General features: G+C 65.1%; 54 protein-coding genes and 2 pseudogenes (2 of these 56 cut by a window edge). 21 read left to right on the top strand and 35 right to left on the bottom strand.

Annotated elements, in window-relative coordinates:
* The 4 genes from ACSKB9_RS25570 to bioB form a co-directional block, all read right to left on the bottom strand.
* On the bottom strand, positions 1–695 hold the 5' portion of the coding sequence (locus tag ACSKB9_RS25570) for an adenosylmethionine--8-amino-7-oxononanoate transaminase (protein ID WP_438076565.1). The gene continues 568 nt to the left of window position 1, outside the view; the window shows 695 of its 1,263 coding nt (coding positions 1–695); the start codon lies at positions 693–695; the stop codon falls past the left edge of the window.
* Positions 692–1,324 (bottom strand): dethiobiotin synthase, encoded by a 633-nt coding sequence (gene bioD / locus ACSKB9_RS25565; RefSeq protein WP_438076563.1) that lies wholly within the window; start codon positions 1,322–1,324, stop codon positions 692–694. Before bioD ends, ACSKB9_RS25570 begins: the two co-directional genes overlap by 4 nt.
* A complete protein-coding gene (locus ACSKB9_RS25560; RefSeq protein ID WP_438076561.1) occupies positions 1,321–2,475 on the bottom strand; it encodes an 8-amino-7-oxononanoate synthase in 1,155 nt (384 codons plus the stop codon). The genes bioD and ACSKB9_RS25560 overlap by 4 nt, the downstream gene beginning before the upstream one ends.
* 61 nt (positions 2,476–2,536) lie before the next feature.
* Complete coding sequence (gene bioB / locus ACSKB9_RS25555; RefSeq protein WP_438076559.1) at positions 2,537–3,532, bottom strand: biotin synthase BioB; 996 nt, start codon at positions 3,530–3,532, stop codon at positions 2,537–2,539.
* 131 nt (positions 3,533–3,663) lie between these two features.
* Between bioB and ACSKB9_RS25550 the strand changes: the two genes are divergently transcribed.
* Positions 3,664–4,302: a GntR family transcriptional regulator gene (locus ACSKB9_RS25550; protein WP_438076557.1), complete on the top strand. Its 639-nt coding sequence runs from the start codon at positions 3,664–3,666 to the stop codon at positions 4,300–4,302.
* A 114-nt stretch (positions 4,303–4,416) separates the two neighbouring features.
* Here ACSKB9_RS25550 and greA read toward each other — a convergent pair whose 3' ends face one another.
* The 6 genes and pseudogenes from greA to ACSKB9_RS25520 all read right to left on the bottom strand — a co-directional run bounded on the left by greA (position 4,417) and on the right by ACSKB9_RS25520 (position 12,076).
* Complete coding sequence (gene greA / locus ACSKB9_RS25545; protein WP_438076555.1) at positions 4,417–4,899, bottom strand: transcription elongation factor GreA; 483 nt, start codon at positions 4,897–4,899, stop codon at positions 4,417–4,419.
* A 79-nt stretch (positions 4,900–4,978) separates the two neighbouring features.
* Positions 4,979–8,125 (bottom strand): efflux RND transporter permease subunit, encoded by a 3,147-nt coding sequence (locus tag ACSKB9_RS25540; RefSeq protein WP_438076553.1) that lies wholly within the window; start codon positions 8,123–8,125, stop codon positions 4,979–4,981.
* Positions 8,122–9,298, bottom strand: a pseudogene (locus ACSKB9_RS25535) (efflux RND transporter periplasmic adaptor subunit). Before ACSKB9_RS25535 ends, ACSKB9_RS25540 begins: the two are co-directional and overlap by 4 nt.
* A 370-nt stretch (positions 9,299–9,668) precedes the next feature.
* Positions 9,669–10,049 carry a hypothetical protein gene (locus tag ACSKB9_RS25530; protein WP_438076551.1) on the bottom strand — a complete coding sequence of 127 codons (381 nt, stop codon included), beginning with the start codon at positions 10,047–10,049 and terminating at the stop codon, positions 9,669–9,671.
* Entirely contained in the window at positions 10,025–10,804 is a 780-nt protein-coding gene (locus ACSKB9_RS25525; RefSeq protein ID WP_438076549.1) for a hypothetical protein, read from the bottom strand. Before ACSKB9_RS25525 ends, ACSKB9_RS25530 begins: the two co-directional genes overlap by 25 nt.
* A 633-nt stretch (positions 10,805–11,437) precedes the next feature.
* A complete protein-coding gene (locus tag ACSKB9_RS25520) occupies positions 11,438–12,076 on the bottom strand; it encodes a hypothetical protein (protein ID WP_438076547.1) in 639 nt (212 codons plus the stop codon).
* Between ACSKB9_RS25520 and ACSKB9_RS25515 the strand changes: the two genes are divergently transcribed.
* The 3 genes from ACSKB9_RS25515 to ACSKB9_RS25505 all read left to right on the top strand — a co-directional run bounded on the left by ACSKB9_RS25515 (position 12,066) and on the right by ACSKB9_RS25505 (position 13,572).
* Entirely contained in the window at positions 12,066–12,587 is a 522-nt protein-coding gene (locus tag ACSKB9_RS25515; protein ID WP_438076545.1) for a helix-turn-helix transcriptional regulator, read from the top strand. The two genes, ACSKB9_RS25520 and ACSKB9_RS25515, sit on opposite strands and share 11 nt — an antisense overlap.
* 154 nt (positions 12,588–12,741) lie before the next feature.
* Entirely contained in the window at positions 12,742–13,047 is a 306-nt protein-coding gene (locus ACSKB9_RS25510; protein WP_253638142.1) for a hypothetical protein, read from the top strand.
* Positions 13,048–13,050: 3 nt separating this feature from the next.
* Positions 13,051–13,572 carry a DUF1697 domain-containing protein gene (locus ACSKB9_RS25505; protein WP_438076543.1) on the top strand — a complete coding sequence of 174 codons (522 nt, stop codon included), beginning with the start codon at positions 13,051–13,053 and terminating at the stop codon, positions 13,570–13,572.
* Between the two features lie 139 nt (positions 13,573–13,711).
* Here ACSKB9_RS25505 and ACSKB9_RS25500 read toward each other — a convergent pair whose 3' ends face one another.
* From ACSKB9_RS25500 to ACSKB9_RS25440, 13 genes and pseudogenes are all read right to left on the bottom strand, one after another.
* On the bottom strand, positions 13,712–14,935 hold the full coding sequence (locus ACSKB9_RS25500; protein WP_229190587.1) for a threonine ammonia-lyase: 1,224 nt from the start codon (positions 14,933–14,935) through the stop codon (positions 13,712–13,714).
* Positions 14,936–15,253: 318 nt separating this feature from the next.
* A complete protein-coding gene (locus ACSKB9_RS25495) occupies positions 15,254–15,409 on the bottom strand; it encodes a response regulator (protein WP_225162097.1) in 156 nt (51 codons plus the stop codon).
* A 54-nt stretch (positions 15,410–15,463) separates the two neighbouring features.
* Entirely contained in the window at positions 15,464–15,787 is a 324-nt protein-coding gene (locus ACSKB9_RS25490; RefSeq protein WP_438076541.1) for an aminoacyl-tRNA deacylase, read from the bottom strand.
* A gap of 140 nt (positions 15,788–15,927) precedes the next feature.
* Positions 15,928–17,526 (bottom strand): magnesium-protoporphyrin IX monomethyl ester anaerobic oxidative cyclase, encoded by a 1,599-nt coding sequence (bchE, locus tag ACSKB9_RS25485; RefSeq protein WP_438076539.1) that lies wholly within the window; start codon positions 17,524–17,526, stop codon positions 15,928–15,930.
* A gap of 112 nt (positions 17,527–17,638) precedes the next feature.
* Positions 17,639–18,379: a di-trans,poly-cis-decaprenylcistransferase gene (locus ACSKB9_RS25480; RefSeq protein ID WP_057015350.1), complete on the bottom strand. Its 741-nt coding sequence runs from the start codon at positions 18,377–18,379 to the stop codon at positions 17,639–17,641.
* Between the two features lie 29 nt (positions 18,380–18,408).
* Positions 18,409–18,831: a transcriptional regulator gene (locus tag ACSKB9_RS25475; protein ID WP_057015410.1), complete on the bottom strand. Its 423-nt coding sequence runs from the start codon at positions 18,829–18,831 to the stop codon at positions 18,409–18,411.
* The gene (locus ACSKB9_RS25470; RefSeq protein ID WP_057015349.1) at positions 18,818–19,435 is read right to left on the bottom strand and encodes a hypothetical protein; all 618 of its coding nucleotides are present in this window, start codon (positions 19,433–19,435) and stop codon (positions 18,818–18,820) included. The genes ACSKB9_RS25475 and ACSKB9_RS25470 overlap by 14 nt, the downstream gene beginning before the upstream one ends.
* Positions 19,436–19,563: 128 nt before the next feature.
* Positions 19,564–19,920 carry a DUF1428 domain-containing protein gene (locus tag ACSKB9_RS25465; protein ID WP_438076537.1) on the bottom strand — a complete coding sequence of 119 codons (357 nt, stop codon included), beginning with the start codon at positions 19,918–19,920 and terminating at the stop codon, positions 19,564–19,566.
* Between the two features lie 144 nt (positions 19,921–20,064).
* Positions 20,065–20,802, bottom strand: coding sequence for a DUF899 domain-containing protein (locus ACSKB9_RS25460; RefSeq protein ID WP_438076535.1), 738 nt, complete (start codon positions 20,800–20,802; stop codon positions 20,065–20,067).
* An 18-nt stretch (positions 20,803–20,820) separates the two neighbouring features.
* Positions 20,821–21,183, bottom strand: a pseudogene (locus ACSKB9_RS25455) (SRPBCC family protein); the annotation flags it as partial.
* Positions 21,168–21,623, bottom strand: coding sequence for an ArsR/SmtB family transcription factor (locus tag ACSKB9_RS25450; RefSeq protein WP_438076533.1), 456 nt, complete (start codon positions 21,621–21,623; stop codon positions 21,168–21,170). The pseudogene ACSKB9_RS25455 and the gene ACSKB9_RS25450, both read right to left, overlap by 16 nt.
* 130 nt (positions 21,624–21,753) lie before the next feature.
* Entirely contained in the window at positions 21,754–22,041 is a 288-nt protein-coding gene (locus ACSKB9_RS25445) for a DUF3551 domain-containing protein (protein ID WP_438076531.1), read from the bottom strand.
* Between the two features lie 171 nt (positions 22,042–22,212).
* Positions 22,213–23,184 carry a Bug family tripartite tricarboxylate transporter substrate binding protein gene (locus ACSKB9_RS25440; protein ID WP_016843619.1) on the bottom strand — a complete coding sequence of 324 codons (972 nt, stop codon included), beginning with the start codon at positions 23,182–23,184 and terminating at the stop codon, positions 22,213–22,215.
* Between the two features lie 227 nt (positions 23,185–23,411).
* Here ACSKB9_RS25440 and ACSKB9_RS25435 point away from each other — a divergent pair, with 227 nt between their 5' ends.
* Both ACSKB9_RS25435 and ACSKB9_RS25430 read left to right on the top strand, forming a co-directional pair.
* A complete protein-coding gene (locus ACSKB9_RS25435; protein ID WP_057015344.1) occupies positions 23,412–23,831 on the top strand; it encodes a VOC family protein in 420 nt (139 codons plus the stop codon).
* 208 nt (positions 23,832–24,039) lie between these two features.
* Complete coding sequence (locus tag ACSKB9_RS25430) at positions 24,040–25,620, top strand: AMP-binding protein (protein ID WP_438076529.1); 1,581 nt, start codon at positions 24,040–24,042, stop codon at positions 25,618–25,620.
* A gap of 104 nt (positions 25,621–25,724) precedes the next feature.
* Here ACSKB9_RS25430 and ACSKB9_RS25425 read toward each other — a convergent pair whose 3' ends face one another.
* From ACSKB9_RS25425 to ACSKB9_RS25410, 4 genes are all read right to left on the bottom strand, one after another.
* Positions 25,725–27,014 carry a cytochrome P450 gene (locus ACSKB9_RS25425; RefSeq protein ID WP_438076527.1) on the bottom strand — a complete coding sequence of 430 codons (1,290 nt, stop codon included), beginning with the start codon at positions 27,012–27,014 and terminating at the stop codon, positions 25,725–25,727.
* Between the two features lie 100 nt (positions 27,015–27,114).
* Positions 27,115–28,263: an HD-GYP domain-containing protein gene (locus tag ACSKB9_RS25420; RefSeq protein ID WP_438076525.1), complete on the bottom strand. Its 1,149-nt coding sequence runs from the start codon at positions 28,261–28,263 to the stop codon at positions 27,115–27,117.
* Positions 28,264–28,554: 291 nt separating this feature from the next.
* Entirely contained in the window at positions 28,555–30,840 is a 2,286-nt protein-coding gene (locus ACSKB9_RS25415; protein WP_438076523.1) for a molybdopterin cofactor-binding domain-containing protein, read from the bottom strand.
* Positions 30,837–31,328 (bottom strand): (2Fe-2S)-binding protein, encoded by a 492-nt coding sequence (locus ACSKB9_RS25410; protein ID WP_026192016.1) that lies wholly within the window; start codon positions 31,326–31,328, stop codon positions 30,837–30,839. Before ACSKB9_RS25410 ends, ACSKB9_RS25415 begins: the two co-directional genes overlap by 4 nt.
* Before the next feature lie 309 nt (positions 31,329–31,637).
* Here ACSKB9_RS25410 and ACSKB9_RS25405 point away from each other — a divergent pair, with 309 nt between their 5' ends.
* The 3 genes from ACSKB9_RS25405 to ACSKB9_RS25395 all read left to right on the top strand — a co-directional run bounded on the left by ACSKB9_RS25405 (position 31,638) and on the right by ACSKB9_RS25395 (position 33,564).
* The gene (locus tag ACSKB9_RS25405) at positions 31,638–32,426 is read left to right on the top strand and encodes an alpha/beta fold hydrolase (protein WP_438076521.1); all 789 of its coding nucleotides are present in this window, start codon (positions 31,638–31,640) and stop codon (positions 32,424–32,426) included.
* On the top strand, positions 32,423–32,758 hold the full coding sequence (locus ACSKB9_RS25400; RefSeq protein ID WP_069278967.1) for a hypothetical protein: 336 nt from the start codon (positions 32,423–32,425) through the stop codon (positions 32,756–32,758). The genes ACSKB9_RS25405 and ACSKB9_RS25400 overlap by 4 nt, the downstream gene beginning before the upstream one ends.
* Before the next feature lie 134 nt (positions 32,759–32,892).
* Positions 32,893–33,564, top strand: coding sequence for a dienelactone hydrolase family protein (locus tag ACSKB9_RS25395; protein WP_438076519.1), 672 nt, complete (start codon positions 32,893–32,895; stop codon positions 33,562–33,564).
* A gap of 38 nt (positions 33,565–33,602) precedes the next feature.
* On the opposite strand, the gene ACSKB9_RS25390 is transcribed toward ACSKB9_RS25395, so the two are convergent.
* From ACSKB9_RS25390 to ACSKB9_RS25380, 3 genes are all read right to left on the bottom strand, one after another.
* On the bottom strand, positions 33,603–34,358 hold the full coding sequence (locus tag ACSKB9_RS25390; RefSeq protein ID WP_438076517.1) for a polysaccharide biosynthesis/export family protein: 756 nt from the start codon (positions 34,356–34,358) through the stop codon (positions 33,603–33,605).
* Between the two features lie 173 nt (positions 34,359–34,531).
* Positions 34,532–35,188, bottom strand: a complete 657-nt coding sequence (gene msrA / locus ACSKB9_RS25385) for a peptide-methionine (S)-S-oxide reductase MsrA (protein WP_026192018.1) — start codon at positions 35,186–35,188, stop codon at positions 34,532–34,534.
* Positions 35,189–35,318: 130 nt separating this feature from the next.
* The gene (locus ACSKB9_RS25380) at positions 35,319–35,636 is read right to left on the bottom strand and encodes a hypothetical protein (protein WP_016842666.1); all 318 of its coding nucleotides are present in this window, start codon (positions 35,634–35,636) and stop codon (positions 35,319–35,321) included.
* A 373-nt stretch (positions 35,637–36,009) separates the two neighbouring features.
* Here ACSKB9_RS25380 and rpsT point away from each other — a divergent pair, with 373 nt between their 5' ends.
* From rpsT to ACSKB9_RS25335, 9 genes are all read left to right on the top strand, one after another.
* The gene (gene rpsT / locus ACSKB9_RS25375) at positions 36,010–36,276 is read left to right on the top strand and encodes a 30S ribosomal protein S20 (RefSeq protein WP_438076514.1); all 267 of its coding nucleotides are present in this window, start codon (positions 36,010–36,012) and stop codon (positions 36,274–36,276) included.
* 1,226 nt (positions 36,277–37,502) lie between these two features.
* Positions 37,503–38,933 carry a chromosomal replication initiator protein DnaA gene (gene dnaA, locus ACSKB9_RS25370; protein WP_057015334.1) on the top strand — a complete coding sequence of 477 codons (1,431 nt, stop codon included), beginning with the start codon at positions 37,503–37,505 and terminating at the stop codon, positions 38,931–38,933.
* Between the two features lie 263 nt (positions 38,934–39,196).
* Positions 39,197–40,315 (top strand): DNA polymerase III subunit beta, encoded by a 1,119-nt coding sequence (dnaN, locus tag ACSKB9_RS25365; protein WP_074126563.1) that lies wholly within the window; start codon positions 39,197–39,199, stop codon positions 40,313–40,315.
* A gap of 78 nt (positions 40,316–40,393) precedes the next feature.
* Entirely contained in the window at positions 40,394–40,759 is a 366-nt protein-coding gene (locus tag ACSKB9_RS25360) for an endonuclease domain-containing protein (protein ID WP_438080396.1), read from the top strand.
* Between the two features lie 74 nt (positions 40,760–40,833).
* Complete coding sequence (gene recF / locus ACSKB9_RS25355; RefSeq protein ID WP_092080951.1) at positions 40,834–41,970, top strand: DNA replication/repair protein RecF; 1,137 nt, start codon at positions 40,834–40,836, stop codon at positions 41,968–41,970.
* Positions 41,971–42,198: 228 nt separating this feature from the next.
* Entirely contained in the window at positions 42,199–44,634 is a 2,436-nt protein-coding gene (gene gyrB / locus ACSKB9_RS25350) for a DNA topoisomerase (ATP-hydrolyzing) subunit B (protein ID WP_438076510.1), read from the top strand.
* 323 nt (positions 44,635–44,957) lie between these two features.
* Complete coding sequence (gene murA / locus ACSKB9_RS25345; RefSeq protein ID WP_028341392.1) at positions 44,958–46,250, top strand: UDP-N-acetylglucosamine 1-carboxyvinyltransferase; 1,293 nt, start codon at positions 44,958–44,960, stop codon at positions 46,248–46,250.
* Between the two features lie 57 nt (positions 46,251–46,307).
* On the top strand, positions 46,308–47,705 hold the full coding sequence (locus tag ACSKB9_RS25340; RefSeq protein ID WP_438076508.1) for an MATE family efflux transporter: 1,398 nt from the start codon (positions 46,308–46,310) through the stop codon (positions 47,703–47,705).
* The gene (locus ACSKB9_RS25335) at positions 47,702–48,175 is read left to right on the top strand and encodes a DUF2867 domain-containing protein (protein WP_438076506.1); all 474 of its coding nucleotides are present in this window, start codon (positions 47,702–47,704) and stop codon (positions 48,173–48,175) included. The genes ACSKB9_RS25340 and ACSKB9_RS25335 overlap by 4 nt, the downstream gene beginning before the upstream one ends.
* Before the next feature lie 14 nt (positions 48,176–48,189).
* On the opposite strand, the gene ACSKB9_RS25330 is transcribed toward ACSKB9_RS25335, so the two are convergent.
* Positions 48,190–49,329, bottom strand: a complete 1,140-nt coding sequence (locus ACSKB9_RS25330) for an FUSC family protein (protein ID WP_438076504.1) — start codon at positions 49,327–49,329, stop codon at positions 48,190–48,192.
* A 162-nt stretch (positions 49,330–49,491) separates the two neighbouring features.
* On the opposite strand from ACSKB9_RS25330, the gene ACSKB9_RS25325 reads away from it, so the two are divergent.
* Complete coding sequence (locus ACSKB9_RS25325) at positions 49,492–50,862, top strand: MmgE/PrpD family protein (RefSeq protein WP_438076502.1); 1,371 nt, start codon at positions 49,492–49,494, stop codon at positions 50,860–50,862.
* Positions 50,863–51,135: 273 nt separating this feature from the next.
* On the opposite strand, the gene ACSKB9_RS25320 is transcribed toward ACSKB9_RS25325, so the two are convergent.
* The 4 genes from ACSKB9_RS25320 to ACSKB9_RS25305 all read right to left on the bottom strand — a co-directional run bounded on the left by ACSKB9_RS25320 (position 51,136) and on the right by ACSKB9_RS25305 (position 54,993).
* Positions 51,136–51,426 (bottom strand): DUF1330 domain-containing protein, encoded by a 291-nt coding sequence (locus ACSKB9_RS25320; protein WP_438076500.1) that lies wholly within the window; start codon positions 51,424–51,426, stop codon positions 51,136–51,138.
* A 129-nt stretch (positions 51,427–51,555) separates the two neighbouring features.
* Positions 51,556–52,983 carry a serine hydrolase domain-containing protein gene (locus ACSKB9_RS25315; RefSeq protein WP_438076498.1) on the bottom strand — a complete coding sequence of 476 codons (1,428 nt, stop codon included), beginning with the start codon at positions 52,981–52,983 and terminating at the stop codon, positions 51,556–51,558.
* Between the two features lie 329 nt (positions 52,984–53,312).
* On the bottom strand, positions 53,313–54,386 hold the full coding sequence (locus ACSKB9_RS25310) for a helix-turn-helix domain-containing protein (RefSeq protein ID WP_438076496.1): 1,074 nt from the start codon (positions 54,384–54,386) through the stop codon (positions 53,313–53,315).
* Between the two features lie 31 nt (positions 54,387–54,417).
* Positions 54,418–54,993 (bottom strand): GNAT family N-acetyltransferase, encoded by a 576-nt coding sequence (locus tag ACSKB9_RS25305; RefSeq protein ID WP_438076494.1) that lies wholly within the window; start codon positions 54,991–54,993, stop codon positions 54,418–54,420.
* Between the two features lie 292 nt (positions 54,994–55,285).
* Between ACSKB9_RS25305 and ACSKB9_RS25300 the strand changes: the two genes are divergently transcribed.
* A complete protein-coding gene (locus ACSKB9_RS25300) occupies positions 55,286–56,203 on the top strand; it encodes a pirin family protein (protein WP_028335539.1) in 918 nt (305 codons plus the stop codon).
* An 82-nt stretch (positions 56,204–56,285) separates the two neighbouring features.
* Positions 56,286–56,395, top strand: the start of a protein-coding gene (locus tag ACSKB9_RS25295) for a phosphoribosylaminoimidazolesuccinocarboxamide synthase (RefSeq protein WP_438076491.1). The gene runs 805 nt beyond the window's last position; the window shows 110 of its 915 coding nt (coding positions 1–110); its start codon is at positions 56,286–56,288; the stop codon falls past the right edge of the window.

Here is a 56,395-nt window from a genome sequence, read left to right as displayed (position 1 = left end):
ATGAGCAGCACATCGTGGGCTTCGCAGATCCGCTTCATTTCCTTCAACACCCAGGGCGGATACATCAGCATCCCGCCGGCGCCCAGGATCAGCGGCTCGACAATGAACGCGGCCGCGGTTTCCGCGTTGCACGCGGCCTCGAGCGCATCGAGCGTCGCCTGCTCATGGCCGGCCGCCGGAAACGGGATCGACGCGACGTCGAACAGCAGCGGCTCGTAAGCCTTGTTGAAGACGCCGCGCGCGCCGACCGACATCGTTCCGACCGTGTCGCCATGGTAGGAGTTTTCCATTACGATGATCTGCGTGCGCGTCGCGCCGATATTGTGCCAGTAGCCGAGCGCCATCTTCAGCGCCACCTCGACGCTGGTTGAGCGAGAGTCGGAGAAGAACACGTAATCGAGCCCATCGGGCGCCAGCTTCAACAGCTGCGCGGCGACCTGCTCGGCCGGATCGTGGGTATGGCCCGCGAAGATGATCTGGTTGAGCTGCTCCGCCTGGTCCTGGATCGCGCGTACGATGTGCGGATGGCAATGGCCGTGGGTCACGACCCACCAGGATGCGATCGCATCGATGATGCGGCGATCATCCGCGGTGTAGAGATAGGCGCCCTCCCCACGCACGATCCTCGTCATCTCGCCGTGCAGCGCGTGCTGGGTGAACGGGTGCCAGATCGGCGACTTCCGAGCGGATGTCATGGATTGAAATCTTCCCGCCGGAACGACGCCTTGAACGCTGCCTGCAGCGTGTCTGCCGCAAGCGGAGCAAGCCAGGGCAACCGGCCTAGCCGGCGCACCTGCCCGATCTCGCAGATCGCGCGCTCGCTCTCGGGATTGCTCTCGCCGATGAATGCGATCCCGTGAATGTCGATCCCGCGCGTGCGCAGCGCCTCGACCGACAACAGCGAGTGATTGATGGTGCCGAGCGCGGTGCGGGCGCACAGCACGACCGGAAGGCGCCATCGCGCGAAGATATCGATATAGAGCGTGTTGCCGTCGAGAGGCACCATCAGCCCGCCGGCGCCCTCGATCACCAGCGGACGGTCCCCGGCATCGGGCACGCCGAGCGCGGCAGCGTCGATGCGCACGCCGTCGAGTGCGGCAGACCGATGCGGCGAAGCCGGCGTTCGAAGCCGGTAACGCTCCGGCACGATGCGATCCGCCGGAAGCCCGCCAAGCCGCGCCACCAGTTGGGCATCGGTTTCCTCCTCGAGGCCGGCCTGAACCGGCTTCCAGTAGCGCGCGCCGAGGAAGCCGGCGAGGCCCGCGGAGAACATCGTCTTCCCGATCCCGGTATCGGTGCCGGTGATCACGATCCGGCTCGTCATCGCGACCAGCCTTTGGTCTCGTCGACCAGCGCGTCGAGCAGCGCGCGCACGTCGTCCTCATCGACATTAAGGGTCAGCGCAATCCGCAACCGGGCAGAGCCTGCCGGCACGGTCGGCGGCCTGATGCCTCTGATATCGAAGCCGCGCGCCTGCAGCGCAGACGCCAGCTGCATCGCACGCGCATTGTCGCCGACGATATAGGGCACGATCTGCGAGCGCGACGGGCTGCGCCAACCGCGCAGGTCGAGCTCGCGATGCGTGAACGCGACCAGTTTTGCCAGGCGCTGCTGATGCACGGGCTCCTGCTGCAGGATCAGCAGCGCCTCGCGCACGGCGACGGCCACAAGTGGCGACGGTGCAGTGGCGAAGATGAACGGGCGGCAGCGATTGACCATGAAGTCGCGCAGCACGGTCGAAGCGGTGACCAGCGCGCCGGCGGCGCCCAGCGCCTTGCCGCAGGTATGAACGATCACGAGGTTCTCGCGCCCCTCATAGGACGCCGTCAGTCCACGCCCCTGCTCGCCATAGACGCCGGTGCCGTGCGCCTCGTCCACCATCAGGAACGCGTCGTGCCGGTCCGCGATGGCGACGAGGTCGTCAAGCGGCGCGACATCGCCATCCATGCTGTAGACGCTTTCGACCACGATCCAGACCCGGCCCGTGCCGCCCTCGGCGCGCCAGCCGCGAATGGTGTCTTCGACCGACTGGGGATCATTGTGCGCGCTGATCCGGAATTCGGCCCGGCCGGCCCGCGCGCCTTCATGGATGCTGGCGTGCACGAGAGAATCGAGCACCAGGAGATCGCCGCGCTGCGGCAGCGTCGTCAGCACGGCGAAATTGGCGACATAGCCGCCGCCGAAGAACAGCGCCGTCTCGGCTCCAAAGAACGCGGCGGCTTCGGCCTCTAGCCGTTCGTGCTCCTCGCAATTGCCGCGCAGCAGCCGCGACCCACCGGCGCCGATCGGTGTGCCGGCCTCGAGCGCGGCCGAGACCGCATTCTTGATGCGCGGCGCGTTCGCGAGCGCCAGATAGTCGTTCGAGACGAAATCGATGCCCGCGCGCGGCTTGAGACCGCGCAGCCGATCGTCCTTGCTCAGGGCGTGCAAGGCCGCGGCGTAATCAGCGACCTTGGCCGCATGGATTGCGCTCATGCTTCTCTCAGATTTGTAGTTGGTCGCGGCGAATCCCGCCGCGCGCGTGCCGGAGCTGCGCTCAGGCGAGGGCGGAGTTGATGCCGAGCCGGTCCAGCAGATCGGCGTCGCGATCGCGCTGCGGGTTCCTGGTGGTCAGCAGCACATCGCCGATGAAGATCGAATTCGCGCCGGCGAGGAAGCACATCGCCTGCAGCTCGTCGGTCATGTATTGCCGTCCGGCCGACAGCCGCACCACGCTCTTCGGCATCATGATCCGCGCAGTGGCAACCAGACGCACCAGCGCGATCGGATCGGGCCGTTCCGCGGTGTCGTTGACCGGAACGCCCTTGACCTCGTTCCACAGATTGATCGGCACGCTCTCCGGATGGCTGGGAAGATTGGCAAGCAGCATCAGCATGCCGAGCCGGTCATCGACCTGTTCACCCATGCCGATAATGCCGCCGCAGCAGACCTTGATGCCGGCGTCGCGCACATGCGCGAGCGTATCGATGCGATCCTGCAGGGTGCGGGTGGTGATGATCTTGTCGTAGAACTCGGGCGAGGTGTCGACGTTGTGGTTGTAGAAATCGAGGCCGGCGTCGGAGAGACGCTCGGCCTGCTTTGGCGTCAGCATGCCGAGCGTGACGCAGGTTTCCATGCCGAGGCCCTTCACCGCGCTGACCATGTCGCAGACCTGATCGAGATCGCGGTCCTTCGGACTGCGCCAGGCCGCGGCCATGCAGAAGCGGGTTGCGCCGGCATCCTTGGCGCGCTGCGCGACCGCGACAACTTCATCCCGCGGCATCAGGCGGGTGGCCTTCAAGCCGGTGTCGTAATGCGCGCTTTGCGAGCAGTAGCCGCAGTCTTCCGGGCAGCCGCCGGTCTTGATGCTGAGCAGGCTCGCGGTTTCGACATGGTTCGGATTGAAGTTGGCGCGATGCACACCTTGCGCCTGAAACATCAGATCCGCGAACGGCAGGTCATAGAGCGCTTCAGCCTCGGCACGGTCCCAGGTTTTGCGGGGCGCTGCGCTGGTGCGGCTGTCGGTCCGTTCGATTTCCACGACATCAACCATAGGGCTTGCTTTCTCGTTTGCTGTAGATCATAGATAATCTCACATATCACATATTATCTATGATATGTGGACTTAGAACGATGCTAGCCGAGCCCGAACGCGCGCGCACCCGTTTTTATGATAGATAATCTATGACTAACGGAGGCGCGAACACGACCACGGCGGGGCGCATCGCCGAAGCGATCGGCGAGCGCATCATCAGCGGCGAATTGCTGCCGGACGCGCCGCTGCGGCAGGACCATGTCGCGCGCGAATTCCATTCGAGCCACGTCCCGGTGCGCGAGGCGTTCAGGCAATTGGAGGCGCAGCATCTCGTTGTTGCGGTGCCGCGACGCGGGGTGCGGGTCGCGCCGCTCGACACCAGGTCGGTGAAGGAAATCGCCGAGATGCGCGCCGCGCTCGAGGTGGTCGCGTTGCGCAACGCCGCTCCCAGGCTCACATCGGCGCATCTGGCACGGATCGAGCTCGCCATGATCGAGGGCGACAATGCCGAGACGGTGCAGGATTTCGAGATGGCCAATCGCGCCTTTCATCATGCGCTGGTGGCGCCGTGCGCGATGCCGCGGCTGCTTGCCAGCCTCGACGGCCTGCAGCTTGCGAATTCGCGACTGGTGTTCGCGATGGCGCGCAACGCCGGCTGGCGGCCGCGGCCGAGCCAGGATCATCGCGTGATCCTGCAGGCGCTACGCGCACGCAACATCGAACAGGCCTGCAGCCTGCTGGCGCGGCATATTCAAACCATCGAGCGGCTTGCCCTGCCGGCGGCGTGATCAAGCGCGATGGGCTTGAGCGGAATCGGTCCAGAGGAGGATTTGCTGCACCTCTCCCGCTTGCGGGGGAGGGAGCAGGCCGTCTTTGCGGCCGACATCTAATCCCATCACTCTCTAAGCGATCGCGACGATCTCCAGTTCCTGATCGCCCGAGCCTGCGACGTCGCCCAGGGCTTTGCCCATCAGCGACCTCGCCACCGGCGAGACGAAGGAAATCGAGCCTGCCTTTGGATCGGCTTCGTCCTCGCCGACAATGCGATAGGTCTGCACCCGCCCGTCGGCGCGGCTGAAAGTTACCGTGCTGCCGAAGGCAACAGTTTCGGTGGAAGCAGGGTCAGGCACGACCTGCGCGGTGCGGAGCCGCTCCGTGAGATAGCGCGCGTCGCGCAACGGAACCGCCGACTGCCGCCGCCGTTCGTTGACGTCGTCGAGCTGTTGGGCGGCCTCAAGGGCCTCGCGTGCCGCCTGGAGCTCACGCTCCAGCGCCTTGCGTCCTGCTTCGGTCACCAGGTTGGGATGCGGCGAAATGGGGCGGTCCGGCAACAGCGTTTCGGACGCGGACTCGGCACTTTCTTCCTTGGTGAAGGCAACGCTCAATCCAGAACTCCATCGATGAGGCCAGCAGCATAGACCCGCCCCACGCGCCTCCCTAATGCGCGAAGGGATTAGGCAGGATCTAATGCGAGGCAGGCTGTTCCGCCTTGCTCCGTCTGCCGAAGCGGTTCTTTACATCCTCGCGCCAGCCCTGGAAGGTGACGAACAGCATCGGCACCAGGAAGATGCCGACCGAGCTTGCGGCGAGCATGCCGCCGAACACTGCGGTGCCGACCGCACGGCGGCTGATTTCCGCGGCACCGGTCGCGACCACCAGCGGCACCAGGCCGAGGATGAAGGCAATTGATGTCATCATGACGGCGCGGAAGCGCATTTGCGCGCCCATCGTCGCGGCTTCCGCGATCGGCTTGCCGGCCTCGCGCTGCTCCTTGGCGAACTCGACGATCAGGATGCCGTTCTTGGCGGCGAGCGCGATCAGCACCACGAGGCCGATCTGGCCGTAGAGATCGAGGTTGAGACCCGCGAGCTTGATCGCAAGATAGGAACCGAACACGCCGACCGTGACCGACAGCAGTACGGGAATCGGGATCGTCCAGCTCTCATACAGCGCGACCAGGAACAGATAGGCAAACAGCACCGCGAGCCCGAGGATGATGCCGGTCTGGCCGGAGGCCGCCTGCTCCTGATAGGCCGTGCCGGTCCACTCGTAGGAATAGCCGGAAGGCAGCGTCGACTTGGAGAGGTCGGCCATCGTCGCGATCGCGGTGCCCGAGGACACGCCCGCCGCCGGGCTGCCGTTCACGGTGACCGAACGATAATTGTTGTAGCGCGTGATCACCTGCGGTCCGGTCACGATGCGCAGGCTTGCGATCGAGCGGATCGGCACCATCTCGCCGCCGCTGTTGCGCACATAGATCTGCCAGATGTCGGGGATGTCGCGGCGGTTGGCCGCGTCGCCCTGTACATTGACCTGCCAGGTGCGGCCAAACAGGTTGAAATTGTTGACGTAGATGCCGCCGAGCGTGGCCTGCAGCGCGGTGAAGACGTCGGCCATGTTGAGGCCGAGCGCCTGCGCCTTGGCGCGATCGATATCGAGAAAGACGGACGGGTTGGTCGCGGTGAAGGTCGAGAACACGCGGGCCAGATTTGGATTGCGGTTCGCCGCGCCGATCAGCCCACCCATCACGCTGCTGAGCGAAGCCGGATCCTGCCCTTCCAGCGCCTCGAGCTGATATTCGAACCCGCCGGAGGTCGAAAGCCCGATGATCGGCGGCAAGTTGAATGGCAGCACCGAGGCCTGACGGATCTGCGATCCCCCGACGAAGGTCTGCCCGATCGCAGCCTGCACCGAGTCGGTGACAGCCTTGCGATCGGCGAACGCCTTCATGCGCGCCACCATGAATGCCGAATTCGGCTCGCTGGCACCGTCGAGCAGCGAGAAACCGATGATCGACAGCACATGGTCGATCGCCGGATTCTTCTTCAACAGCGCCTCGACCTGCTTGGTGACCTCGCTGGTGCGTGCCACCGACGCGCCGTCGGGCAATTGCACCGCGATGAAGAAGGCGCCCTGATCCTCCTCGGGCAGGAAGCCGGTCGGCGTGATCTTCGACACGCCGAACACCGCGCCGGCAAACACCAGCACCGCGACCAGCGACAGCACCGCCACACGAACCAGCCGTTGCACCACGCCGGCGTAGCGGTCGCGCACCCAGTCGATGCTGCCGAGCACCCGTCCCATGATGCCGCGGCGCGGCCCGCCGTGGCGCAGGAACACGGCGCACAGTGCCGGCGACAAGGTCAGCGCATTCAGCGCCGAGATCACCATCGCGGCGCTGATCGTCACCGCGAACTGGCGGAACAGCGTGCCGGAAATGCCCGGGATGAACGCGATCGGCACGAACACCGAGAGCAGCACCAGCGAGATCGCGATGATCGGCGCCGTGATCTGCGCCATCGCCTTCTTGGTGGCGTCGGCCGGCGACAGCTCGGGCTCCTCCTCCATGACGCGCTCGACGTTCTCGACCACGACGATGGCGTCGTCGACCACGATGCCGATCGCCAGCACCATCGCCAGCAGCGAGACCGTATTGGCGGAATAGCCGAGCGCCAACAGCACCGCGAAGGCACCGATCAGGCTGACCGGAACCGCGACCGCGGGGATCACCGTGGCGCGCAGATTGCCGAGGAACAGGAACACCACGATCACGACGAGCACGAAGGCCTCGCCGAGCGTCTTCATCACCTCCTTGATCGTATCGGAGACGAAGGTGGTGGAATCGTACTGCACGAGATAGGTCAGCCCCGGCGGAAACCGCTCCGACAGCCGCGCAAGCGTGGCCTGCACCGCCTTGGCCGTGGTCACCGCATTGGCGCCGGGCGCGAGATAGATGCCCATCGGCACGCCGGGATTGCCGTCGATCCGCGACTCCGAATCCATGTTCTGCGCGCCGATCTCGACGCGGGCAACGTCCCTGATCCGCAGCACCGATCCATCCGGATTGGCCCGCAGCACGATGTCGCCGAACTGCTTGGATGTCGTCAGGCGGCCCTGCGTCTGCACGTTGAACTGGAACTGCTGGTCATTGCTGATCGGACGCGCCCCGATGCGGCCGACCGGCGCCTGCACGCTTTGCGCCCGGATCGCGGCGATCACGTCCGACGGCGCGAGATTGAGGCTGGTCAGGCGCTGGGTGTCGAACCAGATCCGCATCGAATAGTTCAACTTCGCGAACAGCGAGGCCTGTCCGACACCAGGCGTGCGCGAGATCGCGTCCAGCACGTTGATGATGGCGTAGTTGGTGATGAACAGCGGATCCTGATCACCGCTCTTGCTGTACAGCACGATGAATTGCAGCACCGCCGAGGATTTCTTCTGCACGGTCAGGCCCTGCGCCTGCACCTCGGTCGGCAATTGCGCGAGCGCACTCTGCACGCGGTTGTTGACGTTGACGGTGTTGATATCAGGATCGGTGCCGAGCGCGAACGAGACCGTCAGCGTGTAGCTGCCGTCATTGCCGCTGGTCGACTTCATGTAGAGCATCTTGTCGACGCCCACGACCTGCGCTTCCAGCGGCTGGGCGACGCTCGATTCCACCACTTCAGCCGATGCGCCGGGGAACACGGCGGAGACCGTGACCTGCGGCGGCACGATGTCCGGGAACTGCGCGACCGGAATCTGCATCAGCGCCAGCGCGCCCGCGATCGTGATCACGAACGCGATGACGATCGCAAGCCGCGGACGATCGACGAAGACGGCAGAAATCATGGGTTATTGCCCGTCGATTTCGGCGCACCGCTCGCGCCGCCTTCCGCCGAAACCTTCATGCTCGACTGGATCAGCGCGCTGACGGGCCCCGGCGCCACCACCTCACCCGGCTTGACCTTCTGCAACCCCTCGACGACGACCTTGTCGCCGAGCGAGATGCCGCTCGTCACCGCCGCAATCGTTGCGGTCGATTGCCCAAGCTGGATCCGCCTTTGCTCGGCCTTGTTGTCCGTGCCGACGACATAAACATATTCGCCCTGCTGGTCCGACAGCACCGCCGAACGCGGGATCGCGAGCACCTCGACCGGCTGGCACGCCTTCGAGGAGAACGGTCACGAACTCGTTGTCGGTGAGTTCGCGGACCGAGCCGCCGGCCGCGACGGAGGTGTAGGTTGACGGGTTGGGGATGACGCCGCGCAGGGAGATGGTATCGGTGTTCTGCGCGATCGTGTTGTTGACGAAGTTCAGCTCGCCGGTCTTGTCGTAGAGCCGGCCGTCCGGCAACCGCAGGCGGATGACGACGGCTTTGAAGCCGCCGCGCGTCGCATAACGATCGCGCAGATCGAGCGCCTCGCGCACCGGCACGGGAAAGGTGACATACATCGGGTCCTGGCTGACGATGGTCGTCAGGATTCCCGAGCTCGGCGTCACGACGTTGCCCTCGGTGACCGCGGTGCGTCCGATCCTGCCGTCGATCGGCGAGTGGATCATGGTGTAGTCGAGATTGATCTGGGACAGGTCGACCTGCGCCTGCGCAGCCTGCACCTGTGCCTCGAGGCTCTGCTGGTTGGCGACCGCCGCATCAACATTGGATTGCTGGCCGGCCGGGCCGCCCATCAAAGCCTTGGCGCGATCGGTGGTCAGCTTGGCGTTGACCAGCGTCGCCTGCAATTGGGCGACCTGCGCCTTCTTCGATGCGAGATCGGCCTCGAACGGACCGCGCTCGAGTTGATACAAGAGATCACCGGCCTTGACCTCGGCGCCCTCGACGAAGTTCCGCTTGTCCAGAAACGCCGTCACGCGCGCCACCACGTTGACGCGGTTGGGGGCCTCGATGCGTCCCAGAAACTCATTGGTTTCGGTGATCGGCCGCTTTACCGCCTCGAACACGCCCACAGCAGGAGGCCCGGGCGGCCCCGCCTGGGCATGGGCCGCCGATACTCCCGCCGCCATTAGTCCCGCCGATACGAGAAGCCCTGCCAAGCCACCGAGCATGCGTTCCGTACCACTCATGCAGTCCAACCCTTCGGCTACCAACAGACGCTACGAGACGGATATGACGTCGAGTTCCCTCAGACCCGAAGGTCAGGATGGGCAGGTGCGTTGCAGCAGATCATAACGCGGCCAATCCGACAATGCTGTAACTCGGCCGCGATCGTTGCGCCGATCCCGACGACAGCCAGCTTTCAAGAGCGCTGCAATGCCACCATGACACAGCCATTGCGGCCGCACGGACCGGCTCAGTGCATGCCGCCGGCGCCGAAAGCTCCCGCAACGTGATCCACACGAGAGCACCCTCGGTACCCTCGAGGTCAGACTGCGCTCACAACGCGATGGCGTTCTTCAAGCGAGAGGTGTCTTGATAGGCTGGCGACGCCAGATGTTCGGATAGCCACGGCCGCGCGCGCTTGCCGCTGACCTCGTGCACACCGTCGAAGATGTCCATGTCGATCAAATGCGGATGGCCTGACGATGCGTAGATCGACTGCATTTGAGAAAACTTTTCATCCCGCCCAAGTTCCAGCGCGTTTGCACCGTCACGGCTCCCGATCTCGACGAACAGCGGACACGGGCAGAGCAAGTACGCCAGCTCCGCGCCGGCGTACTTGGCGCGGCCGTTGCTGAAATGAATGTAAGCCGCAAGTTCGACGCCGAGATTCCTGGTGATCACGGATGACATCAGGAACTTCTTCTCGTCGCGCATATATCCGGACACGACAGTCGGCCGCATCTGCCCCGTCGCGGCTTCCAGATGCAGCGCGAGAAAGGCGCCCAGGACACCCCGTAGACGCCGACATTCAAACCCGACGCGCCGGTGAGCTTCCTGCAAACGATTTCGCCGGCGTCAAGCGATGCGCATGACACGTTGTGCGCGGAGACACCGTGGGATGCCAGCATCGCGGCGATGTTGTTCTGGCTCTCCTGATTTCCGATCTGGATGATGTAAGGACACCAGACGACGTAGCCGTCCCCACATAGCCGTTTGCCGAGCGCGTTCATGTAGTCCTTGTCGGCATCGTCGAAGCAGCGCTCCGGCGTGCTCGCCATGCCGTGGCCGAGCAGGATCAATCCCTTGAATTCTCCGTCGGGAATTCCAAGACATCCGCGCACCGGCACACCGCATTCCAGATCGAACTCGACCTTCACGACCGAGAAACCATCCGCGGGCGCGCGCCAGTGAACCCGGATCTCGTCGTGCGACGGCCGATAAAGCCGCCGCGCCCGGAACAGGGATCGCATCTCTCCGCGGATCTCCGAACCGGTTGCCACCGCATGCAGCCTTCCGCTTGCCGCGATATCGAACAACGACCGGCAGAACTGATCGTAGCCAAGGGTCGGCAAGTCGACATTCGCGCATGATCCCTGGCAATGGCCCAGCGCCAGCCTGTCGTTGCCAGCCCGCGACGAGGGGCCGACCAGCGTCATCAACAATCCGGAAAGCGCTCTGCGGCTGATCATCGGCCCTCCCCGAGCCGACGATGGCCCGCATGAATGTCAGAGGTGGCCGCTCCAAGCGCGATGAGACCCGGTTTGAATCGTCATCGCGCTTAAGGCCGCCCCTTAGGCATGATCCTTTTCGGAAAACCGCTTCGCACTTTTCCGGATCATGCCCTAGCTGGCGCCACGGATTGCCCGGATACAAATTAAAGGATGTTCATGCTCGAACGATCGCGTGCAGCGTTGCAAATGTGTGACGCCGGCGGGGCTGGCGCAGCGCCAGTCACGCCAATCGGGTTTCGGGATACTTCCGAATATTTCCACCTGTCACGCAGCTTCGATTTTGCCACACGCGGCGATGATCGTCGGGCCCTGATTATCGGGTCTTCATCAAGTCTCTATCGAGTCTCTATCAAGTCTTGGGCCTGCCCCGCCGACCTGGCATCGGCCTTGGAATGCGTCGTCCGGGCGCCGGCGGCCGCGCGCCGGGTCGCAGCCGAGCGAGCGAGGCTCCAGGCGCCCGCGCGAAAATCGCGAAGAAGAGCGGCGAAAACGTCGTAATTCCCTCCTGATGCGCGTGAACGCGCACCGGAATAACCCGGACTCGTGGCTCGGGCTGAATTGCTTTACGCAATATTTCCGGGGTCGCCGGGTTTATCTATTGGGCAACAACGGTTTTTGGGATGACCGATGGCGAACGACCTGCACGAGCATCTGATTGAACTGGCCTATGAGGCCGCGGTCATCCCCGAATTGTGGCCGAATGTCCTGCATCAGGTCGGTGCGATCGCGCGTGCGCGCGGTATCGTGCTGCTGACGGCGGCCCCACACGACGTCCGCTGGGTCGCGTCGCCCGACATGCACGACGACACGGTGGCCTATGTCGAGGGCGGCTGGCACGAGCGCAACGGGCGATTGCCGCGCCTGCTCGCGGCCAACCATGCCGGCTTCCTGCGCGACATCGACGTGTTCGATACGCCCGAGGAGGTGCAGCAGGATTTCCAGATCCGCGAATTCTTCCGCCCGCGCGGGCTCGGGTGGGGCGCCGGTACTGCGATCCCGGTCCCGAGCGGCGATGTGCTGATTTACAGCGTCGAGCGCGAGTACCAGCACGGGCCGATCGAGCGGGAAGCAATCGAGCAGCTCGAACGCGCTGCGGCCGCATCTGGCGCGTGCCGCGCTGCTGTCGGCACGGCTCGGGATGGAGCGCGCCAGGGCGGCGACCGAATCGCTGGCGATGCTCGGCCTGCCCGCGGCAGTGCTGCGGCGCGGCGGCCGCCTGATGGCGGCCAACACGCTGTTCGACCGCCTCGTGCCCGACGTGATGCAGGATCGCGGCGAGCGCCTGACGCTGGCGGCGACCACTGCCGACACGCTGTTCGCCCAGGCCTTGGCCGCGCTTGATCAGGGACTGATTGGCGTGGAGGTGCGCTCGGTGCCGATCGCGGCGCAGGAGGATCGGCCGCCGCTGATCGTGCATCTGGTCCCGATCCACGGCGCGGCACGTGACCTGTTCGACCGCGCGGCGGCGATCGTGATCGTGACGCCGGTGGTGCCGGCCGAGGTGCCGACCGCGGAAGTGCTGCAGGGTCTGTTCGACCTGACGCCGGCGGAGGCGCGCGTTGCGCGCGGCATTGGCGAGGGACGCACCGTCGAGGCAATCGCCGGCGCATTCGGCATCTCCCGCGAAACGGTGCGCAACCAGCTCAAGGCGGTGCTGGCCAAGACCGGACTGGGCCGGCAGGTGGAGCTGGCCAGACTGCTCGCCGGCGCGAAGGTGCCGCCGGGGTCGTCAGGAGACTAGCGCACGCCGCGCAAGCCTCGGTGCAGGGGTCGATGCGATCCTCCGGGAATTCGCAAAACGATCGCATGTTCAAACGGCACCGGTTACGCTAGGGGTAGCTCCCCTCCCTCCGTGCGCCCGCCCCGGCGCATGTCCAGTCAATGAGTGCAACTGAATGGCCGAAGCCGACCTCGACGCCGTCATCCGGCAAACCGCAAAAGCGCAGACCAAGGCCGTGATGGCGGCTGCCAAGAAACGCCAGGCCGTCTGGGTCACGCGCGCCGCCAAGGCCAAGGACAAGGAGACCAAGGCGCGCTTCCGCTTCCTGGCCAAGAGCACGATGCTGAACGCAACCGCGACCGCCAAGCGGTTGCAGAATTCGGCCGAGAACGCCGCCGACGCCTATGCGCGCGCCATGAAGAAGGCGATGGAAGAGCCGCCGCCGGCCAAGAAGCCTGCGAAGAAGAAAACCGACGGCTAGTCGATGCCGCGTTACGTCGCCCTGCTGCGCGCGGTCAATGTCGGCGGCACCGGCAAGCTGCCGATGACCGAGTTGAAGGCAATGTGCGTCGATGAGGGATTTGCCGACGCGCAGACCTATATCGCCAGCGGCAATGTCGTGTTCTCCTCGAAGCTCGGCGCGGCCAAGGTCAAGGCCGCGCTGGAGCGGCGGCTGCAGGCCTATGCCGGCAAGCCGGTCGGCGTCGTCGTCCGGAGCGCGGACGAGATCGCCGCGGTGCTGAGGGCCAATCCGTTTCCGAAAGCGCCGCCGAACTATACTGTCGCGATCTTCCTCGACGAGCCGCCGCCGAAGGATGCCTTGAAGGACATCAAGGGCCAGCAGGACGAAGAGGTGCGGCTCGGCAAGCGCGAGATCTATGTCGCCTATGGCAGCGGCATGGGCCGCTCGAAGCTGAAGATCCTCGCCGCCGCCAAGGGCACCGCGCGCAACATCAACACCATCGCGAAGCTCGCCGAGCTGGCGGCGGGGGACAACGAGGGTTAGTTCGCCCATTGAAATCCGTCATCCTGAGGAGCGCGCACTTGCGCGCATCTCGAAGGATGCACGGCCCGGCTGGTGGCCAATTCATCCTTCGAGGCTCGCTCCGCTCGCGCCTCAGGATGACGGTCAAGCAGTCTGACAGCTAACTCTCCCGCACCGCAAATCCTTCGGCGCTGAGCCTTGCCAGCACCTCCTCCAGATGGGCGCGGTCGCGGGTTTCGATCACGAGCTCGAGCAGCGTCGCCTTCGCCGGAAGATCGGAGAAGGTGCGCTGATGCGAGACCTCGATGATATTGGCGCCGGCATCGGCAAGCAGGATCGACACCGCCGCGAGCTGTCCGGGCCGGTCGACGATGTCGAGCGCCAGTTGCGTCAGTCGTCCCTCGCGCGCGAGCTCGCGGGTCAGGACCGAGGCAATCAGCCTGGTGTCGATATTGCCGCCGGTCAGCACCAGGCCGACTGAGCTGCCCGCAAAGCGCTCGGGAGCTGCGAGCACCGCCGCGAGACCGGCGGCGCCGGCGCCTTCGACCACCGTCTTTTCGATCGAGATCAGGGTCGCGACCGCGCGCTCGATCTGGTCCTCGCTGACCAGGATGATGTCGTCAACGAGCTCGCGCACGATCTTCGTGGTGATCTGCCCGGGCGCCTTGACCGCAATGCCCTCGGCGAGGGTGTCGCCGCGCATCGGCAGCTGCTCGCCTTTGACCGCATTGTACATTGACGGATAGAGCTGGGCCTGCACGCCGACGACCTGGATCGACGGCTTCAGTGCCTTCGCGGCCGTGGCGATGCCCGAGATCAGCCCGCCGCCGCCGATCGGTACCACCAGGATATCGAGCTCCGGCACCGTCGCGAGCATTTCAAGTCCGATCGTGCCTTGCCCTGCAATGATCAGCGGATCGTCATAGGGATGGATCAGGATCAGGCCCTTCTGCGCAGCATGCGAGCCAACGAACGCGAAGCATTCTTCCAGCGTCTGCCCGGTGATGATGACCTCGGCGCCGTGCCGCCTAGTGTTCTCGATCTTCACCATCGGCGTCCCGATCGGCATCACGATGGTAGCGGGGATGCCGAGCCGCTTGGCGTGATAGGCCACGCCCTGGGCGTGATTGCCGGCAGACATCGCGATCACGCCGCGCTTGCGCTCCTCTGGCGACAGCGCCTGCAGGCGATTCAGCGCGCCGCGCTCCTTGAACGTCGCGGTGAACTGCAGGTTCTCGAATTTGAGGAACAGGCGGCAGCCGCAGATCTCGCCCAGCGTGCGGCTCTCGTTGCAGGCCGTGACCATGACCGCATCCCGGATCACATCCGCGGCACGGCGTATGTCGGCAAGGGTGATGGCGGCGGTGTCGGAAGGCTGCGGCATCGGGTTTCGCTTTGGTCCGTTTCGTCAGACGGAACCTAGCGGGTTTCGGCGCCGAACACGACCGCGCTTTAGCGTGCGGTCAACACCCGTTCCTCCGGCCTCGCCGGACCGGTCAGTTGAACCTCATCACATTTCGGGCATACCAGCGCGGTGCGGAAATGCTTGTCGAGCACAATGGTTCGCGTCCTGCCGCACTGGCAGCGCATCGGCTTATCCATGGAAGACCGGCCCGGGTTAGAGATGCAAGGAAAGCGTGCGCCCGGCTACCTCGGTCCGGTTAACCCAATATGACTTGAGGCCGGATAATTTGTCGCGCGGCTAGAAGAGACCAGCGCTGAGATCGAGGCCGTAGCTTGCCCTGAGCGCCGCGACGAACAGGACCGCGGAGGCAAGCAGCAGGACATGCCGGGCGATGCTGCTCCGAAGCGAATTGGCCGGAAACGCGCGTGCGATCGATTGAGCCAAAGCAGTCATTTGCGACCTCCGGAGCCACGTCCCGAAGGTAGGTCGCGGGCAGCGCAGTGAGGTTCAATGCGGCTCGCGGATCGGCCGGCGGCGCGCCAATGTGCTCTGTTCGGGATCACGCGGTGGCCGCACCCGGCTTTTGAAGCGGTGACCGACCACGATCAGCCTGCCCTCGGCGCGGATTACGGTATCCGCCGATGGCGCGGACGGCAGATTGTCTTGCGTGGCCGCTTCCAGTGCACGCAGGAACTCGCGACCGGCCGATGTGATCTCCCAGCCTTCGACGTCACGGAGCACATAGCCATGGCTAAAGATGTCGAGTTCGGGGACCCGCGACGCCAGACGTTTGATCCGCGCATGCCAATCGTCGCCGCTCGATGAGAGCACGGCGAGATCGTGCTTGAGTGAATTGATTGTGGCTTTGCCGCGGACGTGACTGGCCAATATTTTTAAGATCGCAACCTGTATGCTCAACTCGACGCCTCGACCGCCACGGTTCTTTTTGTTCTGCGCAGCCGACCTGGAAATTATCGCGCTGATGACTGAGGCGTCCAGTCATCAGCGCCAGATATCCAGAACCCGACAAGACGGTATCGACTTACGCCGCGCGTGATGTGCCGACGCGGCGCTCGGGCCGGTGCGACGACATCGAATTCCTCCTCCATATCCTGCGGCGCGCCCCAAAATTCCTGCACGGTGGGCCCGTTCTTCAACCTCTTGTCGCGCAGGAAGCCGAGGATTTCGTGCGGCCAGACCCGGCGGCCCATCTGCGTGTACCAGCGCATCGCGTGACGAAGTCCGGCGTCGCGGTGAAGCAGCACGCGAAGCAGCGCCTTCGGGCGGCACTGCAGCACCATCTCGGTGAACTTGAACCAGAGCAGCACGCGCCATGGCGGCATGTGCCGGGTCGCCAGCACCTGATGCTTGTAGTCCCAGAGCCTGCGATTGGTCTGGATGACGCGCCGCTCCGCCGCGAGACGGAAATACGGCGTCCAGCGATGCGGCGTGACGTAGAGCATCTGGATCTGGTCGGGATCATCGGACAACAGCTGCCTGAGACCACGCCAATGATCGCGATCGGTCTCTTCCTCGAAGCCGACCACCCAGGTCGCCATCGACAGGATGCCGTGCTGGCGCATCAAACGGATGGCTTCGCGATCGATCGTGGTGGTCGCGCCCTTGCGGATCAGCTCCAGCGTCTTCTCGTCGGTGTTCTCCATGCCGAGCAGGAAGCGCTGCCACCCCGCTTTCTTGTAGAGATGCAGGATATCGGCGTCGCGCACGATGTCGTCGGCGCGGGTCGAGCCGACCAGGATCAGATCGACATCCTCCGCGATCAGGGCCTCGAGAAAGGCCCGCCACGCCTTCTTCGAGACGGTCGGATTCTCGTCGGCGAAATTGATCACCTTGACGCCGTGCTCGCGATGGAGCCGCGCCAGCTCCTTCGCAAAGCGCACGGGATCGCGGTGCCGCCACCGCGTCCAGAAGCCGCGCTGGCCGCAGTAATTGCACAGATGCGGACAGCCGCGCGAGAACTGCACGACGACGGCGCACAGGCCGCCCCAATAGCTGTAGCGCGCGTGATCGATCAATTCCCAGCCGACGCGATAGGCATCGAGATCACTGATGACAGGCGCAGGCGGCATCACGCGCGGCCCGTAATCGTCGCGAAATGCGATGCCGTTGATGATGCGGAGATCCTCGCCGGCCTCCAGCGCCCGCATCAGACGCCGCCCCGTCTCTTCGCCCTCGCCGCGCACGATCGCGGTGACGTAGCGCTCCTCGCGCAGGATGTCGCGCCAGTGATAGGTCGGAAACACGCCGCCATAGACGATCCGCACACCGGGCACGGCCTTGACGATCGCCTGCGCCACCTCGGCGATGACCGGATGGCCCGACGTCGAGCCGGAATGGCCGAACAGCACCGCATCCGGTGCAAATCTCGATGCCCCCGCCACGATGGCTTGGACCGGCATCGGCCCGAACTCGGCATCGATAAGATCGACGTCGTGGCCGTCATCGATCAGGGGGCCGCCGATCGACAACAGGCCAAGTGGCGGCAGATGGTCGTCGGGGATCCGGCTGCCGATCGCCGGGTGCGGCACGTTGATGAGAAGAATGCGCATGGATGATCGCTCCCGCTTTGGTTGGCGTGATCGTTCGTCCCCGCATCTTGTGAGAGAGAGCCCAACCCCCGGCCGGGCTTTAGGAAGAGAGCAGTTGGCGCGGCTTGACGCGTTAGAGGTTCGGCACCTCCGCCGGCGCGATCGCGGTCAGTCCGCCGAAGCGGCGCTCGCGGCGATGGAAGGAGCCGAGTGCGTCGGCGAGATCGTCGGCATCGAATTCGGGCCACATCCGCTCGGTGAAATGCAGCTCGGCATAAGCGCCCTCCCAGAGCAGGAAGTCCGACAGCCGCTTCTCGCCCGAGGTGCGGATGATCAGGTCGACGTCGCGCAGCCCGGCCTCGCCGGTAATGAGATCGGAGAACGTCTCGCGGCTGAGCTCGCCGGCGCCGGCCGCGCGCGCGGCGGCGTTCAGGATGGCGTCGCGCGCCGAATAATCGATCGCGATGCGCAGATGCAGCGTGGTGCCGCCGGCGGTCTCGGCCTCGGCGCGCGTGATCGCGGCGGCGATGCCGTCGGGCAGCCGGTCGCGGCGGCCGATCACGGTGAGGCGAACGCCGTTGCGCACGAGCGCAGCGATCTCGTTGGCGAGATAGAAGCGCAGCAGCCCCATCAGTGCCGCGACCTCGGCCTTCGGACGGCGCCAATTATCGCTTGAGAAGGCGTAGAGCGTCAGCGTGCCGACGCCCTGGTCCGGCGCGGCCTCGACTATGCGGCGGATCGCCTCGACGCCGGCCTCGTGTCCGCGCAGCCGTGACAGGCCGCGCCGCGTTGCCCAGCGGCCATTGCCATCCATGATGATGCCGACATGGAGCCTGAAGGCGGCTTCCGGCTTGAGCGCGACGTTACTTTGCATCACAAAGTCTCCGGACAAAATGAGATGGTTCAAACCGGCTGGATACCGAGGCGGCCAGCTGCGCGGTCGTCCTTGCCGGCGGCCTTTTCTGCCGTGCCGGCGGCCCTCTCGGCCGTGCCGGCGGCCTTGGCCGCGTCACGCACCAGCTGCTCGAGCACGGCGAGATAGTCGAGGAAGCGGCGACGACCGCTCTTGGTCAGGCGGCAGGTGGTGTGCGGACGATTGCCTTCATAGCCCTTGATGACGTCGACGAGACCGGCCTCCTGCAGCACCTGGAGGTGCCGGCTGAGGTTGCCGTCGGTCAGGCCGCAGAGCTGCTTGAGATCGGCAAAGGCGAGCCCCTTCGGATGCGCCATCAGCGAGGTCAGCAGGCCGAGCCGCGCCTTCTCGTGGATGACGCGATCGAGGCCATCATAGGCGAATGGTGCGGTGGTCAGGTCAGTCTTCGGCATCATGGCCTCCGGAAGCGAAATAGAGCAGCGCTGCGAGCAGCAACTGGCCGATCGCGAATGGCAGTCCCATGGTCCAGGGCGACAGCGCGTGGCTCTGGCTTGCAATCAGCAGCACCGTGAAGCCCGACAGGAAATACCAGGCGCCGCCGAGCGCGATCGTGCGCGGCAGCAGGCGGACCGAGGCGAACACGCCGAGGCTGACCAGCACCTGCCACAGGCCGGGCAGCATCCACAGCGTCTCGGGCGCGAACTTCCATTGCAGGATCGCGAGCAGCACGCCGGCGATCGCCGCGGGAACGAACTGCTCGATCGCCTGCTGGACCATCGCGTCCGCAAGGCCGGAATGATGCCGCCGCGAGCGCGCCTGCATCTCGATCCAGATCAGCACGGCGGAGACCAACGCGGCCGCCGCCCAGCCTGCGAGGAACGCGATCGGATGAGCGGTGGGATCGGCGAGCCAAAGATATTGCGCAAGCGCCGTGACCAGCGCGATGCCGCTGGTGGCGGCGACGGTCGCCGGACCGTAGCCGCGGAATGCCGTTCCGGCCGCAATCTGGCTGCGGATCGCGAGGATATCGGCCAACGCCTTGTCGAGGTCACGCATGATTCGCCCGAACTTTGTATTGCAAAGTATACGGGGTCACCAAGTAAACGCAAGCGGCATCGCGCGGCTTGCCGAGCGTGATGTTTAACAGCTGGTTACTGCGCGGATTGCGGCGAAACCGTGCCGCGTCAGACCTTCACCAGACTGGCGAAGCCGCCATAGATCATCCGCTTGCCGTCGAACGGCACGTCACCCATGCTCATCGATGCCAGGCGCGGATCGGCCATCACCTTGGCGTTGATCCGGTCGCGCTGGGCGCGCGACTTGTAGGTAATCCAGGCGAACACGACGGTTTCGCCGGCCCTCAGTTTCACGCTCTGCGGAAATGAGGTCAGCTTGCCTGGCTTGACGTCGTCGGCGACCCATTCGCGATAATCCAGTGCGCCATACTCGCGCCAGACCTTGCCGGCCTTCTTCGAGAGTTGCGCATAGGCTTTGAGTTTCTTCTTCGGCACGGCGACGATGAATCCATCGACGTAAGGCATTGGGCGGTTTCCTGCTGTTTGGGCTCCCTGTCATTGCGAGCGCCAGCGAAGCAATCCATCTCTCCAAACGCTGAAGATGGATTGCTTCGTCGCTTCCACGCAAAATTGCTCTGCAATTTTGTCGCGAGCCCCTCGCAATGACGATCAGGAGTGACAGCAGGATGCCTGAACCGGCGCCGGTTGATACTGGTCACGTAGCCGCACCCAGTCCATCGGATAGGGCAATCCTTCCTCGTGGCGGCCGAGCGGCGTCAGGTCGAGATAGTGATAGGCGGCATTCATCATGTCGAGGCCGCGCGCGAAGGTCGAGTAGGTGTGGAACACGCTTCCTGTCTCGTCGCGGAAGAACACGCTGATGCCGGGCAGTTCGGGACCATCGAGCGGCGTCGTTCCATAATTGTATTTCGCGTCCCCTGCATCGATCTGCGCTTGCGTGAACGACACGCCGTAATCGTAGTTGAAGTCGCTCTCTCCCGAGGAGACCCAGTCGAAGGTCCAGCCCATCCGCGCCTTGAATGCGTCGAGCTTGATGAGCGGCGCCCGCGAGATCGCGATCATCGTGGTGTCGCGCGCGGCGAGATGCGGAACCATGCGCTCGAAACCGTCGGCCCAGAACGAGCAGTTCTTGCACGCCGCGTCCCACTCCGGCGCGAACATCACATGCTGCACCACGAGTTGCGGCCTGCCCTTGAAGAGATCGCCGAGCGTCATTTTGCCGCCCGGCCCGTCGAACACATAGTCCTTGTCGACCTTGACCCAGGGCAGTTCGCGGCGCTGCCGGCTGAGCGCTTCGCGGGCCTGGGTCAGTTCCTTCTCACCGGCCATCAACGCCTTGCGGGCTGCGATCCATTCTTCGCGCGAGACGATCATGTGCTGTTGCATGGGATGCTCCTTTGCAGGTCAGGCGTCGACGAAGCTTTCCAGATTGCCGAGGAATGCGGTCCAGCCGCGCTGGTGGTTGTCGCGGGCGGTCTCATCGACGAACTGCGCGTGATGGAAGGTGAGCAACGTACCGCCGGCATCGGGCTTGATCGATATCGTCACCTCGGATTCGCGTTCGGGCGTCGAATGCCAGGCCCAGCTGAACACCAGCTTCTCGTTCGGCACCACCTCACGATAGACGCCGCCGACCTCGTGATATTCGCCGTTGGTGCCGATGAATCCGATGCGATAGCGTCCGCCGACGCGGACATCGAGCTCCGCACGCGTCGTGGCCGGCTTGACCCCACCCGGTCCGAACCACTGCGCTAGATTTTCCGGCTCGGTCCACGCGGCGTAGACTTTTTCCGGCCGTGCGCGGAGGCGCCGCGTGAGGGTGAGGCTTGGGCGCGCGGCGAGGCCGGCGTCGGCGGCGACTGCGGATTGGTTTGCCATGGTTCTTCCTCCACAAAGGCGGCAAGGCGGTCGAGGTTGTTGGACCAGAATTGCGCATAGCGATTGAGCCAGTTCATCGCCTGCTCCATCGGCCGTGCGGTGAGCCGGCACGCCACCGTGCGGCCGGTCTTTTCGCGCGCGACGAGACCCGCATCGGTGAGCACGTCGAGATGCTTCATGATCGCCGGCAGCGACATCGCGAATGGCTGCGCCAGCTCGCTCACCGACAGGCTTTCCTGGTCGCCGAGCCGCGCCAGCAGCGCGCGACGGGTGGGATCGGAAAGCGCCGCAAAGGTGCGGTCCAGCGTCTCATCCTGATACTTAACCATGTGGTTTAGTATAGGCGCAAACGGCGTGACGTCAAGTGCGCGGCTTCACGATCGCGTCAGCATGGACCCGACGCGAGGGACGAACGTCAGGAACAGTGGCGACAGACTGCCTTGCGGTGATGCCGCAACGCTAGTCGGGATAAACGGTCCGGTGCCGACGCTGATAGCGGCGCGGTGGTGGCGGCGGCGGTTCGCTGAACAGGAAGCGCGGATTCTCGCCGCAATAGAGATAGCGGCCGGACACGCTCGCGAGGCATTGCTGGTAGGTCCGGTAAGCGCATTCGCCGGGATAGCCCAGGCTCGGGCCCTGCGCGCACCATGGGTAGTCATAGGGATCGGCGGAAGCGGGCGTGATACTCGCCGCGCCTGCGAGCGTCATCGTTCCCAGAACAAGCATTGCCAATCCCGATGCGCGCATGATCCGGCTCCTCGGACGCCGCAGTTAGCCAGGTGCGGCATCTTTGATAAGGTTCCTGAACGTCGTTTTATTCCGCGTCAAGGCTGACGAATTCGGCTTCGGCCAGGGACCGGCCGTACCACGCGGGCCACATTTGTCCCGCGCGATCCAGCATCGCGCCTCTTGCGAAGCCTACTCGACCTTGAGGCCGGCGAACTCGACCACCTTCTTCCACTTGTCGGTTTCGGCCTTGATGTCGTTGCCGAAGGCTTCCGGCGTCTGGATCAGCGGATCGCCGCCGAGCTCGACCAGACGCTTCTTCATGTCGGGTTCGGCGAGCACGGCGTTGATCTCGGTGTTGAGCTTGGCGATAACTTCCTTCGGCATGTTCTTCGGCGCGCCCATGCCGAACAGCGCGCTCGCCTCGTAGCCCTTTACGGTTTCGGCAACCGACGGAACATCGGGCAGTTGCGAGGATCGCTCCGTTGACGTCACGGCCAGCGCGCGCAGCGCGCCGGAGCGGATGTGCTGGATGATCGAGGGCATGTTGTCGAAGATCACCTGCACCTGGCCGCCGAGCATGTCGGTGATCGCGGGCGCGGCGCCGCGATACGGCACGTGCTGCATCTTGCAGCCGGTCATCGCCATGAACATCTCGCCGGAGAGATGCACCGAGGTGCCGTTGCCGGAAGAGGCCATGTTCACCTTGCCGGGATTGGCCTTCACATATTCGATGAACTCGGCGACGGTCTTGGCCGGTACGTCCTTGTTGACGGTCATCACGTTCGGCACGCGATTGAAGGAAGCAACCGGCGCGACGTCGCGCACGAAGTTGAACTTCAGATTGGCGTAAAGCGAGGCGTTGATGTAATTGGCCGGATTGACCAGCAGCACGGTGTAGCCGTCCGGCTCGGCATTGATCGCCGCCTCGGTGCCGATATTGTTGCCGGCGCCCGGCTTGTTCTCGATCACGAATTGCTGCCCGAGCCTCTCCGACAGCCGCTGCCCGACCAGGCGCGCGATGATGTCGGTGGCGCCGCCCGGCGGATAACCCACGATCCAGCGCACCGGCCGCGCCGGATAGTCGGCAGCGGAAGCGCGGCCGATCGCGAATGTCGAAATCCCCGACCCGATCAGGCCCAGCGCGGTACGGCGTGAAATCATGAAGTTTCTCCCAATCCAGCAGGGTTTGGCGCCCTGCCCGTTTCTGTTGCGTTGCGTGCGGCGCGGTTTTAACAAACAATGCCTGAAGCGACCAGTGCGACACGTGCGCCGCCGACCGCGACGAAAGACTAAGCTTCGGCTCTGATCGCACCAGAACCGGCGACCATCCCGCATCAAGTGCGGGACAGGCATCGCTCGAAAGCACTCTGGACCGAAGAGGATCGATCATGTCCGTCAAGGTGAATGGGCTCGACCATCTCGTGATCAACGTCACCGATGTCGTGCGCTCGGTTGCCTGGTACAGCAGGATCCTCGGCATGGAGGTGAAGGTGTTCGACCCGGGCAAGGGCAAGACACCGCGCACCTCGCTGGTGTTCGGCAACCAGAAGATCAATGTGCGGCCGCGCGATGCCGACAAGGTGGACTGGTTCACTGCCGATCACGAGGCGGCCGGCAGCGACGATCTCTGCTTCCTCACTTCGAGCACGCCCGAGGAAGTGGTCGCACATCTGAAGGCCAATGGCGTCAGAATCGAGGAAGGCCCGGTGGCCAAGCAGGGCGCGCGCGGGACGCTGCGCTCGGTCTATTGCCGCGACCCCGACGGCAGCCTGATCGAGATCTCGTCATACGAGAAGAACGCGACGTAGCTTTCGTTCGTCCTTGCGAGCCGACGCGGCGTGCGAATGCGCGCCCGATGACGGATGCCGCGAATAAATCGATCTCTTCCGTGCGGCGGAACAGATTGCTTCAGCGCAAAACCCTTTTGCAAATCCCGATTTGCTCTCGGCGCACGCCGATGGCAGAACTGCTCCAACCAAGATCAATGGCGGCCGGCAAGGCCGCGCGGGAGGACATATGAGCAATTCAAAAGCAGTGCCGGGCGTCGTGGGACCGTTTGCGGGGCTCGACGTGCCTTGGCTGCTGCGGATGCGCGCCGAAGTGCGCCGCGACCATCCATTCCTGATCTGGGCGCCGTTCGACACGGCGGCACGGCGCTGGAGCTACGGCGAATTCCATGAGCGCGTCGGCGCGCTGGCTGCGGGCCTTGCGAAGCGCGGCATCCGGCAGGGCGACTATGTCCTGATCCATCTCGACAATTGCGTCGAAGCGATCATGTCGTGGTTCGCCTGCGTCGAGCTCGGCGCCATCGCCGTCACCACCAACACCCGCTCGGCCGCCGCCGAGATCGAATATTTTGCCGGCCATTGCGGCGCGGTCGCCGCGATCACCCAGCCGGCCTATGCCGAGCTGATATCAGCCAACTGCAAGGGCCTGCGCTGGATCGCGGTGACCTCACACGACGCCGGGCAAGCGCCGGCACAACCGCCCGCGCACGGCGACAGTTTTGACGCGCTGTTTGCCGACAGCGCCGACCGGCCACGTCGCCCAACCGATCCGCTCGCCCCCTGCAGTGTACAATACACCTCCGGCACCACGTCGCGGCCGAAGGCGGTGCTGTGGACCCACGCCAACGCGCTGTGGGGCGCCAAGATCAACGCCGCGCATCAGGATCTGCACGCCTTTGACGTGCACCAGACCTATCTGCCGCTGTTTCACACCAACGCGCTGGCCTATTCGATGCTGGCGAGCCTGTGGGTCGGGGGCACCTGCGTGATCCAGCCGCGCTTCTCGGCGAGCCGCTTCTGGCCGGTGGCGCTCGAGCATGGCTCGACCTGGACCTCGACGATCCCGTTCTGCATGAAGGCGCTGCTGGAGCACGAGGTGCCGAAGAAGCACAAATTCCGGCTCTGGGGCACTGCCGTGAACGAGCCGCCGGCATTCGCGGTGTTCGGCATCAAGATCATCGGCTGGTGGGGCATGACCGAGACCATCACCCACGGCATCATCGGCGAGGTCGATCAGCCCAACACGCCGATGTCGATCGGCCGCGCCGCCCCCGAATACGAAATCCGCATCGTCAATGACGACGGCGCGCCGACCGGCGTCGGTGAGACCGGCAATCTCCTGATCAAGGGCATTCCCGGCCTGTCGCTGTTCGCCGAATATCTACACAACGAGACGGCCACGCGCGAGAGTTTTGACGAGCACGGCTACTTCATCACCGGCGACCGCGTCACGATGCTGGAGCGCGGCTACATCAAGTTCGGCGACCGCTCCAAGGACATGCTGAAGGTCGGCGGCGAGAATGTCGCGGCCTCCGAGATCGAACAGGTGATCGCGGTGGTGCCGGGCGTACGCGAAGCCGCCGTGGTGGCGAAGAAGCATCCGATGCTGGACGAGGTCCCGGTCGTCTTCATCATCCCGCAGGCCGGTGTCACCAAGCTGCCCGTCGACCTCCACGACAACGTCATGGCCGCTTGTCGCGCAAGCCTCGCCGACTTCAAGGTGCCGCGCGAAATCCGCTTTGTCGAGGAGATGCCGCGCTCGACGCTGGAGAAGGTCGCGAAGGCGGAGCTGAGGAAGATGGTGGAGTAAGGTTTTTCTCCGTGATTGTGAGGAGCGGAGCGACGAAGCAATCCATGTTTCCGCGTGTGCGGCGCTATAGATTGCTTCGCTTCGCTCGCAATGACGGACGGACTTCAATTCACCTCGAACCGGATCGGCAGCTTCTTCGGGCCATTGACGAAATAGGCTTGGGTCATCTTCACCTCGCCGTCGAGCGACAGCGACTTCAGGTGGGGCAGCAGTTCCTCGAACAGGATGCGCATCTCGAGCTTGGCGAGGTACTGGCCGAGGCAGAGATGCGCGCCATAGCCGAACGCGACATGGCGATTGGGCTTGCGATCGCTGCGGAAGCGATCGGGGTCCTCGAACACCTCCTCGTCGCGATTGCCGGAGGCGTAGCACAGCATCAGCCAGTCGCCCTTGGCGATCTTGCGGCCGCCGAGCTCGGTATCCGCAGTGGCCGAGCGCATGAAATGCTTGACCGGCGTCATCCAGCGGATCGACTCGTCGACCAGGCCCGGGATCAGCTCCGGGTTGGCCTTCACCTTGGCGAATTCCGCAGGGTCCCTGGCCAGCGCCCAGATCGCGCCGGCGGTCGATGATGAGGTGGTGTCGTGGCCCGCGGTCGCGACGATCATGTAATAGCTGGTCTGGTCGTGCTCCGGCATGTAGTCGCCGCCGATCTTCGCATTGGCGATGACGGTGGCGAGATCGTCGCGCGGGTGCTGGCGGCGATCCTCGGTGATCTTGCGGAAGTAGGCGGAGAAGTCGGCGATGATCGCCTGCAGCATCGCCGAGACCTGCTCCGCGCTCAGCGCGTCGCGGACGCGCGCGGTGTCGGGATCCTGCGGCCCGAACAGCTCCTGGGTCAGCTTGAGCATGCGCGGCTCGTCCGCCTCGGGCACGCCGAGGATCTCCATGATGACGTGCAGCGGATAGCCGAGCGCGACGTCCTCGACGAAGTCGCAGGCGCCGCCCCTCGCGAGCATGCGCTGCACCGTGGCTCGCGCGATCTCGCGGACGCGGGCCTCGAACTTGCCGAGATTGGCCGGCATGAACCAGCCTTGCGTCAGCGCGCGATATTTCGGGTGATCGGGCGCGTCCATCTGCACCAGCGAGCGCACCAAATTGGGCCCACCCGTGATCTTGCGAACGCGCTCCTCGAGCGCCTGCGTCGTCAGGGTGGTCGGCCGATCGGCGTTGTGGAACAGCTCGTTCTGCCGGCTGATCGCCTGGATATGCGCGTGCTTGGTCACCACCCAGAACGGGTCGAACTTCTCGGGCCGCGCGATGCCGAGCGGGTTGTTGGCGCGCAGCCAACGATAGCTGTCGTGGATGCGGTCGTCCGCATAGGCAACGGGATCGACAAGGGTTGCCGCGATGTCGGCGGGGATGTCGAAATCCCCGGTCGTTGCCGTATCCATGATCGTCCTCACCCGTCGGAGCATCGGTCCTGCCGATGATCACCGGAATCTAGGCGGAGGTAAGGAGCACGACTTGCGTTGATTGGCTAGAGCCGTCGCCTCAGCCGGCATTGCGACGACGAAGCGACGTAGCAATGACGGGGTTGAGGACTGGATAGTGCCCGAACGCCACCGGGCGGAACGCCTGCAGCAGTTGCTGGTCGAGCTTGCCGCCCATCTCCTCCATCATGGAGAACGCCTTGGCGTGGGTGAACTGCAGCCGGTAGGCGCGCTTCTCGACCAAAGCGGCATAGACGTCGACGATCGTGGTGACGCGGACGATGTCGCTGATCTGGTTGCCGCTGAGGCCGTTGGGATAGCCGGTGCCGTCGAGGAATTCGTGGTGATGCAGGATCACGTCGAGCATTTCCGGCGGGAAGCCGCCCTGCGCGGAAAGCGCCTCGTAGCCGCGGCGCGGATGCTCGCGCATCTCGGCCATTTCCTCGACCGTCAAGGCGCCGGGCTTGTCGAGCAGCGCGACCGGGACGAAGGCCTTGCCGACGTCGTGCAGCAGCGCGGCGCGGGCGAGCCGGCGCTGGTCGTCCTCGCGCATGCCGAGGTGCTGCGCGAACGCGACCGCAAAACCGGTCACGAACAGGCAGTGGCGATAGGTCTCCTGGTGATGGCAGCCGACCGTGGTCAGCCACTCGCGCAGCGAGTTGTGCTTGATCGCCTTGAGGATCTTGTTCTCGGCGGCGACAATGTCCTCGAACTTGAGCGGCTCGCCGGCGCGCATCCGCTCGAACATCTTGACCATCACGCCGTGCGCGGCTTCGACGCCGCGGTTGAGCGCCTTGCCGCGATCGGTTTCGTCATAGCCACTGTTGTCGGGGAATGCGGCGCGGACGCGCTGCAGGATGCCGCGCGCATCGAACGGCCGCGAGATCGTGTCGGTAGCGCCGAGCGCCCAGGCCTGCATCGAGGCGTGATGCAAGGCATCCGCCAGCACGAACAACCGCGGCATCTCGCGATAGGCGTCGGCCTGCAGCTTGGCGCGGACGAGTTGCACGGCTTCGGGCGAGCGCAGGTTGATGTCGACGACGATGCCGGAGAGATCGCGGGCCGGCTGCTCGGGAATGTCAGAGGTCGGAACGGTATCGACCTCGCCCACCGAACGCAGGATGTTGGCGAGCTCGTTGCTCTGATCGCTTCGATCTGACGCCAGCAGGAGGCGGCGCTTCGAAGTCTGGTTGTTGGCTAAGGCTGTCATGAAATCCCCGTCGCGGTAACGACCGACGCCGGGACGCTACCTGACGATGCGTTCCCTCCGACTTAATGGGGATGCTGAACGGCGCTTAAGCGCAATGGATACAATTTGAGGGATCGCCGAATCCGCCAGCAAAATCAGGCCGGCCGGAAATCGATGCAGTTGCGCAGATCGGCAGCGAATCATGAATTTTTGCGGCGTCGAAGTTGATGCCGTCACTGCCCGGCCGACGCGCGAAGCAAAGAAAAACGCCGGAGAGCTCGTACTCTCCGGCGTTCTTGTTCGTTCAGGCCGTTACGCCTTCATCGCAGCCTTGACGGCTTCCGCGGTGATCGGCAGGCCGCGAACGCGGGCACCGACCGCGTTGAAGACGGCGTTGCCGATCGCCGGCGCCACCACCGTCACCGCGGGCTCGCCGACGCCCGTCGCCTTCTCGCCATTGGCGATGACGTTGACCGCGACTTCCGGCAACTGGCTCATCCGAAGCGGCGTGTAGCTGTCGAAGTTGGTCTGCTCGATGCCGCCGTCCTTCAACGTCGCCTTCTCGAACAGCGCCAGCGACATGCCCCACAGCGCCGCGCCCTCGACCTGGGCCCGGATGCCGTCGGGATTCACCTGCGTACCAACGTCGGTCGCAACCGTCAGCTTCTTCACCGTCACCTCGCCCGACGGGGCGACCGCGACATGGGCAACGCAGGCGGTCCAGCTCGCCGTGGCGCGCTCCTGCGACGACACGCAGGCGACCCCCATGCCTTCGCCCTTGGGCAGCTGCTTGGTGCCGTAGCCGGCAAGACCCATCGCAGCGAGCAAGGTGTTGCGGAGACGCTGCGCGCCGCCGTCATTCTTGCCCTTGCCGTCGAGCAACGAGATGCGCAGCTGCGCCGGGTCCTTGCCGGTCGCATGCGCGATCTCGTCGATCATGCTTTCGACCGCCCAGAACGTCCAGCCCGGCGCCACCGAACGGAGCTGACCCGACGGGGTGGCGTTGTGCGCCATCTCGTTCTTGATCGCCCGCACATAGTGGTTGGGCACGGTATAGAAGAAGTCCGCTCCGTTCACGGTGAAGGAGTTGAGCGGACCCTTCTTGTCGACCGACGGTGTCAGGAAATCGGGGATTCCCCAACGCGCGGTCGGCCAGGCCGAGACCACGTCGTGGCTCATCGCGACGATCTTGCCGTCGCCATCCATGCCGGCTTTCACCTTCTGGTAGGTCAGCGGACGCGAGAAATCCATCGTCATGTCGTTTTCGCGCGTGTAGATGACCTTGACCGGCTTGCCGACGGCCTTCGCCGCCTGCACCGCGGGCACCATCATGTCGGCGTCGAGACGCCGGCCGAAGCCGCCGCCCAGCCACATCTGGTGCATCACCACGAACTTCGGATCGATCCCGGCGGCGCCGGCCGCAATCGCGCCGGAGCGCGTCGCGAACTGGTTGCCGGAATAGATGTGCAGGATGTCGCCCTTGAACTCCGCGGTGGCGTTCATCGGCTCCATCGGCGCATGGATGTTGATGTTGGTGGTGTATTCCGCCTCCAGCACCTTGGCCGCCGAGCCGAAGGCCGCGTTCGGATCGCCGTCCTTGACGAAGAACTGGCCGGAATCGCTCAGTCCCTGAAGCCGCTTGGCTTCCGTGAGCAGCGATTCGCTCGACAGTTTCGCGTTCGGACCGCCGTCATAGCTGATCTTCAGCGCCGCCGCCGCCTTCTTGGCGTTGGCATAGGTGTTGGCGACCGCGACGACCCAGCCGGTCGTGGTTGTGGTCTTGTCGTCGAGGGTGACGGCCTTGATGAAGCCGGGCAGCTTCTTGGCCGCGCTATCGTCGACCGACTTCACGGTGGCGCCGTAACGCACCGGCGGGGTGACCAGCGCGCCGTGGACCATGCCCGGCACCATCACGTCGATGCCGTACTTGGCCGTGCCGTTGGTCTTCGACGGGATGTCGAGCTGCGGCACCGAGACGCCGATCATGGTGTACTGGTCGGGCGTCTTCAGCTTGATCGCCTTCAGATCATCCGCCGTGAAGGTCTTGGTCGCCTTGCCGCTCTTCACCACTTCGGCGAACGACATCGACTTCTTCGACTTCGCATGGCTGATCCTGGAGTCACGTACCACCAGCTCGCCGGCCGGCACGCCCATGGAGGCCGCCGCCGCCTCGGTCAATGCAATGCGGCCGGCTGCGCCGGCGCGGCTCATCGCGTCGAAGTTCATCATCGTCGACCAGCTGCCGCCGGTGATCTGCGCGCCCAGCACGGGATCGTTGAACTTCGGATCGTTGGAGGCGAGTTGAACCCGCATGTCCTTCCAGTTCGCGCCGAGCTCTTCGGCCACGATCTGCGCCATGGTCGAGGCGACGTGCTGGCCCATGTCGGCCTTGCCGCAGGTCACGGTGACGAGACCGTCGGGCGCGATCGAATACCAGACGCTCGGCTCGAAGTTGGCGGGCGCGGGTGCCGCGAGCGCCTGGTCGATGCCGGACCCGGCGTAGCCGAGCACGAGGCCGGTTGCAGCGGTGCCGACCAGGAAGGAACGGCGGCTGAGATCGGTCGTCTCTGGCGCGAGGTTTTTCACGTGCTTGTTCATGTGGCCCTCCGCTCGGATCCGGTGGCCGATGCGGTGCGCATGTCGGACGCAGCGCGCATGATCGCCTTCTGGATTCGTGAATAGGTCATGCAACGGCACAGGTTGCCGTCCATATGCGCGACCACTTCTTCCTTGGTCGGGTTGGTATTCTTCGACAGCAGCGCCGCCGCCTGCATGATCTGGCCGGACTGGCAGTAGCCGCATTGCGGCACCTGCTCGGCGACCCAGGCCTTCTGCAAGGGATGATCGCCCTTGGCGGAGAGGCCTTCGATGGTGGTGATCTTCTTGCCGACGGCGTCGGCGACCGAGGTCTGGCAGGACCGCACCGCTTCGCCGTTGACGTGAACCGTGCAGGCGCCGCACAGACCGGCGCCGCAACCGAATTTGGTGCCCGTCATCTGCAATTGCTCGCGGATGACCCAAAGCAGCGGCGTGTCATTGGCCGCCTCGACGGACATATTCCGTCCGTTGATATTGAGATTTGGCATCTCTCTCCCCTTCCGGTGTAGGAAGCCGCTTACGGCGGCAACTCACTGTTGGGTCTTGGCCGGCGCCCACCGGGTAAGCGACAGTTGCCGAAACAATGATCCGGTTCCCGGCTGGAGGCAATCCAATTTGGAATTGCTCGAAAAGAATAAATTTCCGAAGATGCCTGTTGTGCGATGCGGCAACGGCATGACGCTTTTTGGAATGCCAGCGTTGGTGTCTAATCGACAGGCGCTTGCTCAAAGCGTCGGCAGCAAGCATCGGCGACGCCGTCCGATGACAGCGGCGAGAGAAACACAAGGAGCCCGTCAATGGCCAAGCTCAACCGCAACGGCGTCGAGATCTACTACGAGGTTCACGGCAGCGGCCCGCCGCTGATCCTGACCCACGGCTATTCCTCGACCTCGGCGATGTGGCAGGGCCAGATCGAGGCGCTGTCGCAGCGGCACAAGCTGATCCTGTGGGACATGCGCGGGCACGGCCAGTCCGACTATCCCGACGATCCCGATGCCTATAGCGAAGCGCTGACGGTCGGCGACATCGCCGCTCTGCTCGACGCCGCCGGCGCCGACAAGGCGATCGTCGGCGGGCTGTCGCTCGGCGGCTACATGTCGCTCGCCTTTCATCGCGCCCATCCGGAGCGGGTGCGGGCGCTGCTGATCATCGACACCGGCCCGGGCTTCAAGAAGGACGACGCCCGCGATGTCTGGAACAAGCGCGCCCGCGAGACCGGCGACCGCTTCGACCGCGAAGGGCTCGAGGTGCTGAGATCGTTGAGCGCCGAGCGCGCGTCGGTCACCCATCGCAACGCCAGGGGCCTCGCGCTCGCCGCGCGCGGCATGCTGGCACAGCGCGATGCTCGGGTGATCGAATCGCTGCCCGGGATCCAGGCGCCATCGCTGGTTGTGGTTGGCGCCGACGACACGCCGTTTCTGGCGGCGTCCGACTACATGGCTGCAAAAATCCCCCGGGCGCAGAAGGCGGTGATTCCGAACGCCGGCCACGCCGTCAACATCGACCAGCCGCAGGCCTTCATCGCCGCGGTGCTGCCGTTCCTGGATGGGCTGGAAGCCGGCGCGTCGGGAAAGACCGCGCCATGAAGTCAGTCGCCGTTGCCTTGTTGCTAACTGCGGCCACGACAGGAGCGAGCGCGCAGAAGCTGCCGTTCGTCACAGCCCCGTCCACTTTCACCGCGACGCTGTCGAACACCACGCCGCTGGTGTTCGGCATGGGCGTTGCGGACGCGCAGCGCGCGCTCGGCACGCCCCTCACCTATGTCAGCGGACGGCCCGGCAACGAGATCTTCCTGACCTTCCGCGACCTCGGCGGCAGCGGGCTGTTTCCGCACCACGACCGCCTCTTCCTGCAATTCCGCAAACACCGGCTGACCGGCTGGAAGGCCGACTGGGGCGAGAACTGGATGTGGCGCTAGAGCATGGTCCGGAAAAGTGCGAAGCGGTTTTCCGAAACGGCCATGTTCAAACGAAGAGCCAAAGCGCGACGACGATGTCATCGCGCCTCATCATCGAGAGCTTCATGCAACCCCCAAACTGACAAGGATGGACCATGGGACAAGACATCAAACTCAAAGCTTCGGACGGATTTGAACTCGGCGCCTACCGCGCCGATCCTGCCGGCGCGCCGAAGGGCGCGGTCGTCGTGATCCAGGAGATTTTTGGCGTCAATCACCACATCCGCTCGGTCTGCGACCGGCTGGCGAAGGAAGGCTATGTCGCGGTTGCACCTTCGATCTTCGACCGCATCACGCCGAACTTCCAGAGCGGCTATTCCCCCGACGAGATCGCCGAGGCGCGGAAGTTCGTCGCCAATCCGGACTGGGCCGCGATGCTGCGCGACAGCCAGGCGGCGATCGACGCGGTGAAGCCGGTCGGTCCGGTCGGCATCATCGGCTTCTGCCTCGGCGGCAGCGTCGCCTATACTGCCGCCACCAAGCTGGCCGGGCTGTCAGCCGCGGTCGGCTATTACGGCGGCGCCGTCGTGCGCTTCGCCGACGACAAGCCGGCGGTGCCGACGCAGCTGCATTTCGGCGAGAAGGATGCCGGCATTCCCTTGAGCGATGTCGAGACCATCAAGTCGAAGCGGCCCGAGGTCGAGGTCTTTATCTATCCCGGCGCGCAGCACGGCTTCCATTGCGACGAGCGCGCCAGCTACGACAAGGCAAGCGCCGACATTGCCTGGCCGCGCAGCATGGAATTTTTCGCGAAGCATCTGCGCTGATAGGGCGAACCCGGAATGACGAAGGACGCTGTCCTTCTTCAGAACCAGCGCTCGCCGACGAACACCGTATCGCCCGGGCTCATCGGCGTGCCCAGCGGCACCACAAAGCGCCCGGAGCCGGACGCATCGGTGTGGGTCAGCGTCACGCTGTCGCGGCGGGCACGCGGCGAGAAGCCGCCGGCAATCGCGACCGCGCTCTCGACCGTCATGTTCGGCACGTAGGGATATTGGCCGGGGGCCTGGACTTCGCCGAGGATGAAGAACGGACGATAGGACTCGATCTCGACCGCCACCGAAGGCTCGCGGATATAGCCGTTGCGCAGCCGTGCCGAGATTTCGCCGGCAAGCCCGGCCGGCGTGCGGCCGCGCGCCGGCACCGAGCCGATCAGCGGCATGGTGATCGCGCCCGCGGCGTCGATCGCATAGGAATTGGTCAGGCCTTCCTGGCCGTAGACCACCACGCGAAGCTTATCGCCGGGGCCAAGGTGATAGCCGTTGTCGTAACCGGCGGGGGGGCCACCCGGGGAGGCGGCGGCATAGACGACCGGGGCGGCGGCCGGGGCGGCATAGCCATAACCAGGGGCCGTGCTGGCGAAGGCTGAACGCAATGCGCTGATTGCACCGCCGCCGCCTGCATCGGCAACCGGAGCGGGTGCGTAGGCCGGGCCGTAGGTGACGGCATCGACGCCTTGCGGGCCGACGGCGACGGGACCGGACGTGCTCATGCAGCCAGACAGCGCGAGCGCAGCCACAACGGCAGTGATCGGCAATCGTAACGCGCGTGCAACCGGCACCGGACCTATCCCTCAACGGCGAGACAGGCCCAGTTTTGCACCACTTATGGTTAACAAAGGGTTTTCGAGGATCGAGCGGGAGGCCGGAAAAGCCGGCCTCCCATTGGCTTGGAGCCGTGCCCGGGAAGAGCGCAAACCGGCTTTCCAGAGCGAGCTCTTTCTCAACAAGACGGTCAGGCGGTGACGCCGACGCCGATCGGGCAGGACACGCCGGTGCCGCCGAGCCCGCAATAGCCCGCCGGATTCTTGGCGAGGTATTGCTGGTGGTAGTCCTCGGCGAAGTAGAATTCACCGGCCGGCGCGACCTCGGTGGTGATGGCGCCGAGGCCCTTGGCGGCAAGCGCCTTCTGATACATCGCCTGCGACTCATCGGCGGCTTTGCGCTGCGCGTCGCTGAACGTGTAGATCGCGGAGCGATATTGCGTACCGATGTCGTTGCCCTGGCGCATGCCCTGCGTCGGGTTGTGGTTCTCCCAGAACGTCTTCAGCAGCTTCTCGTAGGAGATCTTCTTCGGGTCGAACACGACCAGCACCACTTCGGTGTGGCCGGTGCGCCCCGAGCATACTTCCTCATAGGTCGGGTTCGGCGTGTGGCCGCCGGCATAGCCGACCGCAGTGGTGTAGATCCCCTCGCCGAGTTCCCAGAATTTGCGCTCCGCGCCCCAGAAGCAGCCGAGCCCGAAGACCGCCTGCTCGAGGCCTTGCGGATAAGGCGGCTGCAACTTGCTGCCATTGACGAAATGGGTGGTCGCGGTCGGGATCGGCGTCGCGCGGCCCGGCAGCGCCTCGGCGGCGCTCGGCAACGCGGTGGTCTTGCGCATGAACAACATGGACACCTCCAGGCGGGACATCGGCCGACGCGGCAACGGCCTGCGGGCCGGCTGTCACCTATATATGTCCTTACGCGGATGATGGCAGCCCCGTTACGGGGCGCTGCAGCCAAGGCGGGCTGCTGACAAGTCAGTCGCGCGCGTAGCCGATCAGGGGCTTGCGCGGCCGGAACAGGATCATCAGCAGGATGCCGGCAATGCCGAGCACTGCGAACACCGGCTGCTCCAGAAGCAGGCGGATTACATCATTCCAGAGCCAGGGCGCGAAGCGATCCACCCAAGCATGGAATGCCTGCTGGCTCGACTGGTGGATGTCGTTCCAGAACTGGCCGAATTGGGTGAACCGCAGGCTCTGGTCGGCGACGTAGCGGGCCCCGTCATAGACCATGAAGATGAAGCTGCCGGCCAGCAGCAGAAGGCCGATCAGACGGAAAAAGCCGCGGATCATGCGTCACCCTAACTCCCAGTCGCGCCCCACGCGTCGTCAGGCCTTACCGGGCGCCCCCCGGAAATTCAACCTCTTCAGCGGCTTATCCGGCCCCCGCAGGGACGATTTCGGGCCCTTTTTGGGTCCCGAAAGCGTTGACGCTTGAGCCCGCGCCATCTATAAGACCGGCCGATGGCGGCGGGCGCAATCCTGCCGCCGCTGTTCTTTGGACAGTGCCGCATGCGGGGGCAGCATTTTGCGCTCTTCGCATGGCCGCCTCAAGGACACCCAAGAAAGCCACCTTGGACAAATACATCAGAGTTGAGATTTGAACCGGCCGGTGCGCGCTAGCCCGACCACCGAGCGATCACCGCCGAAGGACAGTTAGAGAACCATGGCCAACACCACCTCCGCCAAGAAGGCGACCCGCAAGATTGCCCGCCGCACCATCGTCAACAAGTCGCGCCGCACGCAGATGCGTGGCGCGGTGCGCACCGTCGAGGAAGCGATCAAGAGCGGCGATCGCGAGGCGGCACTGAAGGCGATGAGCCGCGCCGAGCCCGAGCTGATGAGGGCAGCGCAGCGCAACATCATTCACAAGAACCTCGCGAGCCGTAAGGTGTCGCGCCTCACGCAGAGCATCGCCAAGCTCGCGAAGTAACGGATCGCCGCGCGAGCTGACTGGAAAACACATTTGTCACGAAGCCCGGCTCGCGCCGGGCTTTTTGTTTTTGTCTCGACTTTTGTCGTGGAAGTTTCATAGCGCGAGAACACTTCGCGTTGCCGCGCAACGAACTGCGTGTCATGTTTCGTCGCGTCCGTAGTTCTACCGGCTCAACATGCTTAATGCGTCGCACTCGCCCACAGATTGTTCTGCGCTAAGCTAGAAAGATGGAATAGCGCGCGAGCATTTCGCGGCGAAATCTGCGAAGCGGGGTTACCCTGCAAAAGTAATCGAGAAAAATGACGTCTCGCGAGTTACTTATGCACATAGCGCTGAACAGCGATTGGAAAAATGACCGGCGCGAGACCAAATGTAAATTTTCTATGAAAAATTTTTGGTATTGCACCGTCGTTTGTGACGCGCGTGAATCTGTGCGCTGATTCAAAAACTTGCTTTCGCAACTCAGCATCGGCAGCGCCGCAACAGTCGCGAAGAGTCTCGATCCCCGTCGAATCCACGGATTGTCAGAAAATCAGCTTGGTGTATCTATTTCTTGTTCGCGACGCCCACGGCTCTCCAGATCAGCGCGGTTTGAGACCCAGGGGCGGACGCACAAATCGGCGGCGGTGTGTGCGTTAGCGACGCTTTCCAAGCGAAGCTAGATTGACAACTCATAGCGATATGAGGACAGACGACCTGTGTCAAAAATTCTCCGGCGATGTCCCCGGCAATTTGGGGGATCGAACAAGAGAGACCAGGACGTCAGTCGGAATCTGGCAGCGGGAACGCGGAGCGAGTGAACGGGTTGACGACGACACGGCGGCGGCGAAGCGCCGGGCATTTCGGTGTTCGGTAGCAGCAGTTCGAATTTGAAGACACGAGCAAGCTGACAACTTGCCGCGATACGTCGCGGCGGGAGGGGGAGGTCTTATGGCTTACGGTATCATCACTGCAGTCGAACCAACGACAGCCGAAGCGCAAATTTCCAGTGGTGCCGTAATCAACCCCTCGGACGTCAGCTCCCACCCGAAGCGTCCGTCGAGTACGCGCTGACCTCGCGGGGCGCATCTTCTCCAAACAGCTGATCTGTCGGGTGGCGCATGGACGCCACACGGGAGAGCTTTGTCCGGAGCAGACCGCGCCCGCTAGAGGTCGCGCCGCGGCAGGAAACCTGCACGGCGCTTTCGCAACGATCATCTCTCAGACTTGGAAGTACGAAGGCAATGACGAACACGGAACAGGATCGCTGGTCGCGGGTGAAGGGACGTTTGCGGACGAGCGTTGGCGAGGACGTCTACACGAGCTGGTTCGCTCGGATGGATCTGGAGAGCGTGCACGACGAAAGCGTGCACCTGTCGGTTCCGACCCGGTTCCTCAAGAGCTGGATCCAGGCGCATTATGCCGAACGCGTGCTCTCCTGCTGGCAGGCCGAGATGCCCGAAGTGCATCGCATCGACCTCACCGTGCGCTCGGCGATCCGCGCGACGGCTCCGGTGAAGGAAACGGTTGCGCCCGTCGAAGTGCGCCGCATCGAGCGCACCGACGGCAGGCTCGTGCCTGAACTGCGCTCGGTTGCGACCGCGCCGGTGTCCGCGAGCCACGACGCGCTTGGCGGCTCGCCGCTCGATCCGCGCCTGACCTTCGCCAGCTTCGTCGTCGGCCGTTCCAACACGCTGGCTCATGCGGCGGCCCGCCAGGTCGCGGAAGGTCGCCGCGGCGATCCCGTGATGTTCAACCCGCTCTACATTCATGCCGGCGTCGGCCTCGGCAAGACGCATCTGCTGCAGGCGGTGACCTGGGCCGGCAATTCCGGCGGCGAGCGCAAGGTGCTGTATCTCACCGCCGAGAAGTTCATGTACGGCTTCGTCGCGGCGCTGAAGACGCAGACGGCGCTGGCCTTCAAGGAGGCGCTGCGCGGCATCGACGTGCTGGTCATCGACGATCTGCAGTTCCTGCAGGGCAAGTCGACGCAAGCCGAGTTCTGCCACACGCTGAACGCGCTGATCGATGCCGGCCGCCAGGTCGTGATCGCTGCCGACCGTCCGCCGTCGGATCTGGAAAGCCTCGACGACCGCGTGCGCTCGCGACTTGCGGGCGGCCTCGTGGTCGAGATGGGCTCGCTCGGCGAGGAGCTGCGGCTCGGCATCCTGAAGTCGCGCGTCGCCGCCGCCCGCGCCCACCATGCGAGCTTCGATGTACCGGAGGAAGTGCTCGACTATCTGGCGCGCACCATCACCCATAACGGCCGCGACCTTGAAGGCGCGATCAATCGCCTGCTGGCGCACTCCAAGCTCAACAACCAGCCGGTGACGCTGGAGATGGCCGAGCGCGAGGTGCGCGACCTGATCCGCCCGCAGGAGCCGAAGCGGATCAAGATCGAGGACATCCAGCGCGTGGTCGCCCGGCAGTACAATGTCAGCCGCTCCGACTTGCTGTCGTCCCGCCGTACCGCCAATGTGGTGCGCCCGCGCCAGGTCGCGATGTATCTGGCGAAGACGCTGACCTTGCGCTCGCTGCCGGAGATCGGCCGGCGCTTCGGCGGCCGCGACCACACCACGGTGTTGCACGCCGTGCGCAAGATTGAGGCACTGGTCGCCAAGGACACGGCGCTCTCGGAGGAAGTCGAATCGCTGAAGCGCCAGCTGCAGGAATAGGGCCGCTTCATCCGGCCGGCTCGTTCCATAGCCCTCCCCTTTGCCAAAGGGGAGGGCTAAACTTTTTCCGACCCAAAACGTGGGGAACGGGGCTCGTTCGCGCCCGTATCCCTTGCACCGGCCGCCCATCCGCGCCACCTTGCGGTCCCCCCGTGGGTTTGATCAAATCCGGTATTGATCCGGCTTTTCGGGTTTCCAATGCCGCGGTGCTGCCCTGAACGGCCGCCCGGCTTTTCCATCTGAGGGATCTGGCGGGTATTGCAATGAAGGTCACCGTCGAGCGCGCGCAACTCCTGAAATCGCTGGGTCACGTTCACCGCGTGGTCGAGCGCCGCAACACCATCCCGATCCTCGGCAACGTGTTGATCCGCGCCGAGGGCGCCAAATTGTCGCTGAAGGCGACCGACCTCGACCTCGAGGTGACGGAGACCTTGGCCGCCGAGACCGGAACCGCCGGCTCGACCACGGTGCCCGCGCACATGTTCTACGACATCGTCCGCAAGCTGCCCGACGGCTCGCAGATCGTGCTGGAAGCCGACGGCGACCGCTCGGTACTGGCCGTGCGTGCCGGCCGCTCGCGCTTCACGCTGCAGACCCTGCCCGAGAGCGACTTCCCGGGCCTTGCCGCCGGCGACATGACGCATTCGTTCTCGCTGCCGGCTTCCGACATCAAGCGCCTGATCGACCGCACGCAGTTCGCGATCTCGACCGAAGAGACCCGCTACTACCTCAACGGCATCTATCTGCACGCGGCCGGCAGCGCCAAGGCGGCGACCCTGCGCGGGGTTGCGACCGACGGTCACCGGCTGGCGCAGATCGACCTCGCACTGCCCAAGGGCGCAACCGGCATGCCCGGCGTGATCGTCCCGCGCAAGACGGTCGGTGAGGTGCAGCGGCTGATCGAGGGCGACGACGCCGAGATCTCGATCGAACTGTCGGACGGCAAGATCCGCTTCACGCTCGGCAATGTGGTGCTGACCTCGAAGCTGATCGACGGCACCTTCCCGGACTATGGCCGCGTCATCCCGCAGAACAACGACAAGGAACTGGTCGTCGACAAGAAGGATTTCGAAGCCGCCGTCGACCGCGTCTCGACGATTTCCAGCGAACGCGGCCGCGCGGTGAAGCTCGCGCTGTCCGCGGGCAAGCTGGTGCTCTCGGTCACCAACCCGGATTCCGGCAGCGCCACCGAGGAGCTCGAGGTCGAGTACGCCTCCGACGCGCTCGATATCGGCTTCAACTCGCGCTATCTGCTCGACATCGCCGCCCAGATCGAGGGCGAGGTCGCAGTGCTGAAGCTCGCCGATCCCGGCTCGCCGACCCTTGTGCAGGACCGCGACAGCAAGGGCGCACTCTATGTGCTGATGCCGATGCGGGTGTGATGACCCTCTCTTCACGAGCAACTGCACCCTCTCCCCTTGTGGGAGAGAGTGGCGCCGCAGGCGCCGGGTGAGGGGTTGGTGCCGCGAACGCCGCACCATCGACCGACCGATGAACGCCTCCGCAGCTTCGCAAAGAAGATGCGCCGGGAGCCGACTGACGCGGAAGCGAAGATGTGGCGCCTGCTGCGCGATCGGCGCCTGTCGCACTTGAAATTTCGAAGGCAGGTTCCATTTCGAAATTACATTCTCGACTTCGCGTGCTTCGAGAAGCGCCTCGCCATCGAGGTCGACGGCGGTCAGCACGCTTCGTCGCCGCGTGATGCATCCAGGACTGACGCGCTTGCGGCGGAAGGCTTTCAGGTCTTGCGCTACTGGAACAATGACGTATTGCGGACGCCCGGGGCGGTGCTGGAAGACATTGTCCCCAAGCTTGCCGAGCTGTGAGATACCCCTCACCCGTCGCCTCACTTCGTGAGACGCCACCCTCTCCCACAAGGGGGAGAGGGGAAGGAAGAGAGATGACCCCGTCCCGCATTCACCGCCTGTCGCTGACGCATTTCCGCAATTACCGGACGGCGACGCTGCAGGTCGCCGGCGACATGGTGGTGCTGGTGGGGCCGAACGGCGCCGGCAAGACCAATTGCATGGAAGCGGTCTCGTTTCTGTCGCCGGGCCGCGGCCTGCGCCGCGCGACGCTGGAGGACATCGCCGACAACCAGGGCGACGGCTCCTGGGCGGTCTCGGCCGAAGTCGAGGGCGCGCTCGGCCTTGCGACGCTCGGCACCGGTATCGATCCGCCGACCGGTGACGCCGGCAACACAAGGCGCTGCCGCATCGATCGCGAACCGGTGGGGTCCGCAACCGCGTTCGGCGATCATCTGCGCATCGTGTGGCTGACGCCGGCGATGGACGGCCTGTTCATGGGCGCCGCCTCGGAACGGCGGCGCTTCTTCGATCGCCTGGTGCTGGCGATCGATTCCGAGCATTCCAGCCGCGTCTCGGCACTGGAGCGCTCGCTGCGCTCGCGCAACCGACTGCTCGAGGTGCGCAACTATGACGACCATTGGTGTGATGCGATCGAGCGCGAGACCGCCGAGCTTGCGGTCGCGGTCGCCGCGTCGCGGGGCCAGACCGCCGCCAAGCTCGCCGTGATGCTGCGCGAGCGCGGCGCGGCCTCGGCCTTCCCCTCCGCCGAGATCATGCTCGACGGCTGGATGGAGAACGCACTGCTGCAGGAACCTGCAACGGCGGTGGAGGACCGCTACCGCGAGATCCTGCGCGCTAGCCGGCCGCGCGATGCCGCCGCCGGGCGCACGCTCGACGGCCCGCATCTGACCGACCTGCAGGTGGTTTACGCGCCGAAGAACATGCCGGCGCGTGACGCCTCGACCGGCGAGCAGAAGGCGCTCCTGATCGGGCTGGTGCTGGCGCACGCCACGATGGTCGCGGAGATGACCGGCATCGTGCCGCTGCTGCTGCTCGACGAGGTCGTCGCCCATCTCGATCCGAACCGCCGCAAGGCGCTGTTCGACGAGCTCGCCAAGCTCGGCGCGCAGGTCTGGATGACCGGCGCCGATCCCGCGGCGTTCGTCGATATCGGCCCGCGAGGAGAGATTTTCGACGTCGAATCCGGCCGCGCCACGCGGCGCGGCTGAGGGTGCGGAATCTGCTCCGAGAGGGGCCCGAATCCGCCTTCGAATCGGGCTTTTCGAGATGGCCGGAATCGGCCTTTGAAAGCCTTGAAACAGGCCTAAAAAATCCTATTTATTCAATAGTTTGTAGATGGAGACTTTGCGCTAGGCGCAACCCCTCTTTCATGGCACAAATAGCGGAATCAGCGCCTCATATTGCGCAGCTGATTCGGATATCCTCGAAGGCCTCACATGACTGAACCTGCCCGGCAGACCCCTGCCGAATCTGAGCATCCCGTTCCGGCCGAATATGGCGCGGAATCGATCCGGGTGCTGAAGGGCCTCGACGCCGTCCGCAAGCGCCCCGGCATGTATATCGGCGACACCGACGACGGTTCCGGCCTGCACCACATGGTCTACGAGGTCGTCGACAATGCGATCGACGAGGCGCTGGCGGGCCATGCCAGCCGCGTCCTGGTCACCCTCAACGCCGACAATTCCGTCACCGTGTACGACGACGGACGCGGCATACCGGTCGGCATCCACAAGGAAGAGGGCGTCTCGGCAGCCGAAGTCATCATGACCCAGCTGCACGCCGGCGGAAAATTCGACCAGAACTCCTACAAGGTTTCCGGCGGTCTGCACGGCGTCGGCGTCTCCGTCGTCAACGCGCTCTCCAGCAAGCTCGCGCTGCGGATCTGGCGCGACGACAAGGAGCACTACATCGAATTCGCGCACGGCGATGCCGTGGCGCCGCTCAAGGTGGTCGGCGATGCCCCGGGCAAGCGCGGCACCGAGGTCACCTTCCTCGCCTCGGTCGAGACCTTCAAGAACATCGAGTATGATTTCGCGACGCTGGAGCACCGGCTGCGCGAGCTCGCCTTCCTCAATTCGGGCGTCAACATCGTGCTCTCCGACATGCGTCACGCGGTCGAGAAGCGCGAGGAGATGCACTATTCCGGCGGCGTCGAGGAATTCGTCGAATATCTCGACCGCAACAAGAAGGCGATCGTGCCGGCACCGATCATGGTGCGCTCGGAAGCCAACGGCATCGGCGTCGAGGCGGCGCTGTGGTGGAACGACAGCTACCACGAGAACGTGCTGTGCTTCACCAACAACATCCCGCAGCGCGACGGCGGCACCCATCTGGCCGGCTTCCGCGGCGCGCTGACGCGCCAGGTCAACGGCTATGCCGAGGCCAATGCGAAGAAGGAAAAGATCGCGCTGACCGGCGACGATTGCCGCGAAGGCCTCACCGCGGTGCTGTCGGTGAAGGTGCCCGATCCGAAATTCTCGTCGCAGACCAAGGACAAGCTGGTGTCCTCGGAGGTTCGACCGGTGGTCGAGAACGTCCTGAACGAGGCGCTCGCCGCCTGGTTCGAGGAGAATCCGAAGGAAGCCAAGGAGATCGTCGGCAAGGTGATCCAGGCCGCCGCGGCCCGCGAGGCTGCGCGCAAGGCCCGCGAGCTGACCCGCAAGAATCCGCTCAGCGTCTCCTCGCTGCCCGGCAAGCTCGCCGACTGCCAGGAGAAGGACCCGGCCAAATCCGAACTGTTCATCGTCGAGGGCGACTCGGCAGGCGGCAGCGCCAAGCAGGGCCGTAACCGCGAATTCCAGGCGGTGCTGCCGCTGCGCGGCAAGATCCTCAATGTCGAGCGCGTCCGTCCCGACAAGATGCTGTCATCCGAGCAGATCGGCACGCTGATCACCGCGCTCGGCACCGGCATCAGTGACGATTTCTCGGTCGACAAACTGCGCTATCACAAGATCATCGTGATGACCGACGCCGACGTCGACGGCGCCCATATCCGCACCCTGCTGCTGACCTTCTTCTATCGTCAGATGCGCTCGATCATCGACGGCGGCTATCTCTATATCGCCCAGCCGCCGCTCTATAAGGTCTCGCGCGGCAAGTCCGAGCAATACCTGAAGGACGAGCGCGCCCTCGAGGACTATCTGATCTCGACCGGGCTCGACGAATGCGTCTTCAAGCCGGCCTCCGGCGACAACCGCTCGGGCCGAGATCTGCTGTCGCTGGTCGAAGACGCGCGGGTCATCCGCTCGGTGCTGCGCAACCTGCACAGCCGCTATAATCGCGCCGTCATCGAGCAGGCCGCGATCGCAGGTGTGCTCAACCCCAGGATCACCGGCGATATCGCCACCGCCAATTCGGCGGCCGAATACATCGCCAAGCGGCTGGACGCCGTGGCCGAAGAGGTCGAGCGCGGCTGGATCGGCACCTTCACGGAGGGCCAGGGGTTCCAGTTCGAGCGCACCGTGCGCGGTGTCAAGGAATTCGCCGTGATAGACGACGCCTTTCTCGGGTCGGCCGACGCCCGCAAGCTCGATGAATATGCGACCGAACTGCAAGAGATCTACGTGCGCGCGGGCAAGCTGCGGCGCAAGGATGCCGAGCAGATCATCCACGGCCCGATCGACCTGTTCGAGGCCGTGACCGACGCCGCCCGCAAGGGCATCTCGCTGCAGCGCTACAAAGGTCTCGGCGAGATGAACCCGGAGCAGCTCTGGGAGACCACGCTGGACACCGAGGCGCGCTCGCTGCTGCAGGTGAAGATCAAGGAGGTCGACGAGGCCGACGATATCTTCACCAAGCTGATGGGCGACGTGGTCGAGCCGCGCCGTGAGTTCATCCAGGACAATTCGCTCAGCGCCACCATCGACATCTAGGAGGCCTGCGGCGCATTGCACCACCGTCATTGCGAGGAGCGAAGCGACGAAGCAATCCATTTTTCAGCTTGCGGCGCGATGGATTGCTTCGCTCCGCTCGCAATCACGTGGATCGTACAGTGCACACTACTTCCGTCACCCTGGAGGCGAGCAACCGTCCTGACGGGGTGACATCTCCGTGACAGCGCGACCGGCGCCGTCGCGGCGCTACCTTTCGTGTGGAAGCTGCGCCGCCAGTTGTGTTACGGTACCGGACGGCCGTTGATTCCGTTGCGGAATTTCCAATGGCCCAGTCTGAATGATGCGTTCAGGGGACATTCCGCGTGCCGCCGATCCAATACATCGTCGAAGGCGGCCGCCGCCTTTCGGGCACCATCGAGCCGTCGGGCAACAAGAACTCCGCGCTGCCGATCATCGCCGCGGCACTGCTCACCGAGCACCCGGTCACGCTGACCAACGTGCCGCGCATCCGCGACACCGAAACGCTGGTCGAATTGTGCCGCTCGGTCGGCGCCACCGCCGAATGGACCGAGCGCAACACGCTGCAGATTCATGCCAAGGAGATCCGCGCCGCCGATCTCGATCCGGCGCTATGCGCGCGCATCCGCGCCTCGATCCTGCTCGCAGGCCCGCTGCTCGCCCGCTGCGGCGAGGTCGCGCTGCCGCCGCCCGGCGGCGACGTGATCGGCCGCCGCCGGCTCGACACGCACTTCCTGGCCTTCGAGCAGCTCGGCGCCACCGTCACCGCGACGCACCGGCTCGAATTCCGCGCCACGCGGCTGAAGGGCGCCGACGTGTTCCTCGACGAGCCCAGCGTCACCGCGACGGAGAACGCGCTGGTCGCCGCGGTCGCCGCCCGCGGCACCACCTATCTGCGCAACGCGGCCTCCGAGCCGCATGTGCAGGACCTCGCCAATTTCCTGATCGCGCTCGGCGCCAGGATCGAAGGTGTCGGCACCAACACCATCATCGTGCACGGGCCGGCAACGCTCGGCAGCACGACTTTCGCGATCCAGCCCGACCATATCGAGGTCGGATCGCTGATCGGGCTTGCCGCGGTGACCCGCTCGCCGCTGCGCATCGCGCGCGCCGGCGTCGAGCATCTGCGCTCGATCCGGATGGGCTTTGAGCGGCTCGGCATCGTCTGCGGCGTCGAGGGCGACGACCTCGTCGTCCCGTCCGGCCAGACCATGAAGATCCAGGACGATTTCGGCGGCCATGTGCCGAAGCTCGAGGACCAGCCCTGGCCGGCCTTCCCGGCCGACCTGATGTCGATCGCGATCGTCACCGCGACGCAGTGCGACGGCGTCATCCTGATGCACGAGAAGATGTTCGAATCCCGGATGTTCTTCGTCGACAACCTGATCGCGATGGGTGGCCGCATCGTGCTGTGCGACCCGCACCGCGCGATCGTCGCCGGCCCCAGCCGGCTGCGCGGCGCGCCGATGAACTCGCCCGACATCCGGGCCGGTATGGCGATGCTGCTGGCCGCGGTATGTGCCGAGGGTACCTCCACCATCAACAACGCCGACCAGATCGAGCGCGGCTATGAGCGGATCGATGAGCGGCTCAACGCCCTCGGGGCCAAGATCAAGCGGATTCCCGCGCGATCGTGATTCCCTGCGGCAGCTTGGCCATCCTTCCGGCCGGTTTGCCGTGCTAAGCGTGCCGTCATGACCTGCATCGACAAGATCGACCCGGCCGCGCCGAACGCGGCCGTTGTCGTCCCTCGCAACCTGCTCACGGCCGAGCTCGCGGAAACGCTGAAGCTCGCGGTGCCGCTCGCGCTGACGCAGCTCGGGCAGATCGCGATGATGACGACCGATCTCGCCTTCATCGGCCGGCTCGGCAGCGAAAACGTCGCCGCCGCGGCGCTGGCGCACACCGTGTATTTCGTCAGCTTCACCATTGGCATGGGCATGATGTCGGCGGTCTCGCCCCTGGCCGCGCAGGCGTTCGGCGCGCGCAACCCGCGCGTGATGCGGCGCGCGCTCCGCGTCGGCCTGTGGGCCGGCTTCTTCATGGTGCTGCCGCTGATGGCGCTGCCGTTCCAGGGTGAGCGCATCCTGCTCGCGCTCGGCCAGACCCAGGCCACCGCGCATCTGGCGCAGCAATATCTGTTCGGTCTCGCCTGGGGCATCCTGCCGGCGCTGTGGTTCATCGCGCTCCGCGGCTTCATGAGCGCGGTGAACCGGCCGGAGCCGGTGCTATGGATCACGCTCGCGGCGATCCCGGCCAATGCGCTGATGGTCTACCTGTTGCTCTACGGCAAATGGGGCATGCCCGAACTCGGCATGTTCGGCGCCGGGCTTGCGACCACGATCGTCAATCTCGGCACCTTCCTTGCCGGCGTGTGGTTCGCGGCGCGCCGCCGCCCGTTCCGCAAGTACCACGTATTCAGCCGCGTCTGGCGCATCGACTGGCCGCTGATGGGCAAGCTGGTCGCCGTCGGCGCGCCGATCTCGATCGCCTTCCTGCTGGAATACGGCCTATTCGGTGCGGCCGGCCTGCTGATGGGGCTGATCAGCACCACGGCGCTAGCCGCGCACCAGATCGCGCTGCAGATCGCGGCGATCCTGTTCATGGTGCCGTTCGGCGTCAGCATGGCCGCTACCGTGCGGGTCGGCCAGGCCGTCGGCCGCCGCGATACCGACGCGGTGCAGCGCGCCGGCTTTGTCGCGATCGCGCTCAGCGGCATCTTCATGAGCATCATGACGTTCGCGGTGATCCTGGCCCGCTTCGAGATCGCGGCGCTGTTCCTCGGCGAGGCCTCCGATACCACCGCGCAGCTCACCGCGGCGCTTCTGTTGATTGGCGCGACCTTCTTCATCGCCGACGGCATCCAGACCACCACCGCGGGCGCGCTGCGCGGCATGAACGACACCCAGGTGCCGCTGCTGTTTGCCGTCATCAGCTATTGGCTGATCGGCTTCGCGTCGGCCTCAGCGCTCGCCTTCTGGGTCAAGCTCGACGCCGCCGGTGTCTGGATCGGGCTGTCGCTCGGGACGGTGGTCTATGCGACCCTCCTTGTCTTGCGTTTCCGCCTGCTGGCACGCAGACTGGGCAAATGAGGGTCGACGAGGTCACGCCGAACGTGGATTCCGCCGCGCTGCTCGCCGGCGCGCAGTTCGTCGACGCGTTCCGCATCGCGACCGCGTGCCCCGACCTCGATGCGCGGCACGCCGCCGAGGCGATGGTGGCGCGGCAGCCGCGCTGGATCGAATGGCTGCTTGCCCTGCGTAATTTCATCGTCGCGCCGCTTGGCCTGAAAACCTCGGGCGCAGCCGACGGCGCGACACGCGATATGATCGGCATCTTTCCGGTGGTCAGCGAGACGCCGGAGCGGCTGGTCGCGGGATTCAACGACAAGCATCTCGACTTCCGGCTCGTCGTCGACGTCGCCTCCGCGGGAGCTGTGCGCAGCATTACCGCGACCACGCTGGTGCTCACCCACAACTGGTTCGGGCGCGCCTATCTCGCGGTGATCCTGCCGTTCCATCGCCTGATTGTGCCCGCGATGCTGCGCAAGGCCGGACGCTGAAGTAGTACTCGATCTCAAGCCGCGCTCTTCTCCGGCGTGTCGGCGACGATCTTCTCGGAGGCGTCGGCGTTGGTGCACCAATTGCCGTGGCAGCGCTTGAGGTCGTTGAGATTCTGCCGCATCTGGTCGAGCGAGAAGCCGAGCGCGTAGAAGCGCTCGGCGGCATCGACCGGCAGGCCGCGGATCAGGCCATCCCTGCGGACCGCGGCGACCTCCTCGCTATAGGCATGCAGCGCGGCATCGACCGGCGCCATGTCGGCCGGGCCGCTGCCGGCGCGCAACGCGGTCGCGACCGCCACCATGTAAGTCACGATCGCCTTGCTGACGTCGGCCAATGGCCGCGCCAGCCTCGCCTGGATATCGGCCGGCAGCGGCACCACACAGGCGCGCCCGATCATCACGACGTCGTGCCGCAGCCGCTGGATGGTTCGCAGCAACGGCCCGGTGTCCGGTCCCGACGACAGATGCATCGAGCGCTCGCGCTCGGCCTCGAGGCCGGTCGCGTGCAGATTGGTCACCGCGGTGCCGATGCCGTCCTGGATCCGGTGCAGCGCGTCGTTGTCGAGGCCGCGGGTCAGGCCGGCGAGCAATTCGGCGAACGCCGCCGACAGCAGCTCCAGCAGGTTCGATGCATTGACCCTGATCTGACTGACCGCGCGCGACGGCAGCACCAGGAACGAGATCAAAAGCCCGGTGAGCGCGCCGACCGTCACCTCGAGGACGCGGTCGATCGCGGAATCCAGCGGGTTGGAGTGATGCATCGTCGGCAGCAGCAGCACGATCACTGCCGTCACGGTCGCAGAGTTCAGACTCGGATTGAGCGCGGCGATGAAGGCCAGCGGCACGATCGCCAGCACCAGCAGCGCCAGCAGGCTGCCCTCGCCGGAATGCGGGATCAGCACCGCGATCGCGCCGCCATAGACGGCGCCGCCGATGGTACCGAGCATGTAGTCGCGGCTGGCCTTCAGCGAGCGGCCGACGCTCATCTGGGTCACGATCAGCGAGGTCAGCACCGCCCAGAGCGGCAGCATCAGGTTGAACGCCAGCGCGATGGTATAGGCCGCCACGCCGGCGGACGCGATCCGGACCGCCAGCGCCAGCTGCGTCTTGCGAGCCCAGAGCTGGTCGAACATGCGTTTTGCGAAGGTCCTCATGCACCGTGATCCGCAATCAAAGGAAAGGCCCGTGTTACATGACTTGAAGCTAACCGACCTGAAGCTAACCGATTTGGAGCATGGCAGCTGCCCGCGGCGGCAAGGTGGCTTGAAAGGCCTGACCTGCCCGCCTACCCTGCGCCGCAAAATTGAGGAAACACGATGGCCCACGAAACCGCAACGCTCGCCGCCTATGTCGCCGACCTGAAATATTCCGACATTCCGCCGGAGGTGCTGGAGCGAGCCAAGGTTTTGACGCTGGATTTCCTCGGCAGCACCATCCGCGCCCGGCGCGATGCGGAATCGACGCCGTCGCTGATGAAGATGCTGGAGGCGCTGGCGCTCGACGGCAAGGGCGAGGCCACCGTATTCGGCGACACCAAGACCTGGACCCCGGCGGTCGCGGCGCTGCTCAACGGCGCGCTCGGCCATTCGCTCGATTTCGACGACACCCACGCCGATTCCTCGCTGCATCCGAGCGCACCCGTGGTGCCCGCCGCGTTCGCGGTCGGCGAGATGGTCCGCGCCTCCGGCCGGGACGTGCTGACCGCGATCGTCGCCGGCTATGAGGTGTGCTGCCGGCTCGGCAACGCGCTCGACCCGACCTCGCATTACGCCCGCGGCTTCCACCCGACCGCGACCGCCGGCACCTATGGCGCGGCCGCGGCGGCAGCCAAGCTGTTCGGCCTGTCGAAGGAGCAGATTGTGTCGGCTTTCGGCGTCTCCGGCAGCCAGGCCGCGGGCTCGCTGCAATTCCTGGTCAACGGCGCCTGGAACAAGCGCTACCAGGTCGGCGCCGCCGCGATGAACGGCGTGATCGCCGCGACCCTCGCGCGCAACGACTTCATCGGCTCGAGCGAGGCGGTCGAGGGCAAGCACGGCCTTCTGGTCGGCTATACCGATGACGCTCATCCGGACAAGGCGGTGGCGGACTTGGGCCACACCTACGAGACGCTGAAGATCGGCGTGAAGCCGTATCCGAGCTGCCGCTACACCCACGCCGCGATCGACGCGCTGATCGCGATGCGGCGCGAGCACAACCTGACGCCGGACCAGATCAGGAAGGTCGAGATCGGTCTGCACCGCAACGGCATCACGCTGACCGGCGACGCCGCTACCAAGCGCCACCCGACCTCGGTGGTCGGCGGCCAGTTCTCGATGTTCTTCACCGGCGCGATCGCGCTCGACCAGGGCCATTTCGGCTGGGACGACTACGACCGGCTGGGCGATGCGGCCATCGACGCGCTCGCCGACAAGTTCGACGTCGTGCAGGACGACCGGCTCGAGGTCGGCCGCACCCATCCGTTCGGCGCCCGCGTCTCCATCACGACAGATGACGGCACCCATGAGCGCCTCTATGCCGATCCCTCCGGCGAGCCGACCTCGTTCCCCGACGCAAAGGCGATGCAGCAGAAATTCCTGACGCTGGCCCGCCCGGTGCTCGACAAGCGCGCCGACCAGCTCGCCGACGCCATCCTGACGCTGGAGCGCTTCGATCGCGTGGAGAAGGCGACGCAGCTGGGAAGGCAGTAAGCAGGCCGTCGAGGCGCAGGCTGCACGCCACGCCCACAGCTGTCGTCCTGGCGAAAGCCAGGACCCATAACCACCGCATTTGATCATGAACGGGATCGTGGCCCCAGCGTCGCGCAACAAGTCTCATTTGGGGTAATGGGTCCCGGCCTTCGCCGGGACGACGACGGCGGGGATGCGTCGTAATTCAAGAAGTCAAACAGCGCGGTGTCATCGCCCGCGTGGCGAAATGGATTCCGGGCTCATGCTTCGCATGCCCTGGAATGACGGCGCGTCCTACTCCGCTCCGTCGATGATCACGAAATCCCCGTCTGAATATTTCTGCCGGATCGCCTTCGCGGCCTGATATTCCGGGCAGGTGTAGCATTCCATCGCAGTGGCGCGATCCCTGAATTCGATGACGAAGTTGCGCTGGCGCGTTGCGCCTTCCATCACCTCATAGGGGCCATTGCGCACGATGAAGTTGGCGCCGTATCTGACGAATACCGGCATCGCGGCGGCGAGATATTCGGGATAGCGGGCTTCATCGTGAACCGTGACGTGCACGATCCAGTAGGCTTTCGGCATGATGGTCTCCGGCTGACGCGTGCTTCAAGAAACTGTGGCGCACCTCCTCACGAGATGCGCCATCGCATCAGAAAATTCCGGAGGCCGAGATTCAATTCACGATCGCGCGGGTGTTGTGTGACGTACCGGTCAATTGCCGCCCGCGAGCCGTGGGCTTGCGGACGTCGCGGTGACGACGTCGCGAACCAGATCGAACACGCCGTCCGCCTCGGGCGGCATGTTCGGCGAGCGGCCGAGCCGGACGATGACGAGGTGCTGCGACGGCACGATAATCACATACTGCCCGATCGTGCCCTTGGCGAAGAAGGCATCGCGCGGCCAACCGTGCTCGACACGGTAGTGGGCGCCAAAGCTCTCGCCGAGATTGGTCCAGAAGCCCGCGCCATAGCCGACCCAGGCATTCGGCGTCGGCGATGCCGAGTATTTCACCCAGCCCTCGGGCAGGATACGCTTGCCGCCGGCCACGCCGTCATTGAGATAGAGCTGACCCAAGCGCGCCCAGTCGCGCGCACTCGCCATCATCGCGCCCGATCCTTCCGGCGTGCCCGCAGCATCGAACTGCATCACGACATTGCGCATGCCGAGCGGATCGAACAATTCGGCCCGCGCGAAGCGCATCACGTCGGCCGCATGCCCGCCGGCGGCGTTGCGGATCAGATGTGAGAGGATCAGGTAGTTGCCGTCGTGATAGTTCCAGACCCGGCCGGTCGCGCTCTCCAGCGGAGCGCTCTCGGCGAAGCCGGCCATATCCGATTCCATGTACTTCATGCGGTTGACCGGCTCGAGCACGGATGCCAGCGACGCCTGCAGCGAGCTGCCGAGCGCAAGCCCTGCGGTGTGGCGCAGCAGCTCGTCGACCGTGATCGCGTGGCGCGGATCGTCGGGATTCCGCCAGGCCGCGATCGGGACCGGCTGGTCGCGCGTCAGCCTGCCCTCGCGGACGAGGATTCCGATCAGGGCCGAGATCGCCGACTTGCTCATGGAGAAGCCGAGCAGCGGTGTGTCGATGCCGATGCCGTCGGCATAACGCTCGGCGACGATGCGACCGTCCTTCATCACGACGACAGCGCGGGTGTGGCGGAATGGCGCCTCCGCGGGCTCGGCAAAGGCGCGGTCGAGCGCAGCCGCAAGCTGCGGGGTCTGCGGCGGGACGAGCTCCGGACCCGCGATCTCGGGCAGCAGCGCGGCCTGTGGCTTCTCCGGCGGAAGCACGGTATCGCCCAGCGTCTCGCCATGGTCGAGCGTGCAGCCCATGCCCTCGCGATAGACCGCATGGCTGCGGCCAAGCCCGAACAGCGTCACGGTGACGTCCCTGCGGTCGAGGTCGACCTCGGTGTCCATCGCCCAGGTGATCAGGCCGGCCCCCGGCATCGCGTCAGTGGTCTCGGTCAGGTTTCGCCTGGGGTCGAGCCCGCTGACGAAGGTCTCCGAGCAGATCACGTTGGCAACAAAGCCGGTCGCGACCTCAGGCACATCGCGGGCGCGGGCGGCGGACAGCGCCAGCGCACCAAAGGCGGTGGTGGCGGCGAGAATAAGAAAGAGCTTTCGACGGGTCACGGGGTCTTCCGGCAATGCGCAATGGGCGCGTGGCTGGATCAGGCCGCAGGGGACGGGAGAGCGCTCGCCGGATTTGGAAATCGGGCTGGTCGAGGATTGGCGGCGACTGGTCGATTCTGGAATTCTACAGCGATTACAAGGGCCTGTAATCGCGACGCCTCTTACCTTCTCCCCTTGTGGGAGAAGGTGGCGCGGACGAAGTCCGCGACGGATGAGGGGGTCTCGATCCGCGGAGACAAACCCCTCACCCGGCTTCGATGCTACCGCATCGAATCCACCCTCTCCCACAAGGGGAGAGGGTGCAGCGGTATCCGCCGCAAGCAGGACATCTACACCGCACTCGCCTTCAGCTTCCGGTACTCCGTCGGCGTCACGCCGGTGGTCGCCTTGAAGGCGCGGTTGAAGGGGCCGAGCGACTGGAAGCCGGCGTCCATGGCGATGGTGATGACCGGGACTTCGGCTTGGGAGGGATCGGCGAGCGCCGCCTTGGCCTCCTCGATCCGGTGGTTGTTCAAGAAGACGTTGAAGTTGCGGTAGCCGAGCCGCTGGTTGATCAGCCGTCGGAGACGATATTCGGGGATTTTCAACCGGGTCGCCAGCGCGCCGATCGTGACGTTGTCATGGCGGTAGATCCGCTCGTCCGCCATCAGCCGCATCAGGGCATCGACCAGCTTGCGGTCGGCCGCCTCCTCGGCCGCGGCCGGCTTCGTCGGCACGACGGCCTCCGCCGGCACCGTGAACAGGTCGGCGCCGTCGACGCGCATCATCGCCCAGGTGATTGCGGCCACGATGGCGGTGAGCACGGCCGCGCTCACCAGGTTGGCCCATTCCACGGTCACGCGGCTGCCGGCATAGGCAATCTGAAGCAGCGCGTTCATTCCGCCATACAGCGCAGACGCGGCGACGATGAAGACGCGGACACGGCGGCGACGCTCGACCAGATCCGCCGACCACGATCCGATGGTTTGCGCCACCGCGAGCGCAACGAAGACGAGCGTGAGCGAATTGACCATGATGATCGCGATCTGCGCGTGACCGGCGGGTGCAATCCACATGCAACTGACGAAGCTGTAGGCCACGACCGCGGCCCAGATCAGGCCGTGCCACCAGCGCAGCTGAAACGCGTCATCGAACAGCGCGCGCGTGAACAGCCAAAACACCACGATATCGCCGGTCGAGAGCGCGATCAGTGGCGCATGCCAGTCCGAGACCGGCGGCCCGGCACCGATCGACGCGGTCACCGCGTGCGCGGCCGAACCGAGCGCGAAGGCGGCCGCAAGGCGCCCCGAAAGCGCCTTGCGAAAGTCAGTGAGCAGCAAGGCGGCAAGCACCAGCAGCAGCGCCACGCTGGCGCTGCGCAGGCAGAGTTCAAGTGCGGCCCAATGTGAAGCAGCCGACGTCATCGCCGAACAATCGTCGGTCGGACGTGGTTTTTCAAGATGGCTCGCGCTGCCAGCGCTGACGCGACGTCACCCAGATATCGACCACATCGCCCTCGAGCTTGCCCGGCCCCTCGTTCACGGCACCGAGTCGCCGCGCCACCGCCTGCGAGGCGACGTTGGCCGGATCGATGCAATGGATGATGCGGTCGACCGTGAAGTTCGCGAACACAAAGTCGATCGCGGCACGCGCCGCTTCCACCGCATAGCCCTTGCCGCGATGTTCTTTGGCGATACCCCAGCCGACCTCGAAGCCCGGCCATTCCGGCGGATGATACGGGCCGACGCGGCCGATGTAGCGGCTGGAGGATTTCTCCTCCACCGCGAACATGCCGAATCCGTGCAGCGCCCAATGACCCGAGATGACGGCGGCATTGCGCCAGCCCTTCAGCTCCGACGTGATCGGCTGGTGATCCGGCGTGATGAAGCGCGCCGTCTCGGGATCGGACAGCATTTTCGTGTTCTCAGCGACATCGGATGCGCGCCACGGCCGCAGGATGAGCCGCGCGGTCTCGATCACGGGACCGTCGACCTGCAGCAGTCTTGCGCCGGGCTTGATCAGAGAAACCATGACTGTCTCCGGTTTCCAAGTTTGGACTTGCTGCCATCGAGAGCAGGTGCAAGCCACAAGTAATTCGTCTTCCTGCGAAAGCAGGGACCCATAGCCACCGATGTGTGTGGCTAGCGAAAGCTGGGGCCCCAGCCTTCGCAAGACTAGCATCGGTGGTTATAGGCCCCGGCTCGCGCGGAGCCTGTCATCGGGCGGCGCTTCGCGCCGACCCGTTGGCTTGGCCGGGACGACGGATAGAGAGTATGATCACGGCAAAAGAGTATCATCGCTACACTACTGTAAGGAGTCCGACATGAGCTGGCAGCCCTCGACCGATCCCGAACTCGGCGATCCAAAGACCTGCGACGCGCTGGATCTGATCATCGTGCCGCGCACCCGCGATCTCGGCGACGGCTTTGCCGTGCGCCGCGCGCTGCCGCATGGCAAGCGGCAGATGGTCGGACCCTTCATCTTCTTCGACCATTTCGGGCCGGTGCAGTATCTCGCCGGCAAGGGCATGGACGTGCGGCCGCATCCGCATATCGGGCTCGCCACCGTCACCTACCTGTTCGACGGCAGCATCATGCACCGCGACAGCGAAGGCAACATCCAGGAGATCCAGCCCGGCGCGATGAATTTGATGACCGCGGGCCGCGGCATCGCGCATTCCGAGCGCACGCCCGACGTGCAGCGCCGCGACGGCCAGAAGATGCTGGGCCTGCAAAGCTGGATCGCGCTGCCTGCGGGCAAGGAGGAGATCGCGCCGTCGTTCCAGCACTATGGCGCGGGCGACCTGCCGATGATCTCCGAGCGCGACTTCACCGCGCGCATCATCGCGGGCTCCGCATTCGGCATCACCTCGCCGGTCAGCATGGTCTCGCCCTGGTTCTACACCGAGGTGACCGCGAAGGCCGGCACCTCGGTGCCGCTCGACCCCGACCATGAGGAGCGCGCGATCTATCTCGTCGACGGCGAGGTCGAGATCGCGGGCGACCGCCATGAAGGGCCGAGACTCCTGATCTTCCGGCCCGGCGACCGCATCACCGTCAAGACGCTGCGGCCGACCCGCATGATGTTCCTCGGCGGCGACGCCCTGGAGGGGCCGCGCCACATCTGGTGGAATTTCGTCTCGTCCTCCAAGGAGCGGATCGAGCAGGCCAAACAGGACTGGAAAACCGGCCGTTTCGCGCAGGTTCCGCACGAACACGAGTTCATTCCGCTGCCGGAGTGAGCTAATTCCTGTGATAACCTCGAACGCCCGCACGGCCGTGTGCGGGCGCTCGTCTTTGAAGGCCACCTAGAGAGATCACGCCATGACCGCGATGCTATCCAGCGATTTGCCCCTGCCCCGGATCGGCCGCGGCAAGGTGCGCGATATCTACGCCGTCGGCGACGATCGCGTGTTGCTGCTGACCACCGATCG

Source organism: Bradyrhizobium sp. BR 1433 (assembly GCF_051547665.1).
Taxonomy (GTDB): Bacteria; Pseudomonadota; Alphaproteobacteria; order Rhizobiales; family Xanthobacteraceae; genus Bradyrhizobium; species Bradyrhizobium australafricanum.
Note: the sequence above shows the minus strand (reverse complement) of the source record. Positions and strands in the feature narration are given on the sequence as shown.

Coding starts and splice junctions, on each gene's coding strand:
- ACSKB9_RS25435 (WP_057015344.1), top strand. CDS start 23,412: ATGTCCGTCAAGGTGAATGGGCTCGACCATCTCGTGATCAACGTCACC.
- bchE (WP_438076539.1), bottom strand. CDS start 17,526: ATGCGCATTCTTCTCATCAACGTGCCGCACCCGGCGATCGGCAGCCGG.
- ACSKB9_RS25405 (WP_438076521.1), top strand. CDS start 31,638: ATGGCCAAGCTCAACCGCAACGGCGTCGAGATCTACTACGAGGTTCAC.
- ACSKB9_RS25320 (WP_438076500.1), bottom strand. CDS start 51,426: ATGCCGAAAGCCTACTGGATCGTGCACGTCACGGTTCACGATGAAGCC.
- ACSKB9_RS25430 (WP_438076529.1), top strand. CDS start 24,040: ATGAGCAATTCAAAAGCAGTGCCGGGCGTCGTGGGACCGTTTGCGGGG.
- rpsT (WP_438076514.1), top strand. CDS start 36,010: ATGGCCAACACCACCTCCGCCAAGAAGGCGACCCGCAAGATTGCCCGC.
- ACSKB9_RS25380 (WP_016842666.1), bottom strand. CDS start 35,636: ATGATCCGCGGCTTTTTCCGTCTGATCGGCCTTCTGCTGCTGGCCGGC.
- ACSKB9_RS25420 (WP_438076525.1), bottom strand. CDS start 28,263: ATGACAGCCTTAGCCAACAACCAGACTTCGAAGCGCCGCCTCCTGCTG.
- ACSKB9_RS25410 (WP_026192016.1), bottom strand. CDS start 31,328: ATGCCAAATCTCAATATCAACGGACGGAATATGTCCGTCGAGGCGGCC.
- ACSKB9_RS25330 (WP_438076504.1), bottom strand. CDS start 49,329: ATGAGGACCTTCGCAAAACGCATGTTCGACCAGCTCTGGGCTCGCAAG.
- ACSKB9_RS25525 (WP_438076549.1), bottom strand. CDS start 10,804: ATGATCAGCCGCAGAGCGCTTTCCGGATTGTTGATGACGCTGGTCGGC.
- ACSKB9_RS25445 (WP_438076531.1), bottom strand. CDS start 22,041: ATGCGCGCATCGGGATTGGCAATGCTTGTTCTGGGAACGATGACGCTC.
- ACSKB9_RS25560 (WP_438076561.1), bottom strand. CDS start 2,475: ATGAGCGCAATCCATGCGGCCAAGGTCGCTGATTACGCCGCGGCCTTG.
- ACSKB9_RS25475 (WP_057015410.1), bottom strand. CDS start 18,831: ATGCCGAAGACTGACCTGACCACCGCACCATTCGCCTATGATGGCCTC.
- ACSKB9_RS25500 (WP_229190587.1), bottom strand. CDS start 14,935: ATGCCGCAGCCTTCCGACACCGCCGCCATCACCCTTGCCGACATACGC.
- ACSKB9_RS25340 (WP_438076508.1), top strand. CDS start 46,308: ATGACCTGCATCGACAAGATCGACCCGGCCGCGCCGAACGCGGCCGTT.
- ACSKB9_RS25495 (WP_225162097.1), bottom strand. CDS start 15,409: ATGACTGCTTTGGCTCAATCGATCGCACGCGCGTTTCCGGCCAATTCG.
- ACSKB9_RS25310 (WP_438076496.1), bottom strand. CDS start 54,386: ATGACGTCGGCTGCTTCACATTGGGCCGCACTTGAACTCTGCCTGCGC.
- ACSKB9_RS25515 (WP_438076545.1), top strand. CDS start 12,066: ATGGCGGCCAACACGCTGTTCGACCGCCTCGTGCCCGACGTGATGCAG.
- ACSKB9_RS25400 (WP_069278967.1), top strand. CDS start 32,423: ATGAAGTCAGTCGCCGTTGCCTTGTTGCTAACTGCGGCCACGACAGGA.
- ACSKB9_RS25470 (WP_057015349.1), bottom strand. CDS start 19,435: ATGCGTGACCTCGACAAGGCGTTGGCCGATATCCTCGCGATCCGCAGC.
- dnaA (WP_057015334.1), top strand. CDS start 37,503: ATGACGAACACGGAACAGGATCGCTGGTCGCGGGTGAAGGGACGTTTG.
- recF (WP_092080951.1), top strand. CDS start 40,834: ATGACCCCGTCCCGCATTCACCGCCTGTCGCTGACGCATTTCCGCAAT.
- ACSKB9_RS25510 (WP_253638142.1), top strand. CDS start 12,742: ATGGCCGAAGCCGACCTCGACGCCGTCATCCGGCAAACCGCAAAAGCG.
- bioB (WP_438076559.1), bottom strand. CDS start 3,532: ATGGTTGATGTCGTGGAAATCGAACGGACCGACAGCCGCACCAGCGCA.
- ACSKB9_RS25540 (WP_438076553.1), bottom strand. CDS start 8,125: ATGATTTCTGCCGTCTTCGTCGATCGTCCGCGGCTTGCGATCGTCATC.
- ACSKB9_RS25335 (WP_438076506.1), top strand. CDS start 47,702: ATGAGGGTCGACGAGGTCACGCCGAACGTGGATTCCGCCGCGCTGCTC.
- ACSKB9_RS25415 (WP_438076523.1), bottom strand. CDS start 30,840: ATGAACAAGCACGTGAAAAACCTCGCGCCAGAGACGACCGATCTCAGC.
- ACSKB9_RS25305 (WP_438076494.1), bottom strand. CDS start 54,993: ATGGTTTCTCTGATCAAGCCCGGCGCAAGACTGCTGCAGGTCGACGGT.
- ACSKB9_RS25450 (WP_438076533.1), bottom strand. CDS start 21,623: ATGGTTAAGTATCAGGATGAGACGCTGGACCGCACCTTTGCGGCGCTT.
- ACSKB9_RS25395 (WP_438076519.1), top strand. CDS start 32,893: ATGGGACAAGACATCAAACTCAAAGCTTCGGACGGATTTGAACTCGGC.
- dnaN (WP_074126563.1), top strand. CDS start 39,197: ATGAAGGTCACCGTCGAGCGCGCGCAACTCCTGAAATCGCTGGGTCAC.
- bioD (WP_438076563.1), bottom strand. CDS start 1,324: ATGACGAGCCGGATCGTGATCACCGGCACCGATACCGGGATCGGGAAG.
- ACSKB9_RS25530 (WP_438076551.1), bottom strand. CDS start 10,049: ATGCGCGACGAGAAGAAGTTCCTGATGTCATCCGTGATCACCAGGAAT.
- ACSKB9_RS25440 (WP_016843619.1), bottom strand. CDS start 23,184: ATGATTTCACGCCGTACCGCGCTGGGCCTGATCGGGTCGGGGATTTCG.
- ACSKB9_RS25325 (WP_438076502.1), top strand. CDS start 49,492: ATGGCCCACGAAACCGCAACGCTCGCCGCCTATGTCGCCGACCTGAAA.
- ACSKB9_RS25460 (WP_438076535.1), bottom strand. CDS start 20,802: ATGCAACAGCACATGATCGTCTCGCGCGAAGAATGGATCGCAGCCCGC.
- msrA (WP_026192018.1), bottom strand. CDS start 35,188: ATGTTGTTCATGCGCAAGACCACCGCGTTGCCGAGCGCCGCCGAGGCG.
- ACSKB9_RS25550 (WP_438076557.1), top strand. CDS start 3,664: ATGACTAACGGAGGCGCGAACACGACCACGGCGGGGCGCATCGCCGAA.
- gyrB (WP_438076510.1), top strand. CDS start 42,199: ATGACTGAACCTGCCCGGCAGACCCCTGCCGAATCTGAGCATCCCGTT.
- ACSKB9_RS25465 (WP_438076537.1), bottom strand. CDS start 19,920: ATGCCTTACGTCGATGGATTCATCGTCGCCGTGCCGAAGAAGAAACTC.
- ACSKB9_RS25425 (WP_438076527.1), bottom strand. CDS start 27,014: ATGGATACGGCAACGACCGGGGATTTCGACATCCCCGCCGACATCGCG.
- ACSKB9_RS25505 (WP_438076543.1), top strand. CDS start 13,051: ATGCCGCGTTACGTCGCCCTGCTGCGCGCGGTCAATGTCGGCGGCACC.
- ACSKB9_RS25480 (WP_057015350.1), bottom strand. CDS start 18,379: ATGCAAAGTAACGTCGCGCTCAAGCCGGAAGCCGCCTTCAGGCTCCAT.
- ACSKB9_RS25300 (WP_028335539.1), top strand. CDS start 55,286: ATGAGCTGGCAGCCCTCGACCGATCCCGAACTCGGCGATCCAAAGACC.